This is a genomic window from Sphingomonas sp. (assembly GCA_019635535.1).
GTDB lineage: Bacteria > Pseudomonadota > Alphaproteobacteria > Sphingomonadales > Sphingomonadaceae > Allosphingosinicella.
Window position 1 is genome coordinate 2,372,637 of sequence record JAHBZH010000001.1, and the last position, 55,063, is coordinate 2,427,699.

General features: G+C 68.2%; 58 protein-coding genes and 1 tRNA gene (1 of these 59 running past the window's edge). 22 read left to right on the forward strand and 37 right to left on the reverse strand.

The window, feature by feature from the left end:
- From KF780_12255 to KF780_12265, 3 genes are all read right to left on the reverse strand, one after another.
- Positions 1-3,698: the 5' portion of a translocation/assembly module TamB domain-containing protein gene (locus tag KF780_12255; GenBank protein MBX3562569.1), read on the reverse strand. The gene continues 412 nt to the left of window position 1, outside the view; the window shows 3,698 of its 4,110 coding nt (coding positions 1-3,698); it begins with the start codon at positions 3,696-3,698; its stop codon lies off the left edge, out of view.
- A 101-nt stretch (positions 3,699-3,799) separates the two neighbouring features.
- Positions 3,800-5,770: a BamA/TamA family outer membrane protein gene (locus KF780_12260; protein ID MBX3562570.1), complete on the reverse strand. Its 1,971-nt coding sequence runs from the start codon at positions 5,768-5,770 to the stop codon at positions 3,800-3,802.
- A 118-nt stretch (positions 5,771-5,888) separates the two neighbouring features.
- Positions 5,889-6,101, reverse strand: coding sequence for a hypothetical protein (locus KF780_12265; protein MBX3562571.1), 213 nt, complete (start codon positions 6,099-6,101; stop codon positions 5,889-5,891).
- Between the two features lie 140 nt (positions 6,102-6,241).
- Here KF780_12265 and KF780_12270 point away from each other — a divergent pair, with 140 nt between their 5' ends.
- Positions 6,242-6,415, forward strand: coding sequence for a hypothetical protein (locus KF780_12270; protein ID MBX3562572.1), 174 nt, complete (start codon positions 6,242-6,244; stop codon positions 6,413-6,415).
- A gap of 144 nt (positions 6,416-6,559) precedes the next feature.
- Here KF780_12270 and KF780_12275 read toward each other — a convergent pair whose 3' ends face one another.
- Complete coding sequence (locus tag KF780_12275) at positions 6,560-7,210, reverse strand: S24 family peptidase (protein ID MBX3562573.1); 651 nt, start codon at positions 7,208-7,210, stop codon at positions 6,560-6,562.
- A gap of 105 nt (positions 7,211-7,315) precedes the next feature.
- On the opposite strand from KF780_12275, the gene KF780_12280 reads away from it, so the two are divergent.
- Both KF780_12280 and KF780_12285 read left to right on the forward strand, forming a co-directional pair.
- Positions 7,316-7,504, forward strand: coding sequence for a hypothetical protein (locus KF780_12280; GenBank protein ID MBX3562574.1), 189 nt, complete (start codon positions 7,316-7,318; stop codon positions 7,502-7,504).
- Positions 7,501-7,821, forward strand: a complete 321-nt coding sequence (locus KF780_12285) for a hypothetical protein (GenBank protein MBX3562575.1) — start codon at positions 7,501-7,503, stop codon at positions 7,819-7,821. The genes KF780_12280 and KF780_12285 overlap by 4 nt, the downstream gene beginning before the upstream one ends.
- Positions 7,822-7,881: 60 nt before the next feature.
- Here the strand turns inward: KF780_12285 and KF780_12290 are convergent, their stop codons facing one another.
- The 16 genes from KF780_12290 to KF780_12365 form a co-directional block, all read right to left on the reverse strand.
- Complete coding sequence (locus KF780_12290) at positions 7,882-8,535, reverse strand: hypothetical protein (GenBank protein MBX3562576.1); 654 nt, start codon at positions 8,533-8,535, stop codon at positions 7,882-7,884.
- Positions 8,532-9,734 (reverse strand): glycosyltransferase, exosortase A system-associated, encoded by a 1,203-nt coding sequence (locus KF780_12295; protein ID MBX3562577.1) that lies wholly within the window; start codon positions 9,732-9,734, stop codon positions 8,532-8,534. Before KF780_12295 ends, KF780_12290 begins: the two co-directional genes overlap by 4 nt.
- Before the next feature lie 98 nt (positions 9,735-9,832).
- Positions 9,833-10,903: a tyrosine-type recombinase/integrase gene (locus KF780_12300; protein ID MBX3562578.1), complete on the reverse strand. Its 1,071-nt coding sequence runs from the start codon at positions 10,901-10,903 to the stop codon at positions 9,833-9,835.
- Complete coding sequence (locus KF780_12305; protein MBX3562579.1) at positions 10,881-11,096, reverse strand: hypothetical protein; 216 nt, start codon at positions 11,094-11,096, stop codon at positions 10,881-10,883. Before KF780_12305 ends, KF780_12300 begins: the two co-directional genes overlap by 23 nt.
- A 39-nt stretch (positions 11,097-11,135) precedes the next feature.
- Entirely contained in the window at positions 11,136-11,699 is a 564-nt protein-coding gene (locus KF780_12310; GenBank protein MBX3562580.1) for a hypothetical protein, read from the reverse strand.
- A gap of 87 nt (positions 11,700-11,786) precedes the next feature.
- The gene (locus KF780_12315) at positions 11,787-11,978 is read right to left on the reverse strand and encodes a hypothetical protein (GenBank protein MBX3562581.1); all 192 of its coding nucleotides are present in this window, start codon (positions 11,976-11,978) and stop codon (positions 11,787-11,789) included.
- Entirely contained in the window at positions 11,975-12,580 is a 606-nt protein-coding gene (locus tag KF780_12320) for a hypothetical protein (GenBank protein MBX3562582.1), read from the reverse strand. Before KF780_12320 ends, KF780_12315 begins: the two co-directional genes overlap by 4 nt.
- Positions 12,581-13,010: 430 nt before the next feature.
- Complete coding sequence (locus KF780_12325) at positions 13,011-13,193, reverse strand: hypothetical protein (GenBank protein ID MBX3562583.1); 183 nt, start codon at positions 13,191-13,193, stop codon at positions 13,011-13,013.
- Between the two features lie 11 nt (positions 13,194-13,204).
- Positions 13,205-13,753: a hypothetical protein gene (locus KF780_12330; GenBank protein ID MBX3562584.1), complete on the reverse strand. Its 549-nt coding sequence runs from the start codon at positions 13,751-13,753 to the stop codon at positions 13,205-13,207.
- Positions 13,754-13,763: 10 nt separating this feature from the next.
- The gene (locus tag KF780_12335) at positions 13,764-15,758 is read right to left on the reverse strand and encodes a hypothetical protein (protein ID MBX3562585.1); all 1,995 of its coding nucleotides are present in this window, start codon (positions 15,756-15,758) and stop codon (positions 13,764-13,766) included.
- A gap of 1 nt (position 15,759) precedes the next feature.
- Positions 15,760-15,963 carry a hypothetical protein gene (locus tag KF780_12340; protein ID MBX3562586.1) on the reverse strand — a complete coding sequence of 68 codons (204 nt, stop codon included), beginning with the start codon at positions 15,961-15,963 and terminating at the stop codon, positions 15,760-15,762.
- A 58-nt stretch (positions 15,964-16,021) separates the two neighbouring features.
- Complete coding sequence (locus KF780_12345; GenBank protein MBX3562587.1) at positions 16,022-17,179, reverse strand: phage major capsid protein; 1,158 nt, start codon at positions 17,177-17,179, stop codon at positions 16,022-16,024.
- A gap of 21 nt (positions 17,180-17,200) precedes the next feature.
- Entirely contained in the window at positions 17,201-17,452 is a 252-nt protein-coding gene (locus tag KF780_12350) for a hypothetical protein (GenBank protein MBX3562588.1), read from the reverse strand.
- Positions 17,449-17,685, reverse strand: a complete 237-nt coding sequence (locus tag KF780_12355) for a hypothetical protein (protein MBX3562589.1) — start codon at positions 17,683-17,685, stop codon at positions 17,449-17,451. Before KF780_12355 ends, KF780_12350 begins: the two co-directional genes overlap by 4 nt.
- The gene (locus tag KF780_12360; protein MBX3562590.1) at positions 17,682-17,954 is read right to left on the reverse strand and encodes a hypothetical protein; all 273 of its coding nucleotides are present in this window, start codon (positions 17,952-17,954) and stop codon (positions 17,682-17,684) included. Before KF780_12360 ends, KF780_12355 begins: the two co-directional genes overlap by 4 nt.
- Before the next feature lie 345 nt (positions 17,955-18,299).
- On the reverse strand, positions 18,300-18,563 hold the full coding sequence (locus KF780_12365) for a hypothetical protein (protein MBX3562591.1): 264 nt from the start codon (positions 18,561-18,563) through the stop codon (positions 18,300-18,302).
- A 1,187-nt stretch (positions 18,564-19,750) separates the two neighbouring features.
- Between KF780_12365 and KF780_12370 the strand changes: the two genes are divergently transcribed.
- Genes KF780_12370 through KF780_12385 form a run of 4 tightly spaced genes read left to right on the forward strand, consistent with a single transcriptional unit; the run spans position 19,751 to position 23,440 of the window.
- Positions 19,751-19,906: a hypothetical protein gene (locus tag KF780_12370; GenBank protein MBX3562592.1), complete on the forward strand. Its 156-nt coding sequence runs from the start codon at positions 19,751-19,753 to the stop codon at positions 19,904-19,906.
- Positions 19,899-21,263 (forward strand): O-antigen ligase family protein, encoded by a 1,365-nt coding sequence (locus KF780_12375; GenBank protein ID MBX3562593.1) that lies wholly within the window; start codon positions 19,899-19,901, stop codon positions 21,261-21,263. The genes KF780_12370 and KF780_12375 overlap by 8 nt, the downstream gene beginning before the upstream one ends.
- Before the next feature lie 19 nt (positions 21,264-21,282).
- Positions 21,283-22,290, forward strand: coding sequence for a DNA topoisomerase IB (locus tag KF780_12380; GenBank protein MBX3562594.1), 1,008 nt, complete (start codon positions 21,283-21,285; stop codon positions 22,288-22,290).
- Between the two features lie 7 nt (positions 22,291-22,297).
- On the forward strand, positions 22,298-23,440 hold the full coding sequence (locus KF780_12385) for a mechanosensitive ion channel family protein (GenBank protein MBX3562595.1): 1,143 nt from the start codon (positions 22,298-22,300) through the stop codon (positions 23,438-23,440).
- On the opposite strand, the gene KF780_12390 is transcribed toward KF780_12385, so the two are convergent.
- Complete coding sequence (locus tag KF780_12390; GenBank protein ID MBX3562596.1) at positions 23,437-26,415, reverse strand: L-glutamate gamma-semialdehyde dehydrogenase; 2,979 nt, start codon at positions 26,413-26,415, stop codon at positions 23,437-23,439. The two genes, KF780_12385 and KF780_12390, sit on opposite strands and share 4 nt — an antisense overlap.
- A 79-nt stretch (positions 26,416-26,494) precedes the next feature.
- Here KF780_12390 and KF780_12395 point away from each other — a divergent pair, with 79 nt between their 5' ends.
- From KF780_12395 to KF780_12410, 4 genes are all read left to right on the forward strand, one after another.
- Complete coding sequence (locus tag KF780_12395; protein ID MBX3562597.1) at positions 26,495-26,950, forward strand: MaoC family dehydratase; 456 nt, start codon at positions 26,495-26,497, stop codon at positions 26,948-26,950.
- A gap of 143 nt (positions 26,951-27,093) precedes the next feature.
- Positions 27,094-28,272, forward strand: a complete 1,179-nt coding sequence (locus KF780_12400; GenBank protein MBX3562598.1) for an acetyl-CoA C-acyltransferase — start codon at positions 27,094-27,096, stop codon at positions 28,270-28,272.
- 8 nt (positions 28,273-28,280) lie between these two features.
- Positions 28,281-28,655, forward strand: a complete 375-nt coding sequence (locus KF780_12405; GenBank protein ID MBX3562599.1) for a DUF1232 domain-containing protein — start codon at positions 28,281-28,283, stop codon at positions 28,653-28,655.
- A 46-nt stretch (positions 28,656-28,701) separates the two neighbouring features.
- Positions 28,702-28,778: transfer RNA gene (locus KF780_12410), tRNA-Arg, on the forward strand.
- Between the two features lie 292 nt (positions 28,779-29,070).
- Here KF780_12410 and KF780_12415 read toward each other — a convergent pair.
- The 12 genes from KF780_12415 to KF780_12470 form a co-directional block, all read right to left on the reverse strand.
- Positions 29,071-29,292, reverse strand: a complete 222-nt coding sequence (locus KF780_12415) for a DUF2274 domain-containing protein (GenBank protein ID MBX3562600.1) — start codon at positions 29,290-29,292, stop codon at positions 29,071-29,073.
- The gene (locus KF780_12420; GenBank protein ID MBX3562601.1) at positions 29,292-30,500 is read right to left on the reverse strand and encodes a TrbI/VirB10 family protein; all 1,209 of its coding nucleotides are present in this window, start codon (positions 30,498-30,500) and stop codon (positions 29,292-29,294) included. The genes KF780_12415 and KF780_12420 overlap by 1 nt, the downstream gene beginning before the upstream one ends.
- Positions 30,497-31,501 (reverse strand): P-type conjugative transfer protein TrbG, encoded by a 1,005-nt coding sequence (trbG, locus tag KF780_12425; GenBank protein MBX3562602.1) that lies wholly within the window; start codon positions 31,499-31,501, stop codon positions 30,497-30,499. The genes KF780_12420 and trbG overlap by 4 nt, the downstream gene beginning before the upstream one ends.
- Positions 31,498-32,319: a conjugal transfer protein TrbF gene (locus KF780_12430; GenBank protein ID MBX3562603.1), complete on the reverse strand. Its 822-nt coding sequence runs from the start codon at positions 32,317-32,319 to the stop codon at positions 31,498-31,500. The genes trbG and KF780_12430 overlap by 4 nt, the downstream gene beginning before the upstream one ends.
- 2 nt (positions 32,320-32,321) lie before the next feature.
- Complete coding sequence (gene trbL / locus KF780_12435; GenBank protein ID MBX3562604.1) at positions 32,322-33,623, reverse strand: P-type conjugative transfer protein TrbL; 1,302 nt, start codon at positions 33,621-33,623, stop codon at positions 32,322-32,324.
- A gap of 106 nt (positions 33,624-33,729) precedes the next feature.
- Entirely contained in the window at positions 33,730-34,458 is a 729-nt protein-coding gene (gene trbJ / locus KF780_12440; GenBank protein MBX3562605.1) for a P-type conjugative transfer protein TrbJ, read from the reverse strand.
- Between the two features lie 5 nt (positions 34,459-34,463).
- Complete coding sequence (locus KF780_12445; protein MBX3562606.1) at positions 34,464-36,917, reverse strand: conjugal transfer protein TrbE; 2,454 nt, start codon at positions 36,915-36,917, stop codon at positions 34,464-34,466.
- Positions 36,911-37,183 (reverse strand): VirB3 family type IV secretion system protein, encoded by a 273-nt coding sequence (locus KF780_12450; GenBank protein ID MBX3562607.1) that lies wholly within the window; start codon positions 37,181-37,183, stop codon positions 36,911-36,913. Before KF780_12450 ends, KF780_12445 begins: the two co-directional genes overlap by 7 nt.
- Positions 37,180-37,518 carry a TrbC/VirB2 family protein gene (locus KF780_12455; GenBank protein ID MBX3562608.1) on the reverse strand — a complete coding sequence of 113 codons (339 nt, stop codon included), beginning with the start codon at positions 37,516-37,518 and terminating at the stop codon, positions 37,180-37,182. Before KF780_12455 ends, KF780_12450 begins: the two co-directional genes overlap by 4 nt.
- A 5-nt stretch (positions 37,519-37,523) precedes the next feature.
- The gene (trbB, locus tag KF780_12460) at positions 37,524-38,501 is read right to left on the reverse strand and encodes a P-type conjugative transfer ATPase TrbB (GenBank protein ID MBX3562609.1); all 978 of its coding nucleotides are present in this window, start codon (positions 38,499-38,501) and stop codon (positions 37,524-37,526) included.
- A complete protein-coding gene (locus KF780_12465) occupies positions 38,498-38,908 on the reverse strand; it encodes a CopG family transcriptional regulator (protein ID MBX3562610.1) in 411 nt (136 codons plus the stop codon). Before KF780_12465 ends, trbB begins: the two co-directional genes overlap by 4 nt.
- A gap of 7 nt (positions 38,909-38,915) precedes the next feature.
- Positions 38,916-40,931: a conjugal transfer protein TraG gene (locus KF780_12470; protein MBX3562611.1), complete on the reverse strand. Its 2,016-nt coding sequence runs from the start codon at positions 40,929-40,931 to the stop codon at positions 38,916-38,918.
- 237 nt (positions 40,932-41,168) lie between these two features.
- Between KF780_12470 and KF780_12475 the strand changes: the two genes are divergently transcribed.
- Positions 41,169-42,233, forward strand: coding sequence for a hypothetical protein (locus tag KF780_12475; GenBank protein ID MBX3562612.1), 1,065 nt, complete (start codon positions 41,169-41,171; stop codon positions 42,231-42,233).
- A gap of 78 nt (positions 42,234-42,311) precedes the next feature.
- On the forward strand, positions 42,312-43,070 hold the full coding sequence (locus tag KF780_12480) for a hypothetical protein (GenBank protein MBX3562613.1): 759 nt from the start codon (positions 42,312-42,314) through the stop codon (positions 43,068-43,070).
- Between the two features lie 97 nt (positions 43,071-43,167).
- Here the strand turns inward: KF780_12480 and KF780_12485 are convergent, their stop codons facing one another.
- The 3 genes from KF780_12485 to KF780_12495 all read right to left on the reverse strand — a co-directional run bounded on the left by KF780_12485 (position 43,168) and on the right by KF780_12495 (position 47,153).
- Complete coding sequence (locus KF780_12485) at positions 43,168-45,132, reverse strand: relaxase/mobilization nuclease and DUF3363 domain-containing protein (protein MBX3562614.1); 1,965 nt, start codon at positions 45,130-45,132, stop codon at positions 43,168-43,170.
- Positions 45,133-45,387: 255 nt separating this feature from the next.
- The gene (locus KF780_12490; GenBank protein MBX3562615.1) at positions 45,388-46,143 is read right to left on the reverse strand and encodes a hypothetical protein; all 756 of its coding nucleotides are present in this window, start codon (positions 46,141-46,143) and stop codon (positions 45,388-45,390) included.
- Complete coding sequence (locus tag KF780_12495) at positions 46,137-47,153, reverse strand: hypothetical protein (GenBank protein MBX3562616.1); 1,017 nt, start codon at positions 47,151-47,153, stop codon at positions 46,137-46,139. The genes KF780_12490 and KF780_12495 overlap by 7 nt, the downstream gene beginning before the upstream one ends.
- 186 nt (positions 47,154-47,339) lie before the next feature.
- On the opposite strand from KF780_12495, the gene KF780_12500 reads away from it, so the two are divergent.
- The 9 genes from KF780_12500 (at position 47,340) to KF780_12540 (ending at position 54,136) form a co-directional block, all read left to right on the forward strand.
- Positions 47,340-47,537, forward strand: a complete 198-nt coding sequence (locus tag KF780_12500) for a hypothetical protein (protein MBX3562617.1) — start codon at positions 47,340-47,342, stop codon at positions 47,535-47,537.
- Positions 47,515-47,895, forward strand: coding sequence for a hypothetical protein (locus tag KF780_12505; protein ID MBX3562618.1), 381 nt, complete (start codon positions 47,515-47,517; stop codon positions 47,893-47,895). The genes KF780_12500 and KF780_12505 overlap by 23 nt, the downstream gene beginning before the upstream one ends.
- 3 nt (positions 47,896-47,898) lie before the next feature.
- A complete protein-coding gene (locus KF780_12510; GenBank protein MBX3562619.1) occupies positions 47,899-48,429 on the forward strand; it encodes a hypothetical protein in 531 nt (176 codons plus the stop codon).
- The gene (locus KF780_12515; protein MBX3562620.1) at positions 48,341-49,258 is read left to right on the forward strand and encodes a ThiF family adenylyltransferase; all 918 of its coding nucleotides are present in this window, start codon (positions 48,341-48,343) and stop codon (positions 49,256-49,258) included. The genes KF780_12510 and KF780_12515 overlap by 89 nt, the downstream gene beginning before the upstream one ends.
- Entirely contained in the window at positions 49,255-50,205 is a 951-nt protein-coding gene (locus KF780_12520; GenBank protein ID MBX3562621.1) for a hypothetical protein, read from the forward strand. Before KF780_12515 ends, KF780_12520 begins: the two co-directional genes overlap by 4 nt.
- Positions 50,205-51,038 carry a hypothetical protein gene (locus tag KF780_12525; GenBank protein MBX3562622.1) on the forward strand — a complete coding sequence of 278 codons (834 nt, stop codon included), beginning with the start codon at positions 50,205-50,207 and terminating at the stop codon, positions 51,036-51,038. Before KF780_12520 ends, KF780_12525 begins: the two co-directional genes overlap by 1 nt.
- Positions 51,039-51,149: 111 nt before the next feature.
- A complete protein-coding gene (locus KF780_12530; GenBank protein MBX3562623.1) occupies positions 51,150-51,788 on the forward strand; it encodes a hypothetical protein in 639 nt (212 codons plus the stop codon).
- A gap of 69 nt (positions 51,789-51,857) precedes the next feature.
- On the forward strand, positions 51,858-52,967 hold the full coding sequence (locus tag KF780_12535; GenBank protein ID MBX3562624.1) for a hypothetical protein: 1,110 nt from the start codon (positions 51,858-51,860) through the stop codon (positions 52,965-52,967).
- Positions 52,964-54,136: a restriction endonuclease gene (locus KF780_12540; GenBank protein MBX3562625.1), complete on the forward strand. Its 1,173-nt coding sequence runs from the start codon at positions 52,964-52,966 to the stop codon at positions 54,134-54,136. The genes KF780_12535 and KF780_12540 overlap by 4 nt, the downstream gene beginning before the upstream one ends.
- A 288-nt stretch (positions 54,137-54,424) precedes the next feature.
- On the opposite strand, the gene KF780_12545 is transcribed toward KF780_12540, so the two are convergent.
- Positions 54,425-54,775: a hypothetical protein gene (locus tag KF780_12545; protein MBX3562626.1), complete on the reverse strand. Its 351-nt coding sequence runs from the start codon at positions 54,773-54,775 to the stop codon at positions 54,425-54,427.
- Positions 54,776-55,063: the final 288 nt, after the last annotated feature.

Consider the following 55,063-nt stretch of genomic DNA (forward strand, 5'->3'; position numbering starts at 1 on the left):
GGCCGCTCGCCGCTGCCGGTCACGCGGATCTGCGCGTTCAGCCCGCGCTCGCGCACTTCGGCGGCGATGTCGAGGCGCGGATTGATCGGGCTTTCGCCCCGGAACTGGATATTGCCGCGGATGAGATCGAAACGCCGACCGGCGAAGTCGTAGGTGCCGCGCAGCAATTCCGCCTCGCCGGTGATGCGTGGTTCGGTCACCGTGCCGGCGACCCGCACCTGGGCGCGCCATTCGCTGCTCATGCCGAGCCCGGTCACGCTCAGGTTGCGCGGCGCATCGACCTGGAGCGCGAGGCGCCAGGGCGAGACCCGGCGCACGACCGGGCCGAGATCGTCGGCGCGGTTGATCTCGCGCACGTTGAGCCGCGGCACGTCGGCGGCTGCCGCCGCGCTGCCGAGCTGGAACCGCCCTTCGGTCAGCCGCACCGCGCCCGAAATCTCGCCGCCGTCGCCGTCGGAGCGGATGGCGAGATCGCCGGTCACGGCGGCACGGATATCGTCCCGGTCGAGCAGCCGCGCCGCGTCCGCCCGCACGTCGAAGCGCATGCCCACGCCGCCCCGCGCCCCGGCGAAATCGAGCGTGCCCGATCCCGAGACCGTGCCGCCGCCCGCCGCGCGGCCGCTGAACCGTTCGATCCGGAGCTGCGCTCCGTCGAACCGCCCGGCCGATTCCAGATTGTCGATCACCATACCGGTGACGGCGCTTTCCAGCCGCGCGCCGCGCGTTTGCACCGATCCCGAGATCACGGGATTGTCCAGCGTGCCGCGCATGTCGGCGGCGATGGCGGCCGGGCCGGACAGATCGAGCAATTCGATTCCGGTCAGCCGCCAGAGCGTGTCGGCGGCGCCGGCATAGCGGATCTGCGCCTGCATCGGCGCGCGCGACAGCCGGTCGATGAGGTCGCCCGACGCACCGATCGGGGAGAAGCGCGCCTGTGCCCGTCCCACCGTGCGCCCTTCGCTCACCGCCACCGCACGCACCGCCGCATGGCTGCCGGCGAGCCGCGCGTTGACGCCGATGTCCATCGGCCGCGACGACAGCACCAGTCCGGCCCGGGTCAGTCCCCGGATGCGCAGATTCGCCTCCCCGGTCGGCGCCGCGCCGGGCGTCGGCGCGGCATAGCGCAGCACGCCCGATGCGATGCCGCCCAGCCCCAGGTCGGGATAGAAGATGTCCATCACGGCCAGCGGCATCGCCTCCAGCCGCGCGTCGATCTCCGTCCGGTCGCCGAACCGCCCGGCCAGGCTCGCCTCGCCGCCGGCATAGCGGAACTCGGTGCGCGCCAGCCGCCAGCCGCCGTCGGTCGCGGTCAGCACGGCCGGGCTGGTCAGTTCCAGCGGCCGGCGGTCGAGCGTGCCGCTGCCGGTGATCGAATAGCGCCCCGGCGCCACGTCGGCGGCGAAGTCGAGCGCGAAATCGCGCCCGCGCGAGCCGGCGATCCGCCCTTCCACGCGCCCCGACCCGCCGCGCAGGCTGGCGCGCGCGTCAAGGCTGGCGATCTGCATCCCGCCCCGGCTCAGCCCGCGCGCCGCGATCCGGCCCTCGATCGACGCACCGGCCGGATCGAGCAGGATCACACCCTCGATCGTGCCACGCCGGATCGCGATCGGCGGCGGCCCGGCGAAGCTCGCATTGTCTGCGGCGAGATCGACTGCGATGCGCTGGTTGCCGCCGACCGGATTGAACTGCAGCCGCCCGGTCATCGCCCCGGTCGCATCGATCAGGCCGGTGAACCCGCCCGGATCGACGCGCAGCCCGCCTTGCAGCCGCGCCCCGGCCAGGTCGAGCGCGGCGATCCGGATCATCGCCGGCTGGCCGCCCGGCAGCAGGATCGCGCCATTGCCGCTGAACGGCCCGAGCGTCGATCGCCCTTCGGCCCGCCAGGCGAACCCGGTCTCGGTCGGGTCGAGATTGAGCAGCACGTCGCGCAGTCCCAGCGCGTCCATCGGCCGCTCCAGCGCGATCGCCAAACGCGGCCGATCGATCGCCCCGTCCAGGGTCAGGCGCAGCGGCCCGTAATCGGCATGGCGGCCGGCGCCTTCGAACAGGAAGGTGCCGTCGCGCCGTCGCATGCCCTGGCCCGCCAGATTGAGCTTGGGCGAGGAGAGGCGCAGATTGGTGAAGCGGATCACGCCGTCCGGACCGCGCACCAGCTCGGCCTGGAGCTGCGGCAGGCCGCCCGTCACTGCGGCCAGGAAAGCGTTGTCCATCCGCCGCACCCAGGCCCGCGCCTCGCCGCGCAGGATCGCGCCGCTGCCGCCCGGCCCGGGCGCGACGCGCAGCTCGGAGAGGATGTCGATCACGCCCAGGCCGGGTATCTCGTAACGCTGCATCCCGCCGTTCACCGCCACCGCATATTCGCCGGTGCGCAGGTCGATGCTGAGGCTCGCCAGGCCGCGCAGCCGGTCCGAGCTGATCGCGATCCGATCGCCGCTCAGCCGCTCGGGCGTGAGCCGCAGCAGCCCTTCGACCCGCAGATTGGCGAGGATGCCGCCCGCGACGTCGCCCACGCCGCTCACGCGCCGCGCGGTGGCGAGCAGGGGGATCGTCACCGGCCAGCCGGTCAGCGTCCCGCGCCCGGTCGCGCGGACGTCCTCGAACCCGGTTTCGTCGAACGCCACCCGCGCCGCCGTCGCCCGATAGGCGAAGCTCGCCGCGCCGAAACGCCCGTCGAGCAGGGCGGTCAGGCGCACCTCGCGGCCGGTCATGTTGGGGAAGAGGGCCGGCGGGCGGAGCAGATCGACGGCGATCTGCACGCCTTCATAGCGGCTGTTCGACAGGTCGATCCCGCCGCGCGTGTCGAGCCGGAACGCGGCCGACCGCAGCGACAGCCGCCCGGCGAGCCGGCGATTCGCCAGATTGCCCCGGCCCTCGACGAGGATGCGCGGACTCGACATGCGCTGGAGCTTGCCGGTCAGGAAGGGCGCCGGCGCGGCCCAGCCGCTCAACCCCATCGCGCCCCGGTCCATGCTGAGCCGCAGGTCCACCGTCCGCCGCCCCGACATGTCGAGCCGCGCCGCGCCGGCCCAGCGCGCCCATGTCCCCTCGCCGCTCACGTCGAGCGCGATCGGCCGGGTCGTGCCGATGAGGGCGCCGACCACGCTGTTCTCCGGCGCGCGCACATGCGCTTCGACATCGAAACGGTCGCGGTCCGGCTCCGCGTCGATCCGCAGCCGCACCCGGTCGCCGCCGCCGCGAATCGCCGCGTCGAGCCCGATCAGCGCGCGCCCGCGCCGGATCTCGGCCTCGCCGGACAGGCTCCCGACCTGCTCGCGCCCGGTCATGGCCGCGCCGATGCGCAGCTGGCGCACGTCGAGCCGGCCGATATGCACATCGAAATCGGGCAGGATCGGCTGCGGCTCGGCCGAGGGGATGAGCCGCGGCAGCCGGTGCAGGGTGACGAGATCGGCGTCGAGCGTGTGGATACGCAGGCTGTTCCACAGGAAATCGATCGGCCGCCAATTCATCTCGATCGCCGGCGATTCCACGAACAGGCCGTCCGGATCGTAGAGCCGCACGTCGCGCAGCTGCGTGCGCCCCCAGATCGATCCGTCGATCCGGCCGATACGGATGCGCAGGCCCGATTGCGGTGTCATCGCGGCGATCCGGTCGACGATGAAGCGGTGGCCGGGCGCGGTATCGAGGAAGGCGAGGAAGGCGATGCCGGCGAGCAGCAGAGCCAGCGCGGCGCCGATCATGATCTTGGCGAGGGCGCCCAGCCAGTAGCGCGCGCCCCGGCGCGGCGCGGCGAGGTCAACCGCCGGCTCGGCCTGGGGATCGAGCGCCGCCTCCGTCACGGTCAGAAGGCCTGCCCGAGCGAGACGTAGACCGCGATGCGCGGATCGCCCGCCACCGGATTGATCGGCGTCGCGACGTCGAGCCGGATCGGCCCGAAGCGGGTGTGGTAACGCACGCCGATGCCGGCGCCGAAGCGCAGATTGTCGAACTTGGGCAGCGAGGCGGTCGAGATGTTGCCGCCATCGACGAAGGGCACGATGCCGAAATTGCCGAAGCGCACCCGTGCCTCCAGCGCGAACTCCGCCAGGCTGCGCCCGCCGATCGGATCGTCGAACACCGGGTCGCGCGGTCCGATCCGCTGGAAGCCGTAACCTCGCACCGATCCGCCGCCGCCGGCATAGAAGCGCCGCGACGGCGCGATCCGGTCGCGGCTGGCGCCCGCGATCGTGCCGAGCCGCACCCGTCCGGCAATCGTCACCCGGTCCGTCACCGGCTGGTAGTAGCTGCCGTCGATCTGGAGCCGGGCATAGAAGAAGCTGCCGTCCTGCAACGAGGCTTCGGGCGACAGCCGCGCGCCGAGGCGGAAGCCGCTGGTCGGATCGAGCAGGTCGTTCGATCCGTCATAGCCGAGGAACAAGGGGAGCGCGCCGATGAAGAAGGTGCGCCGCCGGATCGTGCCGCTGTCGATATCGATGTCGCGCTCGTCGCTGGCGGTGAGCTCCACCCCCGCCGACCAGGTCCAGTTCTTCTGCCAGATGATGTTGGTCTGCCGCTCGATCCCGCCGGCGACGACGAAGGTGCGGGCGTTGAAGGCGGGCCGATCGACATTGGCGGCGGCGATCTGCGCGGTCAGCACCTGGTCGCGGCGCCTGAAATTGTTGCGCCTGAGGCTGGCGGACAGGGATTGCTCGCGGGTGCCGGCCACGCCCCGGAAGGTCACGGCGCCTTCGGGCGGCAGCAGGTTGCGATGCTGCCAGCTCGCCTCCAGCCGGATGCCCTCGCCGGTGCCGTAGCCCGCCTCGGCCGCGATGGTGCGCATCGGCGCGGGCTCGAGCGCGATGGCGAGATCGACCAGGTCGGTGCCTTCGCGCGCCACGGGCCGAATCGTGACGGAGGAGACGAGGCCGGTGGCGACGAGCGCCTGGCGCAGATCCTCGATCCGGTCGGTTCGCCAGGGATCGCCCTCGTCGAAGCGGGCGATCGTCTCGACATGGCCGGCGCCGAACGGCGGATTCCCCTCGACGGCGATGCTGCCGAAGCGTCGCGCCCCGGCGGGCTCGACCGGCATCACCAGGGTCGCGGTGCGTGTGTCGTGATCGACCAGCACGTCCGGCTCGCCGACCTCGGCGAAGGCATAGCCGCGCCGGCCCAGCTCCGCGCGCAGCGCCGCCTGTGCCGCTTGCACGCGTCCGGCATCGACCGGGTCCTGCTCCGCGACGGCGAACGACTGGCGCAGCGCCTCGGCATCGGCGCCGGCCGCCGCCTCCAGCCCCGGCAGGCGCACCTCGCTGAACCGGTAAAGAGGGCCCGGCACGACCGCGAGCGTTACCTGGACGTCGCCGTCCGGCGCGGCCTCCACCTGGGTGCCGACCGTCACATCATAATGGCCGAAGGCGCGCAGCAATTCGGCGATCAGCTCGGCGTCGGCGCGGGCGCGGCGGTCGATCTGCGCGGCATTGGCGGGATCGTGGCGATATTCCTCCAGCGTGGAAAGATCGCGGAAGCGTGCCAGCAGCTCCGGCTGCTCGGCCTCGTCGATGCCGGTGATGCGATAGGAATAACGCCGCGTCGCCGCCGCGTCGGCGATTTCGCCTTCCGGCGCCGCCGCGATCTCGCCGGGCGCTTCCTCCGCCATATCGGGCCAGGGCACGTCGAGATCGTCCCACGGCTCGAGCGGCGCCGAGGGATCGAGCGGACGGTTCACCTCGTCCAGCGGGTCCACCGCCTGGGCGGCGGCGGATCGCGGGCAGAGAACGAGGGCGAGCGCGGCCAGAACGGCCGCCGAGTGTCGCCCCGCAACGGCTTGCAACATAAGGTGAAACTAGCGGGCGCCGAAGAGCCGCGCCAGCGCGGATTTCGTTTCGGCTGCGTGCGTTCCCGGAGTCTGCTTCAGCAAGGCTGAAACAGGAGCGGCGACGCTGGAAACGGCGCTAGTGGACGGTGCGTTCGCCCCGCCCGGATGCGAGCAGCACCACCATCCGCTCGATCTGCCGCCAGCGGCAGAACAGGACGACATTGCCGGCTTCGCGGCTCCGGTCCGCCTGGGCGGCGGCCTCGCTCGCGGCATGGATGCCGAAGCGCGCGATCAGATCGGCCGCCTCGGTCGCCGCCGACCGATCGGGCAAATGGACATGTTGGTGCACGCTGGCTTCCCGTTTTCTTTTCTTGTTCTCGGGGGTTAGCGCGCCAGCCCTTTCAAAATGACCGACACGCATCGTCAACAAGGCATAAACCACGATCCGGGGGCTGGCGGCGGCGGTCCGGGAATGCCATGAGCGCGCTTATGAGCACGTCCGACAAGACACCCCGCGCCGGCGGCGCCCTGATCGCCGCCGCCATCCTGGTCGGCGCCGTGGTCGGCATCATCTATCGTCAAGCCAGCCTCGGCGTCGTCGCCGGCCTCGCCGCCGGCATCGCGCTGGCCCTGCTGGTCTGGCTGGTCGACAAGAGGCGCTAGCTTTACGTCGTCATTCCGGCGAAGGCCGGGTTGGCTTTCCCATCTTCCTCCCTTTCCTCCGCGTCTCTGCGCGCATGAATATGGTTCGCGCAGAGACGCGGAGATCGCAGAGAAGAAAATGTGCTGATGCTGCAATCGTCAGCGCTAGCCGATCCGCCGTCCCGTCCACACCACCCGTCCCACCACGTCCACCGCCTCGAGCGGGCAATCCGGCCAGCCCGGATAGGCCGGATTGTCGCTGCGCACCGACAGCGTGCGCGCGGCGGGATTGAGCGCGAGACGCTTCACCACCAAGGCCTCGTCGATCCGCAGCACATAGATGCCGTCGCGCAGCCGCCCGGCGCCGTCGCCGCGATCGACCAGGATGTCGTCGCCATCGTTCAGCGTCGGCGCCATCGAATCGCCGGCCACCCGGATGATCGAAAGCTGGTCCGCCCCGCCGCGCGCCACCCGGCGCAGCCAGGCGGAGTCGAAGGCGATATGGCCGCGCGCCCGCTCGTCCGCGTCGAACGCGCCCGCCCCCGCCGCCGCGCCGACATCGAGCCGCGGCACCGGCACCAGCCCGCCCGGTGGGCCCGGCTCCGCCGGCGGCGCGCCGAGCAGCGCCTCGTCCACGCCGAAATAGCGTGCCAGGTGCCGCCGATCCGCCTCGGCCAGCCGGCGCGGCGTCCCGCGCTTGATATATTGCTGCACATAGGCCGGGTTGCGCCCGATCAGCCGGGAGAGGCCGGCATAATCCTCCCCCCGCGTCTCGATCAGCCGCGCCAGGGCGGTCCGGGCATCCTCATCGGCCATCTTTCTCCTATACGGATAGGATTTTTCCTAGACAAGTAGGAAATCACCTCCGAATCAGGAACAGAACAAGAACTAACGAGTCGGAATGAGTCGGAGGGCGACCGGATGAACCTGCTGAGGCGGATCGAGATTCACATGCGGCGCAGCGCGATCACGGCGACGCGGATGGGACGCGAGGCGATGGGCGATCCGCGCTTCGTGCTGGACCTGCGCAACGGCCGCGAGCTGCGCCCCGCCACCCGCGCCCGTTTCCTCGCCTGGCTGGAGCGGCGCGAGCGGGAGCTCGGCCAATGAGCCTGTCCGCCCGGATCGTGTCGCGCGCGATATGGACGATGTTCGAAGAATTTCCGGGCATGGTGGGGGTCGAGCATGTCTCCCGCCGCGCCTGGGCCAGCGCCACCTTCGTCGGAGAGCGTCACCGGCTGCGCCTCTCCTTCGCCGGCCCGGCCGCAGAAGCGGCGGCGGACCGCTTCATCGCCGATCTGGACGATCACGAATTCGATCTGGGCGATCATTTCGTCGCCGACATCGCGATCGTCGTCGATCGTCGCGACGGCGAAGCGGTCGAGCTGCTGGCGGAGATACTCGTGATGGACGAAAACCGGCGGTGAGGAGGAACCTGCCCCCGACGTGGCGTCAGGTTCGTCAACTTCCGACGACCGGACGGCGTCTCAGGCCTGGCGCGCGGCCAGGCGCTGGAGGCTCTCGATCGCGCTCTGCAGCCGGTCGTTGGCGGGCATCGCCGCGGGAGACGGCGGCGCGGCGCGGGGCGCCGGAGCGGGCGCACGCCGCGTCAGCCCCTGTTCGAGCCGCGCCATCAGGTTCGGCAGGCTGTCCGTGGCTTCGGGAAGAACGAATTCAGGGGGCGCCGGCTGCGGCTCGGGCGCGATTTCGGCCTCCGGGGTCAGCCAGTCCGGCACCGCCTTGGCCTCGAACGACCCGAAATCCCGTGCCGCCGAGATCGGTTTCACCGCCGGGGCGTCGGGATGGAGGTCGCGCCGACGCAGGCGCGGGCTTTCCGGTTCGGCCACCGGCGCGAAATGCGGCCGGCGCGGCGCGGCGAAGCGGTCGAGCCAGCCGAGCAGCGCTAGGACGAGGCCGAAGACGATCGCCGATCCGCCCAGCGCCATGACGATCCGCGCGGTCGCGCCGAGCGGCGGGGCTGCGGCGGGGAGGATGGCGGGCAGGCCGGTCAGCGCGACCGCCGCGCCCAGCAGGTCGGCCGGCGCGGCGAAGGCGACGAAGGCGACCGAGAGGGCGGCGAGCGCCGCGACCGGCAGGTCGATCGCGCTGCGGCCGGAGCTGCGGAAGAGAGAGGAGATCATGCGGCCTTGCCCGTCAGTCGTTGGTAAACCGGTGCGTAGCGCGAAATGTTTGACGCCCAGTTACGTTCGCGCTCGACGAACGCCCGGGCGGCGTCCCGCCGCGCGGGCCACGCGCCCCGCTGCTCGAACAGCCCCGCCAGCGCCCCGGCGGTCGCCGCCGGATCGCCCGGCGGAAAGAGCGTGCCCGTCACCCCATCCGCGATCAATTCGCGATGCCCGCCGACATCGGAGGCCGCGACCAGCTTCATCTGCGCCATCGCCTCCAGCGGCTTCAGCGGCGTCACCAGCTCGGTCAGCCGCATCGCCTTGCGCGGATAGGCCAGCACGTCGACCAGCGCGTAATAACGCTCGACCTCCCGATGCGGCACGCGCCCGGCGAAATGAATGCGTCCCGCCGCCGGCGAGGCGGCCGCCTGCGCCTTCAGCGCATCTTCCATCGGCCCGCCGCCGACGAGCAGCAGATGCGCATCCGGCCGCCTTTCGATCAGCGCCGGCATCGCCCCGATCAAATCGTCCAGTCCCTCATAATCGTAGAAGGACCCGATGAAGCCGATCACCTCCGCCCCGTCGAGCCCAAGCCGCCGCGCCAAGGCCGCGTCCGGCGGCGGCGGATCGCCGAACAGGCCGAGATCGACGCCGTTGGGCGACACGACGATCCTGTCCGCCGCGATGCCGCGCGCGATCAGGTCGCCGCGCAACCCCTCGCAGATCACCGCCACCGCATCGGCGCGGCGCGCGGCATGAGTCTCAAGCATCCGCGTCAGCCGATAGCGGAACGATCCCTCGCGCCCCGTCCCGTTGCCGACCGCCGCATCCTCCCAGAAGGCACGGATCTCGTACACGAGCGGGATCGCCTGCCGCCGCGCGACGGGCAGCGCCGCCAAGGCGGTCAGCACCGGCGAATGGGCATGGAGCACGTCCGGCCGCCATTCGGCCACCAGCACGTCGAGCTGGTCGCGCAGCGCCGCGATCTCCCGCCATTCGCCGAGCGGCGAGGGCGCGGGCGGCGGCGGCTGGGTACGATGGAAGACGAGCCCCTCGATCTCCTCCGGGTCCGGCCCCGCCACCTTGTGCCGGGCCGAGCTCAGCCCCCGCACCTCCCAGCCCATCGCCTGCTGCGCCTTCAGGATCGCGCGGGTCCGGAAGGTGTAGCCGCTGTGCAGCGGCAGGCTGTGATCGAGGACGTGGAGGATGCGCATGATCGCCTCCCCCTTGCCATGTCAGGCTTAACGCCGCGTTATGTACGTGGGGCAGTTTTCCGCCGCTTTGCGGCGCGCGTTTTCACAAGTTTTCACGTTCACCGGCCGTTCTCCCATTTGAGAATGGCCCCTTCACCCAGCTTTTTTTGGTCACGATCCCGCGCATAATGCTCGACCATCTGCAGCGATTGGCCGGTGATCGCTGCCGTTTCAGCGGCCGAGCATTCATTCTCTAGCATCGCGTTGACGGCGTTCTTGCGTAGCCCGTGCGGCACAACCTTTGCCCCATGCTCGGCCGCGAAGCCCTGCAGCAACATGCGAACGCTGCCCACGGCATAGGCGCGGCCGTTCGGTTGCGAAAGTACGGTGAAGCCCCGCCGCGGCAACGCGTCCAGGATAGCCGCGAGCTCGCGGTGCACCCGGATTTTCAGTTCGATGCCGGTCTTTTGCTGGCGCAGCTCGATCACACCTTCGCGGATATCCGTCCAACGCAGCCGACACACGTCGCCGATTCGCTGCGCGGTGAAATAGAGCAACGCAGCCGAGACCCGCACGCGCTCATCATCGGCCGCCAGCGCCGCCGCCAGAATGTACTGCGGCCAAGGCGCATGGGGATCCTGCGCGAACTGGTCGATATGCTCGACCGGGTTGCAGTCCTTAGGCACATGACCGCGCTTCCGCGCCCAGGCATAAAGCGCGCCGATCGCGCGCAGCATCATGTTCGCCGCGCCGGTCCCGCCCCGCTTCACCATGCGGCCGTTCACCTTTTCGGTGCGCGTGATCGCCATCTTGTCGAACAGCAATGCCACGTCGCCCGGCCTCACGTCGGCGGCTGGAGCCGTGGCGAGCTGATCCGCGAAATGGTTTAGATACAGCTGGTAAAGCGATTTCGTCGCGGGCGCCTTTTTCTCAAAGGCGGGGCTGCCCAGGTAGAGCGCGATCATCGCCGGAACGAGTAGCATCGGCTCGGGCCTGGAACGGCGCGTTCGCGCCGCCATGCAGCCCGCAAGGGCGCTGGCGAAGCCGGGATCGGAAATGTCGGGAAGCCGGCGCAGGATCGGCCGGCCGAGCGCGTTCACCGTGCCGGTGATGAAATAGAAATAGACGCGCCCCTTCGATTTCTTGCGTACGACCCATCGGGGCAGGCTACGAGGCGTCGGCTTGCGCATACAGCTTCGCTCCCGATCGCCAATCCGGCACATGATCGCCGGTGAGACGGCTAAGCATTTCGTCGATCTCGATACGAGACCAGCGCTCGGCATCGCCAATGGTGACGGGACCGGGCAAGGCCCCGTCGATGATCGCGCGCTCGAAATCGGCGATCGTCATGTCGCAATAAGCCGCCGCTGTCGCGCGACGCATGAGGCGCGGCCAGTCCGGAAGGTTGGCGGCCCGCGCCATCTAGACGGTTTCCACAATCTGGCGGTCGCCGGACCATCCGGCCCCCTCATCCTCTCGCTCCTGGAATTTGAGCGCGAGCTGGTCGACCACGCCCCCGCCGATATGGCCGATCCGGCCCGCGAAGGTCGAGCCGCACGATTCCGGATCGAAGTGTTCCAATCCCCAGGTCGCCGGTTCGAAAAAGCGCTGCACGTGATCGGCTTCGCCGGGATGACGCCAGGTGATTTCGGCCCCGAAGGGCCAAACCTGAACGCGCCTGATCATCGCCGCCATGATCGGATCGCCGATGGCGTGTGAGAGCGCGAAAAACACGTCCATCCCCTTTTCATCGACCATCTTCTTGACGGTGATCGCCGTCGATACGGCATCCTGCACCCGCTCGGCGCCGGCGACCGCCAGAGCGAACAGGGCCGCATGTGCCTCGTTCGCATCCGGCGCATGCGGGCCGCGCCCGCCCTTGGGCAACAGCCCGGCACCGCGAAGCTCGGTGGCGATGCCCTCGATCCGGCGCGCACTGGCGAAATTGTTGTTGGCGAACAACGCTTGAATGGCGGCGACTTTCATCGTCCTGCGACTCCTTCCGCGATTTCCGGGAAAGTAACACGCAACAAATCCCTGTCAATCACGAAATTTGCGGAAGGAGCCGCCGCCCTATCCCTCCCCGCCGATCGCGCGCCAATCGTCCAGTGCCGCCCGCGTGGCGACGATCGCGCCATCCTTCCAGAATAGGGGAAGCTTCCGCTGGCGGTCCAGGTGCGCCACTTGCCGCGTCGTCATGCCGAGATAGTCGGCGATCCCCCGGTGCCCGCGAACAAGCACCGGGGCGCCTCGCGGCGATGTCATGATCCTCTGCGCGGCGTGGCGAGCGCGCGCGCATGGCGCTGGCATCCGATGTCGTCGATTTCCTCCATGCCCTCACCGATCAGGCGCATGATGTGCCTGGCCGTAGTGCCCGCGCCTTTCAGCTTTTCGGTCATGTGCTTGCTGGCCTTGCAGTCAACGCGCTCGACCAGATCCTCGCACAGCGTCTCGATCATCGTCGCGAGCTGCGCCGCTTCCTCGATCTTGCATAGCGCGACATATTCGCGCTCATCATCCTCACGCTCAAGAAAGGAAATGCCGGCCTTCCACCCGCGCGACCTGATCGCGCCTAACTCCAGCGCGTCGCGCACCTGCCGGACCATCTCGAATTGCTCCTTGCCCAGGGATTCGTAACTCATCGTCGCGTCAAGCTTCGCGATCAGCCCGGCCGTGCTATTCGCCTGGGCGGCGACCATGTTGGCGATGGCGGCATCGGCCACCTTGTTCCAGGCGTTCTCCGCCGCATCGCCCAGATCATCTCCCGGACACCCTTCCCATGTCCGCTTCCACAGTTCGTACGCCTCCACTGCGGGATCGTCGGCGGGCACTTCAACGGGCATCTCGATGGCGGTCATCATGTTCATGTCTGTGTCTCCCTGATCGGTATGGTCGCCGGCGGCATTGCCGGCCGGGGCACTATGCCCGGCGCGCCGGCATCGCGGCAGGTCCGTCCCGGACGGGGCGCCTGCGCGGGCCGTTTCGGCCCGCCCTGATTTTTCCACGCTCATGGTCGTTGCCTCGCTGCTTTGGCCTGTCACAGCCGTTCCCCGGTAGCGGACCGGGTGCCGGGAGGGTGACAGCCGGCCAGCGAGACCGGTGGGACGTTTTCCCCCCGAAGGGGTATTGTATGTGCGCCCCGCTCCCGACATAATGCGTCGGTCAGCGGCGGACGCCAGTCCACGCTGTTCTTTCGGCGGCGATTCCGTTGGCGCGGTTTCACCGCCTATCGCTGGTCCGGGCTGTCACACCCACGGGCCACTTTGCCTCAAAGCCGATTCCAACGCAAGATTCCCCTCAAGGGGACCGGTCCTGTGCGCCGAACCGCCGCGCCAGCGCCAGCATCGCCGCCGAGCTGCGCGCCGCCCGCATGATCGCGGCGGCGATCGTCGCTTCCGGCACGCGTGCCATGCGCCAGCGATCGGCGACCGCCTCGATCTCGCGATAGATTTGCGTCTCCCTGTCGGGGATGCGAGACACGTCCCGCCGCGCTACAGCTTCCGCTCGGTGCGCGCCATGACCCGCGCCCAGAATGTGCCGATCCGCCCGCCGAGCTCGCGTTGGGCTTGTACGGCGCGGGCCGAACGAACGAAGGGCCGGGCCGCCATGGCCTTGATGTTCATGCGATAGACGCCCTTGATCCCGCGGGCCAGCGCCCGCGCCCGCTTGCCGATGCCGCCGCGTGGCACCGCCGCATAGGCGCGCGAGGCGGATTGCCGCACGGCGATCACATTCTGCGCCTTGCGGCCTTTTTCGACGAACCTGGAATAATAAAGCTTCCGTTCGTTGATGATGCCGACGCGCAGCGCGATCCGGCGCGTGAAGAACTGCTTCTTGAGGCCCGCCGCCAGCGCCCCGCTGCGCCGCGTCACGTCGGCGCGCTGCATCGCCAGGATCGCGTCGCCGGTGCGATCGACATCCTCGATCGCCTGGGCACGGATCGACTCGGGCAGGAACCGCAACAGGCTGGTCAGCCTCCCCGCGCCCCGGATGTTCTTGAAGCCGCCGCTGAATTGCGACCATGCGCGCGAAATCGCCATGCCTATGCCCCTACGGCAGCCGGCGCGACGCGCGCCGCCGCAGCGCCTGCTGCGCTCCCGCCGCACCGGCGCCCGCCGCCGCGACGTCGCCGGCATTGATCCGCGACCAGAATTCGGGGGTCATCAGATTGCCGCGCAGATAATAGTGATTGTTGACCACCGGCCGCGCCCCGCCGCCAATCGCATGGTTCGGAATGACGACGCTCGGCACCTTCGGCACCACGATCTCCGGCCCGCGCTCGCCCGTCACGTACCATTTGCCCGGCGACATCGGCCCGCCCTCGGCCCGGAAGCCGCCGAACAGCGCGCCGATGAACGATCCGACACCGCCTATGCCGCCCTTGCCGCCGAACGATCCCCCGGACAGCAATTGGAAAATCGCGCTCGACGCCAACTCGGCCGCGGCGCGCTGGAAACTGTTGACCAGCACGTCGCCCAGGTTCCGGCCGTACACGAGAGCATCCGCCAGCCCGCCCGAAATGTCGCGCAGGAAGCCGGTGCGGAACTGCTCCAGCCGCTCCAGGTCTTCGTGGGACAGCGGCTCAAGCGGCGGAATGCCCCCCATCGTCGCCGCGATCTCGTCGAGCTGCGCGCCGATGCTGCCCGTCAGGCTCAGCGCCTCGCGCATCCGGGCGACGCCCCGATCGCCGAGAAATCCCTCGCGATCCAGCGAAAGCATTCCGATCATGTCGTCATAGGCGGAGAAGCGCAGGCTTTCGGGGGTCCGCTCGGGGCGGCGCTGGCGAGAGCGGCGGCCTCGTCCGCCGCCGGACGGTGGACGCAGGTCCGCCGTGTCGAATGTGGTGGGCGGTTGATCGATATTCGTGTCCGCGGGAGTTCGCGCCAGCCGCCGCGCCTCGGCACGCAGGTTGCCGGCGCGCCGCGCATGTTCGTCCATATTGAGCGCGATCCAGGCACGCCCGCCGCCCTGCACCCTGGCGCGGTTCAGCTGATCTTGCGTGACATGGCTCGAGGTGAAGATGTGCGGAAAGTTCTGGCGAAGGCGGACCCGGAACTGTTGTTCCGCCATGTCCGCCGCCGCGCGGGCATCGCTGGCCGGGTCGCGCATCGCTTGAGTGCCGGCGATATAGCCGGCGCCGCCGCCGATGATGGCGCCGGGCAGGCCGCCAAACCGCGAGCCGAGCGAGATTCCGGCCAGGGTGCTCGCGAGCGGGATCGCCGTGCGGAGATTTTCGATGAACCCGGCGAGGGCGTTGGTGAGCCCGGTGATCGGCCCGATATTGTTCGTGATCGCGATGGCCAGCTTTGTCCGCAGCGTCTCCGAAAGAGCTTCCAGCTGATCGTTGGCGTCGCGCGCCTTTGCCGCCTGCTCGTCGGTGAGCAGCCCCATTTCACGCGCCCGCCGGGCCGCGCCGTCATAGCCCGTCGCGATGGCGGTGAGGATCGGGATCAGCCGCTGGCCTTCGCGCCCGAACAGCGCCTGCGCGGCCTGCGCGCGCCGGGACGGTTCCTCGATCGACACGATCCGCTGCGCCACCTCGCGCAGCGCGTCGCCGCCCTGTCGAAACCCGTTCAACTGCGCCGGCGTGATCCCGATGCCCTGGAAAGCGCGAACGGCGTTGCGCGTGCCGGCCTGCGCATCGGCCAGAGATTGCGTGAACCGCCCGACCACGGCCCGCATGTCCTCTGTCGCCACCCCGTTTTCGCGGGCCACGCGGTTCAGCACCTGCAGTTGCTCGACGGTGACGCCGAGCTCCTGCGCGGCGAGGGCCAGCCCGGCCGCATAGTCGACGGCGCCGCGCGCCGCCGGCACAAGCGCGCCGACGCTCAAGGCGACGCCGAAGGCGCCGAGCAGCCCGGTAACGGTGCGAACGCCCGCGCCGAACTTCCTGAATCCGCTGTCGAGATTGGTTATGTCGCCCTGGATCGACGTAAGCTGCGTTTCCACCTGTTGCCGCAACTCGCCGAGACTCCGGCTCGCGATCTCCGTATCGGCGTCGATCCGGATTATCAGATCCTGAATGCTGCCGCCCTTGCCGGCCACGTCACGCCCTCCCCACGCCGCTCACCATCGCGGCGAGCGCGGACACCCCCATCGCTCGCATCAGGAAATCCCCGCAGCCGGCCTTCGCGCCTTCAAGAACCGTCGCGACGGGCACGCCGCGCGCGAGGGCATCGGCCATGGCCGTTTCGATCGCCTCGGCGACGGCCCGGCCCTCGACGTCGAGATCATCGGAGCATTTCTTCATCGACGTTCCTCCATGATCGTCCCCGCCGCGTGACACGCGGCGGGGACCGGGGGAGGGCTCAGGAACGGGTGGCCAGGATCCGGATCGCCCGGCTGTCCACCACACTGCCGCCGATCCGTTTCGTCGTATAGAAATGGACGAACGGCTTGTTCGTGAAGGGATCGCGAAGCACGCGCGTCCCCGCGGCATGATCGACGATCAAATATCCCCGCTTCCAGTCGCCGAACGCGATCGGATAGCTGTCCGACGCCACGTCCGGCATGTCGGGGCTCTCAAGTACGGGATAGCCCAGCAGCAGCGAAGGCGCCCCGGCTTCCGCGCCCGGCCGCCAGATGTAATTCCCGTCGACGTCCTTGAACCTGCGAACCGCCTCCAGGGTGCCACTGTTCATCACCCAGGCCGCGTCTTGGCGATAGTCAGGCGCGAGCGATTGCACGACACTGATGAAGGTATCCACGGGGTTCGAAGAGCTGGTCGTCGCGACGAATCCGCCCTGGACGCCCGTCTTGATCATCATGAGGTCGCCGAAGGCGCGGGCGCCGTCCGAACTGGTGTTGATCGTGTAGGTGAGAAACCCCTTCGGCTTGTTCGTGCCATCGCCGTTTATGAAGGCAGCGCCTTCCGCCAGGCCGAATTCCTGCGCCAACTCACCGACCAGCCAATTGCCGGCATCGAAAAACGCATCGTCTAGCATGCGCTGTGACACGCTTGGGTTCGCATAGAGCTCGCCGGGATAGGGCACGACTTCCGCCAGTTTCGGCGTCGCCGTTTCGGGCCGCGAACTGGTCTCGCCGACCCAGCCCGCACCGGCGCCGTGGACATTCACAAGCTTCCGATACTCGCCGGGCTTTCCTCTCACCACGTTCGCCAGCGATCGGAGCGTCGCGCGATTGCGCATCAGGTCCAGAATCGTGCGATCCAGTTCCTCCGGCACCGCGAAGCCGCCGTCGGCGGACGTGGTGACGTTGAGCGCCTTCATCTCCAGCGCCCCGAGGCCGTCGTCCTCGCCCTTGCGCAGGAACTTCGCGAAGGCCTGCTTGTGGGCGATCTGGTCGGCGTTGAGGTCGCCGGCGGCGGCGCCGGGCCGGTTCGCCCTCGTCTCGATCAGCCGCAGATTATTCTCCAATCGGTCAACACGATCGGAATGCTTCTTTTTGAACTCATCGACGGCATCGGCGAGCTGATTGATCGTATTGAGAGGGTTGTGCTCAGTCATCTTGACCTACCGCGTTGAGGTTTAGGAAGACGTGACAATATTCCCGCGCGGAGCCTCGATTTGTAACGCGTAACGGATTTTTTCGTTTGACCAGTCGCAAAGCGCTCGGCCGATCGCGGCGCCGACGGCGCTGCTGCAGGCCATGTCGTCATCGGAGACGTAGCGGCCCAGCGCGAGGGCCGCATAGACCTCATCGCCGATCTCGACCGGCACAACCGCCACGCCCTTGCGCCGGCGCGCACGATAGCGCTTCTGGCGATCCGCGCTGCTCACTGGGCGGGCTGTCCGCCTGTCCCATCGATCTCGGCAATGAGATCGAGGAGTTTCTCGCGTAAACAGCCGGCACCCCAGCGCCTGGTCACGAAATTGGAATAAGCGAGCAGCATGGCCGATGCGGGGCATTCGTCGCCGACATCATCGGCCGCCTGGACCGCGCTGGTCTCGAAAACCCGTGCCAGACGAAGGATCACGGTCATGTCGAGCTCACGTGGCGGCGCCGCGTTCATTGCGCCACCCTGGCTTCATCGCGCATAACGAAGATCGCGACGCCCTTGAGCGTCGCGGTGGCGGCCTTCGCATTGCTCGCCGACAGGCGCGCCCTGAATGCGCGCTCCAATTCGCGGGGCGAAAGCGGCCGCGACAGCGCGTCCAGACAGGCCAGCACCACGGCCCGCTCTCGCGCCGTCAGCGGCATCAGCTGCAGCTCGATCGCCGCCCGATCGGATGGGCGCATACAGACAAGCGCCGACTGATCCGTAAGCCGATTCGCGGTCATTTGATCACCCCTCCCCGACTCCCGGCTGCCCGCCTCGGCGCCCAGCTCACGGTGGTTTCGAACTGTCGCGGCTCGCCGCCGTCCGCGTGCTGGTCGAGGAAAAATATTCCGCGCGACGCACTCACATCTTCGCAATAGGCCGTCCGCGGCACCGTTGGCGCCGTTCTATCCGATTGATCCCAAAAGGATTTTCCGCGCCCATTCGCGCCAGCGGATCGCTTGCCCCGGAAAAGGCCCCTGATCCTCTGAAAAAAACCGATCATCACAAAAAAAATCTCCGCATGCCTTCGGGGCGGGTGACTGAGCACATGGCCCGCCAGACTTTGGCCCACCCCTCCCATTTCATCACGCCGCCTCGATCAGCGAGCGAGCGACCCGCAACTCGACGAGGCAGCGATCGAGCAGCGCCAGCGCCTCGCCGGGCGGGATCGCCTTGCTGGCGAATGCCACGTCGGCAAAGCGCATGCCGTTCGATCGCAGACGTCGATGGCCGAATTTCGCCATCTCGCGCTGCAGCTCTAGATAGTTGATCGACTGCTCACTGTGGACCGTCGCCCAGGCGGCATAGGCGGCCATAACCTCACTCGTGCGCAGCCTCGCGCCGGTCACGAAATGGAGCCGATCGCGGTAGAAGCGCGCAAACCTGCCCGATCCGGAAGGGTTGCCCGCTGTTCGGAAAGTCCCGGAAGCTTCAAATGCCGACATTTCCAGTACTCCATATATTTGATTTAATTCTATTTTCTTTTGCAATTCCGTTCATTCGGAAAGGTGGAAAGGTGAACGGGTATTGCGCGCATGCGTATGCGCCCCCGCACATACGCGCCCGCATACGCATGCGCGCAAACCTCGCGAACCTTTCCGGGCGGCGCCGATGATGATGTAAGCCATTGATCGCGCTTGCATTCCTGCCGCGCGAACCTTTCCGGGCAACCCTTCCGTACATTTCCGATACGGAAAGGTTGCGGCGATCAGGCGGGCGCCAGCGCGCCGTGCGGGCCGCGCCAGGCCGGGCGCCGCCTTCGCTTTTCACTAGATCTTCGATCAACACCATATCTGGTATCCTCAAATCTACGGACAGTTATTCATGACTAAGCCCGAGCGATGTGCGCGCCCGCGCCCGCACCTGAGCCAATGAACCCGAAACAACCCGCCGTACCCGCCGTAACCCGCCGCTTTCCTTTAAATTCAATCGGTTGCGCTACGGCGGGTTCATCGAAAACCCTCCGTTCTTGACCGCCCAAACCCGCCGTAATGGCCATGCCAGGGCGCCGATCGCTGGCGCCTCGCGCCGATCGTCCGTGCCTTCCGAGGCGAATTACGGCGGGTTTGAGCCGATTTACGGCGGGTTGCGGCAAACCCGCCGTAACCCGCCGTCCACAACATCTTGTGTCTGCTGCCCGGCGACCGGCGCTCCGCGACTATCGACGGCGGGTTGCCCTCGATCCGCGCAAAAGCGCTGTCAGAACCAGCGCCGCCGGCGGGCAAAAGGAAGGAGCGCCGGCCGCGAGGCGAGCTGCGGCGATCGAGCCGGCAAAGTAAGACCGCACCGCCGCAAAGCCCAGCCGCGCTCCGTCCTTCCTCTTTCCGCCAGCCGACCCGCCGTAACCCGCCGCTGTCCGGCTGGGCGGCGAGCGCGAGCGCCGCGAACGGGTTTTCATCGCGGCGCGTAAGTCTTTGAAGGGAAAGGCTGCGGTTTTCCGTTTCGTGTCGCGAAAAATGGCAGTTTCCTGCCAATCGTCGTTTACGCCGCGTCAACCGCGCGCGCGTAAGGGCATGACGATGGCAGGTGTGGCCCGATGATCGACAATTTCACGCTCGGGCTCACCCACGGGCTGATGCTGCTCGCCGCCTGGCGGCTGCTGTCGCGCCCCGACCTCGACGATGACGCGGCGCCGGCCGAGGGCAAGCAGCGCGGCGGCTGGGCCCGGATCAAGGACCGCTTCGGTGCGTGATCTCGCTTTCATCGGCTTCATCGCCGCGATCCTCGCGCTCGGCCTCAAACGGCCGTTCCTCTTCGCGCTGGCCTATGCCTATGTCGACATCGTCTCGCCGCAGCGCCTGTCCTACTATCTGCTGAACTCGATCCCGCTGTCGTTGATCGTCGCGGGGCTCGCCGCCGGTGGCTGGCTGCTGGCCGATGCCAGGCGCGGCTTCTCGGTCGCCGGGCGGCAATGGCTGATGCTCCTGCTGCTCGCTTATGCGGGCGCGACGACCTATTATGCCGACCTCCACGTCGAGGCGCTGACCAAGTGGGACTGGGCGTGGAAAGCCCTTGCCTTCGCCATCTTCCTGCCGCTGGCGCTCCGCACCAAGCTGAGGATCGAAGCCTTCCTCCTCTTCATGCTGCTGTCGGCTGGCACGATCATCATCGTCGGCGGCCTCAAGACCGCACTGGCGGGCGGCGGCTATGGCGCGCTCAACCTGATGGTCTCCAACAATAGCGGCCTCTACGAAGGCAGCATCCTCTCCACCTTCGCCATAGCCTCGATCCCGATCATCCTCTGGTTCGCGCGCTTCGGCACGATCTTCCCGCCGGACTGGCGCGTGAAGCTGTTCTGCGGCGCGCTCATCTTCGCCTGCCTGCTGCTCCCGGTCGGCGCCGAGGCGCGCACCGGCCTGGTCTGCATCGGCGTCCTCGCCATCCTGATGCTGCGCGACGTGAAACGGCGCTTCCTCTACATCTGCGCGGTCGGCTTCCTCGGCCTCGCCGCCATCCCGTTCCTGCCCACCTCGTTCACCGATCGGATGCAGACCATCCAGGGCTATCAGGCGGACCAGTCCGCCGGCACGCGCCTCGCCGTCTGGGGCTGGACGCTCCAATATGTGCAGAACAAACCACTAGGCGGCGGGTTCGAAGCCTATCGCCAGAACCGCATCCAGGTGACGACCGTGAACAATCAGGCGCGCGGCGATGTCCAGGTGGTCAGTGCCAATACCGAGGCGGACGAGGGCCGCGCCTGGCACAGCGCCTATTTCGAGATGCTGGGCGAGCAGGGCTGGCCGGGCCTCTTCCTGTTCCTGCTGATCCACGGCATCGGCCTCGTCCGCATGGAGATATTGCGCCGGCGCTATGCCAGGCGGGCGGACGACATGGCCTGGGTGGCGCCGCTCGCCACCGCCCTCCAGCATTTCCAGATCATCTATTTGGTCGGCTCGCTGTTCGTCGCCACCGCCTTCCAGCCCTTCATCTGGATGGCGATCGCGGTGCAGATCGGCTTCGATCGGTGGGTCACGCGACAGGAGCATGCAACGCGGCCCCAGGCCCGAAATTTCGTCCCCAAGCGGGAGGCGCCGGAACCAGTCGCCTAGGCCGGCGCTTTACGCCTCCATGCTCCGCTATGTCGACGACAGCACAGCCGGCATCACGCGGCGGCGCAAGGGGCGCCAATGGCAGTATTTCGGCCCCGACGGATCGCGCATCGCCGATCGGGCGGAGATCGACCGGCTCAACGCGATCGGTCTTCCCCCCGCCTACCGCAAATGCTGGTTCTGCCCCGATCCGAACGGCCATATCCAGGCGATCGGCCATGACGCGCGGAGCCGCCGCCAATATCGCTACCACCCCGATTTCCGGGCCGCGCGCGACGCCCGCAAATATGACCGGCTGGCGGAATTCGGCGCGGCGTTGCCCAGGCTGCGCAAGCAGGTCGAAACCGACATCGCCGGCAAGCCGACCGCCTGCGAAACCGTCGTCGCGGCCGTCGTCCGCCTGATCGACGCCAGCCACATGCGCGTCGGCAATGAGGAATATGCGAAGACGAACAAGAGCTTCGGCGCCACCACCCTGCGCAACCGCCACGCCAGGGTCGGCAAGGGCAATGTGAAGATCACCTATCCCGGCAAGCATGGCATCCGCCGCACCGTGACGATCAGCGACCGCAACCTCGCCCGCATCGCCAGGCGGACGCAGGATCTGCCCGGCCAGCACCTGTTCGAATATCTGGACGAGGAGGGCGCACCGCGCCCGGTCGGCTCGGCCGACGTCAACGCCTATATCCGCGACGCGATGGACGAAGCCTTCACCGCCAAGGATTTCCGAACCTGGGGCGCCAGCGTGATCGCCTATGTCGAGCTGGCGCGGCGCGCCGACGCGGATCGGGCGATCGGCATCAAGACGGTGATCGAGCCGGTCGCCGAAGCGCTCGGCAACACGCCGGCGATCAGCCGCAAATCCTATGTCCACCCGGCGCTGATCGAGGCCGCGCGGGAACCGGGCGCGCTCGGCGACGGCGCCCTGCCGCGCGCCACCAAATATCTGAGCGCCGCCGAGCGCGGGCTGATCGACTTCCTGGGCACCCGGCGCCGGAAGGTCGCCAAGGCAGGAAAGGCCGGTTAAACAATCGATGATGAGCACTGCAGCGACCCCGTTCGTTCCGGCCAGCGCCGCCGTCTACTGGAACGATTTCGTGAACTGGACATCCGCCCATAGCGGCGAGATCGCGCTGGCGATCGGCGCGGCGACGGCCATTGCGGGCCTCCTCTATATCCTGCGCAGCGTCGGCCATCGGCTGATCAGGGATCGCGGCGACGCGGTCGCCTGGCGCGACATTTTCGGGCGGGCGCTGGCCAAGACCGGCACCTTCTTCATCCTCGCCACCGCCGCCAAGCTGGTGTCGACCCAGGCCGACGCGCCGGCGACGCTCCAGCGGCTGATCGACATCCTCTTCACCGTCGCGGCGGCCTTCCAGGCGGCGATCTGGGCGCGCGAGCTGGTGCTCGGCCTGATCGAGCGGCGGGTCGGTGAGGATGACGGGCACAAGACGCTGAAATCGGCGATCGGCATCATCCGCCTGCTCATCACCGTCGCCTTGTTCGCGGTGGCGATCATCGTCATCCTCGACAATCTCGGCGTCAACGTCACCGGCCTCGTCGCCGGGCTCGGCATCGGCGGCATCGCCATCGGCCTCGCCGCCAAGGGGATTTTCGACGATCTCTTCGCCGCGCTCTCGATCATCTTCGACCGCCCCTTCCGCCCCGGCGACACGATCACCTTCGGCACGATGACCGGCACGGTCGAGGATATCGGCCTCAAGACGACCCGCATCCGCGCGTTGAACGGCGAGCAGGTGATCATGTCCAACGCCAATCTGCTGAGCGGTCAGGTGCAGAACTGGGCGAAGCTTCGCCGGCGGCGCGGCACCCTGTCCTTCGGCGTGATCTACCAGACCACGCCCGAAATGCTGGCGCGCGTGCCCATGGAGGTGAAGGAAATCGTCGAGGCGCAGCCGCTCGCCACGTTCGATCGTTGCCACGCGACGCAATTCGCCGCCTCCTCGATCGATTTCGAGCTGATGTTCCACATCGAGAGCCCGGACATGGCCGATTTCATGAGCGCGCGGCAGGCGATCATGCTCGGCATGGTCCGCAAGTTCGCCGAGCTGGGCGTCGAATTCGCCTATCCCACCCAGACCAGCTTCACCGCCGCGCCGGACGGGTCATTGATCATGCCCTATCCTGAAAAACCGACACCGAAGCCGAAGGCTTAAAAGCCCACATCCTCCAGGCTGAGCAGGGTGGCGTTGCCGCCCGCGCTCGTGGTGTCGGTGCTCGTCACCCGTTCGGCGCAGAAGCGCGGCAGATAGTGGGGACCGCCGGCTTTCGGGCCGGTGCCGCTCTGCCCCTCGCCGCCGAACGGCTGGCTGCCGACGATCGCGCCGATCATCGATCGGTTGACGTAGAGATTGCCGACCGTGCCGGTCTCCTCGACCGTCTCGGCGGCGCGGGCGATGCGGCTGTGCAGGCCCATGGTGAGGCCAAAGCCCGAGGCGTTCACCCGCCGCACCGTCTCAGCGAGCTTGCCGCCCTCCCAGGTCGTGACGTGGAGCAAGGGCCCGAACCATTCCTCGGTCAGGTCCTCGATACGATCCAGCCGGATCAGGGTCGGCGGCACGAACAGGCCGTCGGCGGGGGCCGGAACGGTCTTGAGAATCCGGTCCTGCATCGCCGCGCGCCGACCCATCAGCTTGTCGTAGCTCGGTCGGTCGATCACCGGGCCGACATCGGTGGCGGGATCGGCCGGATCGCCGACGATAAGCGCATCCATCGCGCCCTCCAGCATCTCCAGCGTCCGCTCCGCCACATCCTCCTGCAGCACCAGCAGGCGCAGTGCCGAGCAGCGCTGGCCGGCGGAACGGAAGGCGGAGATGACGACATCCTGCACCACCTGTTCGGGCAAAGCGGTGGAATCGACGATCATCGCGTTGATGCCGCCGGTCTCAGCGATCAGCGGGATGATCGGGCGATGATCGTCGGCGATCAGCGTGCGGGCGATCTGCTTGGCGGTCGCGGTCGATCCGGTGAAAGCCACGCCCGCGATGCGCGGATCCTCCATCAGCTTCTGGCCCATGTCGCGTCGGCCGGCGGCGAGGATCAGAACATCCTCGGGAATGCCGCAATCGTGCGCGAGGCCGACCGCATAGGCGGCGATCTGCGGCGTCTGCGAGGCGGGCTTGGCGATCACCGCATTGCCGGCCGCAAGCGCCGCCGCGACCTGGCCGAGGAAGATGGCGAGCGGGAAGTTCCACGGCGCGATGCAGACGAAAACGCCGCGCCCTTCCATCCGGAGCATGTTGCGCTCGCCGGTCGGCCCCGGCAGCTCGACCGGCTGCAGGTGATTGCGCGCCCGGGCGGCATAATAACGGCAGAAATCTACCGCCTCGCGCACCTCGGCCAGCGCGTCGGGTATGGTTTTGCCGGCCTCTTGGGTGCAGATGCGCATCAGCATGTCGCGGTCGCGCTCCAGCGCGTCGGCCAGCCGGTCGAGGCAGGCGCTGCGATCCTCGATGCTCCGCTTCGACCAGGATTCGAAGCCGCGCCGGGCACGCGTCACCAGCGCGTCCGCCGCCGGCGTGTCGAACGGGGCGAAGTCGATCGGCTGCGCCACCGCCGCCGCGACCCGCGCCAGTTCCGGCCGGTCGTTGAGATCGAGGCCCTCGCTGTTCGTGCGCTCGGGCATGAACAGATCCTCGGGCAGCACGATCGACGGATGGCGGGTGCCGCCGACGGCGGCTATCTTCGCCACCGGATCGGCGAGCAGCTGCTCGTCCGTAAGGGTCTCGTCGGCCAGCTGGTGGACGAAGGATGAATTGGCGCCATTCTCCAGCAGGCGGCGGACGAGATAGGCGAGCAGGTCGCGATGGCCGCCGACCGGCGCGTAGATGCGGCAATGATAGCCCTGGTCGCGGACGAGGCCCTCGTAGAGCCCCTCGCCCATGCCGTGCAGCCGCTGGAACTCGAAATCGCGGCTGTCGCCCGCCCATTCGAGCAGGGTCGCGACGGTCAGCGCATTGTGGGTGGCGAAGGCGGGATAGATGTTCTTCGCCGCCAGCATGTCCTTCGCGCAGGCAAGATAGGAAACGTCCGTCGCCGCCTTGCGGGTGAAGAGCGGATAGTCGGAAAGACCCTGCTCTTGCGTGCGCTTGATCTCCGTGTCCCAATAGGCGCCCTTGACCAGCCGCGCGGCGATCCGCCGGCCGGTCTTCGCCCCGATCGCGTCCGCCCAGGCGATGGTCGGCCGGGCGCGCTTGCCATAGGCCTGGATCGCCATGCCGAGCCCGTCCCAGCCCTTCAATGAGGGCAGGCCCGCGACCGTCTCGATGATGTCGAGGCTCATCTCCAGCCGCTCGGTCTCCTCGGCGTCGATGGTGAACGGGATGTCCGCACGCGCGGCCAGCACGGCCAGCGCCTCCACCTTCTCGATCAGCGCCGGCACGCAGCGATCGTACTGCGCGACCTCGTAGCGCGGATGCAGCGCGGAGAGCTTGACCGAGATGGAGTGCCCTTCGACCGCCGTCGCGCCGACGGCGAGGATCGCGTCCTCATAGGACGCGAAATAGCGGTCCGCGTCGGGGAATGTGCGCGCCGCCTCGCCCAGCATGTCGAAGCTGGCGGTGAAGCCCTTGTTCTCCTTCTTGCGCATCCGCTCGGTCGCTTCGCCGATCGTGCGGCCCATCACGAAAATCTCGCCCATCATCCGCATCGCGGCGCCAACGCCGGTGCGGACGAACGGCTCGCCAGTGCGTGAAATGAGCTTCCGGAGCGCCGAGGCGTTCTCGCTGTCGCTGGTCAGCGCCCGGCCGATGACGAGCCCCCAGGTCGCGGTGTTGACCAAGGTCGAATTCGCCTTGCCCTTATGCTTGCGCCAGTCGCCCTCGCCCAGTTTGTCGGAAATGAGGCTGTCGGCGGTGTCGGGATCGGGCACGCGCAGGAACGCCTCGGCGAGGCTGAGCAGCGCGACACCCTCCTGCGTGTTGAGCCGATATTCCTGCAGGAACTGATTCACCCAGCCGCGCGACTGCGCCTCGCGCAGCACGCCGAGCATCGCCAAGGCGCGTTTCTCCACCCGCGCGCGCGAATCGGCATCGAGCGCGGCGTCCTTCAACAGCGGCGCCAGCACGTCCGGTTCCGGCGCGCGCAGCAGCTTGCGAATTTCAAGACGCGCGGTTGCCGTAGCGTCCGCCATACCGACTTCTCCCAAAGGCTTGAGTCCCGCCGCCGCGCGGCCCTATGGCGGCCCCTAACGATACATTCGGGGAGGCTCAATGCCGGTCGCAAGCATCGAGGAGATCAAAAGCCGGATCGGGGCGGAAATCGGCGTTACCGACTGGATCGAAATCGATCAGGCGCGGATCGACGCTTTCGCCGATGCGACCGACGATCACCAGTTCATCCATGTCGACCCGGAAGCCGCCGCCAAAACGCTCTTCGGCGGCACGATCGCCCACGGCTTCCTCACCCTCTCGCTGCTGAGCCGCATGTCCTACGAAGTCGCTTTGGTGCCCGAGGGGCTGAAGATGGCCGTCAATTATGGCTTCGACAAAATCCGCTTCCTCGCCCCCGTCCGCGCCGGCAAGCGCATCCGCGGCCGTTTCACCCTCGTCTCGTTCGAGGAGAAACGGCCCGGCCAGTGGCAGTTCCTGAACCATGTCGCCGTCGAGATCGAAGGCGAAGACAAGCCCGCTTTGACCGCCGACTGGATCGGCATGATATTCGTATGAACCAATCCTCCCCGGAACGGGGAGGGGGACCGCGGCGCGTAGCGTCGTGGTGGAGGGGCCGGCTCGGGCTCCCTCGACCCCTCCACCGCACTTCGTGCGGTCCCCCTCCCCGTTCCGGGGAGGAATAAAGAAAGGAAAGACCCATGACCCGCGAAGCCGTCATCGTCTCCACCGCCCGCACCGCCATCGGCAAGGCCTATCGCGGCGCATTCAACAACACGCCGTCGCCGACCCTCGCCGCCCACGCGATCCGCGCCGCGGTCGAGCGCTCGGGCGTCGATCCGGCCGAGGTGGACGATTGCATCATCGGCGCCGCGCTCCAGCAGGGCGTGCAGGCGACGATCGGCCGCACCGCCGCGCTGCGCGCCGGCCTGCCCGTCACCGTCTCCGGCATGTCGCTCGATCGGCAATGCGCGTCCGGCCTGATGGCGATCGCCACGGCGGCCAAGCAGGTCATCGTCGATCGCATGGAGGTGGTCGTCGCCGGCGGCGTCGAATCGATCTCGATGGTCCAGACACCGGAGATGCGCCTCGGCGCCGATCCCGAGCTCGTCGCGATGCACAAGGACGTCTACATGCCGATGATCGGCACGGCGGAGGTCGTCGCCAAGCGCTACGGCATCTCGCGCCAGGCGCAGGACGAATATGCGCTCCAGTCGCAGCAGCGCACCGCCGCCGCCCAGGCCGCCGGCAAGTTCGACGACGAGATCGTCGCCGCGACCGCGACGATGCTGGTCAAGGACAAGGCGACCGGCGAGGTTTCCAAGCAGGAAGTGACCATCGCGAAGGACGAGGGCAACCGCGCCGACACGACTCTCGAAGGCCTCGCCTCGCTCCAGCCGGTGATGGGCCCGGACGCCAACATTACCGCCGGCAATGCCTCGCAGCTGTCCGACGGCGCCTCGGCATGCGTCGTCATGGAGGCCGGCCTCGCCACCGCGCGCGGGCTGACGCCGCTCGGCAAATATATCGGCATGGCCGTCGCCGGCACCGAGCCCGACGAGATGGGCATCGGCCCGGTCTTCGCGGTGCCCAAGCTGCTCGATCGGTTCGGCCTCAAGATGGACGATATCGGCCTGTGGGAGCTGAACGAGGCCTTCGCCGTCCAGGTCCTCTATTGCCGCGACACGCTCGGCATCCCGAACGATCTGCTCAACGTCAATGGCGGCGCGATCTCGATCGGCCATCCCTATGGCATGTCGGGCGCGCGGCTGACCGGCCATGCGCTGATCGAGGGCAAGCGCCGCGGCGCCAGATATGTCGTCGTCACGATGTGCGTCGGCGGCGGCATGGGCGCGGCGGGGCTGTTCGAGGTGCTGTGAGGCGCGCCATCGCCCGCAATTCCTCCCTGCTCCATCGCCTCCGCGTCGAGGCCCATGCGGTCTGGCTGGCCGCGCGCGATCCGCGCACGCCCTGGGCGGCGCGGATCGTCGGGCTGGCGGTCGCCGCCTATGCGCTGTCGCCGATCGATCTGGTGCCGGATTTCGTGCCGGTGCTGGGCCTGATCGACGACGCGATCATCGTGCCCGCCGGCCTATGGCTGTTCCGCCGCCTGATCCCGCCCGAATTGCTCGCCGAGCACCGCGCGGCGGCGGAGGCGGCTTCACGGCGTCCGCGCAGCATCGCGGGCGCCTTCGCCATCGTCGCGATCTGGATCGCGCTGGCACTCGTCACCCTGTCGATCCTGCGCTGGACCTACGCCTGAACCGCGCGGTTCCGATCTTCACCAATCCGCGCTAGAGCGGCCCCACGCGCCCGTAGCTCAGTTGGATAGAGCACGAGCCTTCTAAGCTTGGGGTCGCAGGTTCGAATCCTGCCGGGCGCGCCAGTTTTCCGCCATTTTTTTGTTACCTAGGACCGCGCTAGGTAACGCATAGGTAACATTGCGGCGCCGCGGGCCCAATAGCGAGAACATGACCGACCGACGCAGCGACGTCACTCACGCCGAGCCTCGGAGCTACGTGACGGTGCGCGGGGCCGCACGGCGCCTGATCCGACTGCGCCGCTAGCGCAAGCAGACAGCTCGCGATTCCAACCATTGCCGAACCTCCGAAAGCTTGAATCGCGGATCATCGCCGATGCGGCGTCGATCGCGGCCGGGCGGACGGAGCCGGTCATCGTCAGCTCCGCCGTTCCCGCCGGCGACGCGCGAACAGCCTGTCGCCCTCCAGGAACCCGGCGAGCATCGCCGGGATCAGCTCCTGTACCGGCTCCGCCCTTCCGTACGTCTCCTCGTAGAGAGCGGCATAGTCGACCAGCGCCTCATGCAGCTCCGGCGCCAGGCCGATCGTCACCTTCACCGGCGTCCGGTCGGGAAGCCTCCCCAGTCGCAGTCCCGCCATCATCCCCTCCACGGCCGCAGCACGAGATCCTTGTGGATCACCGCCCGCAGCGGCCAGCCGGGGCGGACGGTGAGCGTCGGCTGGACGTCGAGGTTTCGCTGCGTGATCCGGTCGCCGGCGCGGGCGGCGTTCTGCTGGGTCGACTCGCGGATCGCGCGCACGAGGTCGCCCTCGCCGTCGCCGAACGTCAGCTCGGTACCGACGCCAAGCAGCGTCGTGAGCGCGATGCCGGTGAGCAGCCGCCAGGTGTGGAAGTCGATCCGGTCGCGGACGCCGGCATAGCCCGAGAGGTCGGTGGCGGGCGCGTTGTCGAGGCGGATCGAGGAGCCGTCCGGAAACACGATCCGCTGCCAGACCAGCAGCGCGCGGCGCTGCCCGAACGCCACCGCGCTGTCATAGCTTCCGATCAGCCGGGCGCCCTGAGGCACCAGCACGGCGCGGCCGGTGGCGCTGTCGCGGACATTCTCGGTCACCTGCGCGATGACCGTCCCCGGCAGGTCCGAGTTGAGTCCGGTGACCAGGCTTGCCGGAATGATCGTGCCGGCGCTCAGCGTCCAGGGCGACGGCGCCGGCCGCAGCGGATAGGGGTTCGTGTCTCCCGCCGCGGACGGCGCGAACTCCGACCGCCTCGCCTGCCCCGCCCGGGCGCCCGCGGAAGGTGGCGGCTCCACGGCGATTTCGCCTTCGCCGGCCTGCGGCGCCGGGCCCGCGGGCGGCGGCGCACCGCCGCCTGCGCGTCCGGCGAGCTGGACGATCACGTTCGAGGCGCGCGCGGCCTGCCGCTCCGCTTCCAGGCGCTGGCGCTCGGCCTCGGCAGCCGCCCGCGCGCGGGCCGCGGCGTCGGGCTCCGTTCCCTCGCCGGATGGCCCCTCGAGGCTGCGCTGCTGCTCGAGGATGGGACGGCCGAGATCGCCCGGCAGCGGCGGGCCAAGGCGCGGCACGTCGCCATAGCTGGCGGGCGCGTCCGCGAGCGCCTCCGGCGACGCCTTGGCGGCCGGCGCGGCACCCTCGTCTGCACCCGCAGCGATCCGGAAGCTCGGCGGCTCGAGCGCGACCCAGGCCAGGGTCGCCAGCGTGGCGGCGACCGCGCCGGTGATGCCGATGATGAGGCCGCGCCGGAACCGCACCACCGGCCGGGGCGTGCCGCGCAGGACCAGCGTTTCGGGATCCTCCTTCGGCGGCGGCGTTTCGCGGGGCGCGTCCGTCATGACGGCCTCCCGCGCCGCCGGCGCTCCCCGCGCGCGCCGTCGCGCACGATCCGCACCACCTGCTGGCGCCGCTCGCCGAGCCGCAGCTCGGCGGCCTCGAACAGGCGGTCGACGACATAATAGCGGCCGCGGAGGCGATAGTTGACGAGCTCGGTCCGCCCGTTCGCGCCGCTGACGAACAAAGGCGGCGCCTCGCCCTGCGCGAGGCTCGCCGGGAACTCGATGAATACCTGGCTCCCGTCGTCGAACGCCCGGATCGGCCGCCAAAGCGGGTCGTCGCCCTCGATCCGGTAGCCGAAATCGAGCGCGTCCACCGCCACGCCGGCGGCGACCGGCGGCTCGGCGCCGGCGGCCTCTCCCGCCCGCAGCGCCAGCAATTCGCCTTCCGGGTAGGTCCAGGAGATGCTCGCCATCGCGGTGCGCGCCGTGCTCTCGAGCTGAACATGATAGACGCGCCGGTCGGTGGTGATGACGAGATTGGTGCGCAGGTCCACGGCCGAGGGCTTGACCAGGATGTGGGTCCGGCGCGCGGCTCCAGCGCCACTGGTCGTGTCGCCGATCACCCAGCGGGCGGTGTCGCCGGCGGCGACCGAGATCAGGGTCTCGCCGGGCTGGAGCGCGATCTCGCTCACCCGCTCGGGCGCGGTGTAGAGCCGGTAGAGCGCGCCCTGCGCCCAGGCATAGACCTGCACGGCGTTCACATAGGAATCGCGGCTCGGCTCGCGCAATGCCGCGCGATTGGCGGCCTCGACCCGCGACACGGGCGGCCCGGCCGCGCGGCGGCGGCCGGGCTCGGGCGGCGGCAGGCGCTGCTCCACCGCCAAAGGCGCGCTCGCCGCGACCTGTGCGGGCTCGGGCGCCGGATCGGGAACCAGGACCGCCGGCGAGAAGACGGCGCCCGGCGCAAGGGCCCGCGCGGCCGCCGGCTCGACCGCCCGGCTTCCCGCGCAGGCGCAGAGGGAAAGGGTGGACGTCATGGCAAGAAGGAAGGTCCGGGTCATTGGCTGTTCCTCTCGGAAGGCTGAGGTTCGGAAGCGGGCGCGGCGAGGTTCGCGTCGAGCGGAGAGCCCGAAGGAAGCGAAGGCGGCGCCGGCGCCTCGCTCCGCGGCGCCGCCGGGGCCGGCGACGGCGGCGGCACGTCGAGCTCCCGGCTCCAGTCGATCGCCTCGACATAGAGGCCGAGCGGATTCTCGCGCAGCGTCTCGGCCGAGGAAGGCGGCCGCACGACGATGGTCAGGATCGCGGTCCAGCGCGAGCTGCCGGCGAGGCTGCCGCGCTCATATGCGCTCTCGGTCCACTTGACCTGGAACGAGCGGTCGGAGGCGCGAACGACGCTGGTCACCTGCACCGACACCGTCCGCTCGCCGATCCGGCCGAACGGATCGGCGCCGCGCGCATATTCGCCGAGGAACCGGGCACCGCGCTCGGTCACGAAGTCGTAGGCCGACAGCCAGTTCTGACGCATCAGCACCGGGTCGAGCGAGACCGAGCGGACGTTCGTGATGAACCTTCCCAGATGCCAGGCGATCTGCGGGTCGGTCGGGCGATAGTCCGCCTCGGCCGGCGCGACGCTGCGCGCCTCTCCCAACGCGTCGACCTCGACGACATAGGGCACCACCCGGCTCTGCATCGACTGCCAGAGCAGCCCGGCCGACAGGCCGCCCGAGAGCAGCAGCCCGCCGAACGCCATCAGCCGCCAGTTGCGGGCCTGCACCCGCGCCGAGCCGATCCTTTCGTCCCACACCTGCCCCGCCCGCTGATAGGGGGTCTCCGGCTCGGGCGTGTGCCCGTAGCGCTGCACCGCGCGCCTGAATCGCATGATCAGTCCTCTCTTTCCTTGATGTCGGGGGTAGCGGCCGCGCCGCCGCGGTCGCCCTCGCGCACCGCCTGGAGCGCGACCTGTCGACGGTGGCGCGCCGACTGCTCGGCCCGCAGCCGCCGAGCCCAGGCAGGCGCTTCCTCGCCGCCGCCCGAACCGATGCCGGCCGAACCCGACGACGCGCCCGCGCCCGCGAACAAAGCCGCCCGTTGGCCGCGCTCCGCGGCGGCGCCGAGCCCGGCGGCCGCGCCGACCCGGTCGCGCACCGCGCCGGCGCCGGTGCGCGCGACGCCGCCGAGTCCCGCGCCGACGCTCCTCGAGCCGGACGTTTCCTGGCCGAGCCGGTATGAGGCGTGGGCGGCGGCGCCCATCGAGGTGCCGGCGCGAAGCGCCCCCATCGTCCCGCCGGCGAGCCCACGCGCGCCAGCGACCGCGGCGCCGCCGCCGATCGCGAGCGTGCCGACCGCCGCGGCGGCCGTTCCTACCGCCGCGCCCGCGCCCAGCTGCGGTGCGCCGGCGACGAGGCCCGAGGCGATCGACGGCCCGAAGATGCCGAGCCCGAACAGAGCGAGGCTGGCGAGCACGAGGCTCATCGCCTGGGCAAGGTCGGTCTCCTCGCCGGCCGCGGTCCGGAACTCGTCGAAGAAGCCCGAGCCGATGCCGACGATGACGGCGAGCACCATCACCTTGATGCCGGACGAGACGACATTGCCGAGCACCCGCTCGGCGAGGAAGGAGGTTCGGTTCCACAAAGCGAACGGCACCAGCACGAACCCGGCGAGCGTGGTCAGCTTGAACTCGATGATGGTGATGAACAGCTGGATCGCCAGCACGAAGAAGGCGATGATGACGAACAGCCAGGCGATCATCAGCACCGAGATGGTGAGGAAGTTCTCGAAGAAGGCGATCGGGCCGAGCAGCTCGCTGACCTGATCGAGCAGGGGCCGCGCCGCGTCGAACCCGGTGCCCGCGACATAGCCCGGCCGCAGCAGGTCGTCGGCGCTCATCCCCCCGCCGCCGGCGGTGATGCCGAGCCCGGCGAACGAGCGGAAGATGATGTCGGCGAGGGTGGAAAAGGAGCCGAGGATCAGCGCGAACGCGCCGACATAGAGGATCTTCTTCAGGAACCGGCCGATGAGGTCGTCCTCGCCGCCCATCGCCCAGAACAGGCCGGCAAGCGTGATGTCGATCCCGACCAGCACCGTCGTCAGGAAGGCGACGTCGCCGCCCAGCAGGCCGAACCCGCTGTCGATATATTGGATGAACGCCGCCATGAAGCGGTCGATCACATTGAGGTCGTCCATCGCTCGCGTTCCGTCCGATTGCAGGAGATTGCCGCGGGGCGTCCCGAGGGGGAGCAGGAGCCCCGCGGCGGGCGCGGCTTTTTCGCCGCCGCGCCCGAGCTCGTGGTCAGTCGCGTTCCGGCGTGTAGGCGGAGCCCGATCCCAGGAACCGCCGCGTCGCCGCGCGACCGTCCTCCTCGGCCTGCGCCCGGCGCGCGCGCTCGATCGCCGCGCCCCTGAACTCGCTCGCCATCAGGCTCTGGAGCTGGAGCTGCTGCCGGACCCCGAGCGCGATGAGCTGGTTCGCCGCCTGCTGCGCGGCGAGGCCGCCGGCCGCTCCCTGGCTGCGCGCGACGAGGTCGGCGAGCAGCCCGGCGTCGGCGCGGACATTCTCGGCGACCTGAGCCTGCACGCCCATCGCCTGGCGGAACCCCGCCATCGCCGCGTCGAGCCGGGCGCGCGCCTGCGCGACGCGGGCGTCGCGGCCGAGCACGCGCTCGACCGCGCCCGGGAACAGCTCGCGCACCCGCTCGTCGAGCCGATCGATCCGGAAGTCGATGCCGCGGGCCTGGTCCATCAGGCGGTCGATCCCCTGCATCGCTTCACGCATCCGCTGAAGTTCGGGAAAGTCGATCCGCTCGAGGTTGCGCGCCATGTTCTGGAGCATCGCCGCCTCGTTCTGGAGCGAGGCGATCTGGTGGTTGATCTGCTCGAGCGCCCGGGCGGCCTGCAGGATATTCTGCGCGTAGTTGGTGGCGTCGAACACCGGGATCGCCGCCGCCGGGCTCGCCGGGACCAGGAACGTGCCGCCGACCGTCAATGCGGTGCCCGCGGCAAGGGCGATCGCCATCCTCATTCTCTTCACGTCGTTTCTCCTTCGGGGGGTGGGGGATCGGGGAAGCGGTCGAGCGCGCCGGCGGCCCAGCCGAGGCCGCAGGCCTCGAGCCAGCGGCGCGCGAACTCCTCGCCGCCGCTTGCCGCGAGGATGCTCTCGATGCGGCGCTGGCTCGCCGGATCCGAGGCACCGCAGAAAGCGAGCGCGATGGGGCCGAGGCCGAGATCGAACAGGCGGTTGCCGCGTCGCGACTGGAGATAATAATCGCGCTTGGGCGTCGCGCGCGCGATCAGCTCGACCTGGCGCGCGTTGAGGCCGAACCTCTCGTAGGCGGCGCGCGCCTGCGGCTCGACCGCGCGGTCGTTGGGCAGGAAGATGCGCTGCGGGCAGCTTTCGACGATCGCCGGGGCGATGCTCGAGTCCGCGATGTCGGCGAGGCTCTGGGTCGCGAACACGACCGCGACATTCTTCTTGCGCAGCACCTTCAGCCATTCGCGGATGCGCGCGGCGAACAAGGGATTGTCGAGGAACAGCCAGGCCTCGTCGAGGATCAGCAAAGTGGGGCGGCCGTCGAACCGCTCCTCGAGCCGGTGGAACAGATAGGTGAGCACCGGCAGCACCGCGCCGGCCTGGCCCATCAGCGTCTCGGTCTCGAAGCACTGGACGTCGGCCAGCGCGAGGGCGTCCTCGGCGGCGTCGAGCAGGGCGCCGAACGGCCCCTCGAGCGTGTAGGGCAAGAGCGCCGCCTTGAGCGCGTTCGACTGCAAGAGCAGCGACAGGCCGGTCAGGGTGCGTTCCTCAACCGGCGCGGAAGCGAGGCTGCCGAGCGCCGACCAGAGCGCGTCCCTGATTTCGGGCATCACCGCCACCTTCTGCTGCTCGAGCAGGGCGGCGAGCCATTCCGCGGCCCAGCCGCGCTCGGCCGCCTCGTCGATCCGCCGCAGCGGCTGGAAGGCGAGCTCCGGCGCCTCGGCGCCGTCGCCGGCGCCGAGCGCGTGGTGGACGCCGCCCATCGCCAGCACCGCCGCGCGCGCCGACCAGCCCTTGTCGAAGATGGCGACCCGGGCGTCCTCATAGCGCCGGAACTGCAGCGCCAGCAGAGCGAGCAGCACCGACTTGCCGGCGCCGGTCGGGCCGACGATCAGCATGTGGCCGACATCGCCGACATGGGTCGAGAGGCGAAACGGCGTCGAGCCGCTCGTCTGCGCGAACAGCAGCGGCGGCCCCGCGAGATGCGCGTTCTCCGCCGGCCCGGCCCAGACCGACGACAAGGGCATCAGATGGGCGAGATTGAGCGTGTGGACGAGCGGCTGGCGGACATTGGCATAAGCGTGGCCGGGCAGGCTGGAGAGCCAGGCCTCGACCGCGTTGAGCCGCTCGCGCTTGGCGGTGAAGCCGAGCCCGTTCACCACCCGCTCCACGGCCCTCACCTTCTCGTCGGCGGCGCGGGGATCGGCGTCGGCGACGGTGATCGTCGCGGTCAAATGGCCGAACGCGACATAATCCTGGCCGAGGGCCTGGAGCGCCGCGTCGGCGTCGGCGACCTTGTTGTCGGCGTCGCTGTCGGTGAGCTGGACGGGCTGGTTGTACATCACCTCGCGAAGCAAGGCGGTCACCGACTTGCGCTTGTTGAACCATTGCCGGCGAAGCCGGGTGAGCGCACGGGTCGCATCCGCCTTGTCGAGCGGGATGAAGCGGGTCACCCAGCGATAGCCGAAATCCTGATGGTTGAGCGCGTCGAGCAGCCCGGGCCGGCTCAGCGCCGGAAAGCCGAGCACGGTCAGGGTGCGCAGGTGAAGGTCGCCGAGCATCGGCTCGAGCCCGCCGGCGAGGGGCGTGTCGGCGAGCAGGGCGTCGAGATAGATCGGCGTCTCGGGGACGGCGACGCGATGGCGGCGGTCCGAGACGGCGCGGTGAAGGAAGGTCAGCGTCTCCCCGTCGTCGAGCGGGGCCACCTGCGGCATGAATCCCGACAGCAGGTCCATCGCGCGGTCGGTCTCGGCGACGAACGCCCCGAGCGCCTCGCGCCAGTCGCGGCCCTTGCCGTCCCCGGAGCGCGCGACCAGCGAGCGCTCGGCCGCGGCCTGGCCGTCGGGCGGCGGCAGCCAGACCAAAGTCAGATAGTAGAGGCTCTCAAAATGGTCGCGCTCGCCCTCGAAGCTCGCCTGGCGCTCCTTGTCGACGAGCCAGGAGGCGGGGTCGGGAAAAACGCTTTCGGGATAGCCGAGCGCCTCGACCCGCTCGGCCTCGAAGAACAAGGCCCAGCCCGAGCCGAACCGTTTCAGCGCATTGTTGACCCGCGCCGCGGCCGAGACCAGCTCGGCCTCGGTCGCGCTTTCGAGGTCGGGCCCGCGGAACCGGCAGGTGCGCTGGAAGCTGCCGTCCTTGTTGAGCACGACGCCGGGCGCGACCAGGGCCGCCCAGGGCAGATGGTCGGCGAGCCGGTCGGCGCGGGCGCGATATTCGCCGATCCTCAGCATGAGAGATGCCCCCGCTGGCGAAGATGGCGCACCAGGACGGCCGCGAAATCCGGGTCGCGCTTGGCGGCGACCACGGCGACCGAATGGCCGAGCGCCCAGAGGACAAGGCCGGCGATCCACTGTTGCAGGCCGAGCCCCAGAGCGGCCGCGACGGTGCCGTTGAGGATCGCGATCGCGCGCGGCGCGCCGCCGAGCAGGATCGGCTCGACCAGGGCGCGGTGGATCGGCGCCTCGAACCCTTCGATGTGCGGAGCCGCACCGTTCACGAGATCAACGCCCCGCCGCCGAAGCTGAAGAAGGAGAGGAAGAAGGAGGAGGCGGCGAAGGCGATCGAGAGCCCGAAGATGATCTGGATGAGCCGCCGAAAGCCTCCCGCGGTCTCGCCGAACGCGAGGGTGAGCCCGGTGACGATGATGATGATCACCGCGATGATCTTGGCGACCGGCCCCTGCACCGATTCGAGCACGCGCTGGAGCGGCTCCTCCCAGGGCATACCCGAGCCGGCGGCCCGGGCCTGGACGGCGAGCAAAGCGGCGGCGGCGAGCAGGCCGGCGGCGGCGCTGCGCGCGACGCGGAGGGGACGGGCTTCAACCATGTTCATACTCCTCAGTCTGGATTTTCGGGATCGAGGGGACGGAGCGCATAGTCGCCGGCGGCATCGAGCCCCTCGACGGCCTCGATCGCGCCGATGCGGCGGGCGGTGCCCCGCCCCTCGATGAAGACGATGAGATCGATCGCGTCGGCGACCAGCCGGCGCGGCACGGTGACGACGGCTTCCTGGATCAGCTGCTCGAGCCGGTAGAGCGCCGACCTCGCGCTGTTCGCGTGGACGGTGGCGATGCCGCCGGGATGGCCGGTGTTCCAGGCCTTGAGCATGTCGAGCGCCTCGCCGCCCCGGACCTCGCCGACGATGATCCGGTCGGGCCGCAGGCGCAGGGTCGAGCGGACGAGGTCGGCCATCGCCACCACGCCGGACCGGGTCCTCAGCGCCACCGTGTCCGGCGCCGCGCACTGCAGCTCGCGCGTGTCCTCGATCAGGATGACCCGCTCGTCATGAGCGGCGAGCTCGGCGAGCAGGGCGTTGGCGAGGGTCGTCTTGCCGGAGCTGGTCCCGCCGGCGACGAGGATATTGCGGCGATCGACGACGGCGCCGGCGAGCGCCCTCGCCGCTTCCGCGGTCATGATCCCGTCGCTCACATAATCGAGCAGCGCGTAGATCCGCGTCGCGGGCTTGCGGATCGAGAAGCAGGGACCGGTCGCTACCGGCGGCAAGATGCCTTCGAACCGCTCGCCGGCGAGACCCTCGCCGTGCGGGGGCAGCTCGGCGCTGACGATCGGCGCCGCGCCATGGACCTCGGTTCGGGCGTGGCTCGCGACCAGGCGGATGATCCGCTCGATCTGCGCGGACTCGAGGACGAGGCCGGTATCGCACCGCCCCTGCCCGAGCCGGTCGAGCCGGAGCGCGCCGTCGGGATTGACCATCACCTCGATCACATGCGGGTCGGCCAGCGCCTCGGCGATCGCCGGCCCCATCGCCGTGCGCAGCATCGCGCGCCGGCGCTCCAAGGATTCGGACGCGCTCATCGCTCCTCATCCTCCTCGGGCAGGAAGGTGATGCGCCCGCTGGCGAGCCGGCGGGCGACGCGCTCGACGAAGGCCGCGAACCGGTCGCGCCCGACCGCCCGCGCCGCCTCGTCGCCCTCGGGAAGCGGCGCATTGACGGTCAGCATGTAGCGGACGAACAGAGCGAGGCTCTCGAGCTGGACATGGCCGTCCCGCTCGATCCGGGCGAGCTGGTTCGACAGGCGGTCGAGCCGCCGGGCGAAGCGAAGCTCCATCTCGTCCGCGCCCTTGCGGTCGAGCCAGGCGGTGAGCGCCTCGGCGAGGATCCGCGACCTGGTGACGCCCGGCGCGCGCGCCAGCGCCTCGAGCCGCTCGCTGACCGCCTTTGGCAGAAAGAGCTGGTGGCGGACGGAATCGGAGCGCGCCATGGCCGCCTCAGAAGCTCGGCATCAGGTCGCCGCCGCGACCCGCGCCCTCGTTGACCGCATGGGCGGCGAGCACGGGCGACAGCTGCCGCAGCCGCCCCATCATCCGCGCCTCCGCGGCGCCGTCCGCCTCCTCCTCGCCGAGCCCGAGCGGGTCGGCCGGCTCGACGCGGGCCGCCGGAACCTCCTTGTGCGGCAGGCCGGGATGCCGCTCCTGCCGAAGCCCTTCCCCGCCGTCGCCGCCCTCCTCTTCCGCCTCCGCGGCCCTGATCTCGGCTTGCGCGCGAAGGCCGGCCCAGTCGTGCGGGCGGGACGGCGGGCGGTCGCCGTAGGAACCCTCGCCGAGCGCCGGCGCGGCGACGACCCGCCGGACGAAGCGCCGGTCCTCGAAATAGCGCAGCTTCTTAGCCCGGATCGGCGAGAGGCCCGAGACGAGCACCAGCTCGTCGGCCGGCGGCAGCTGCATCACCTCGCCCTGGGTCAGCAAAGGCCGCGAGGTTTCCTGGCGGCTGACCATGACATGGGCGAGCCAGGGCGCGAGCCTGTGCCCGGCATAGTTGCGCATCGCGCGCTGCTCGGTCGCGGTGCCGAGCGCGTCCGAGATGCGCTTGGCCGTCCGCTCGTCATTGGTCGCAAAGGCGACCCGGACATGGCAATTGTCGAGGATCGAATTGTTGTCGCCATAAGCCTTGGCGATCTGGTTGAGACTCTGGGCGATCAGGAAGGCGCGGATGCCGTAGCCGGCCATGAAGGCCAGAGCGGTCTCGAAGAAATCCAGCCGCCCCAGCGCCGGGAACTCGTCGAGCATCAGCAGCAGCCGGCGGCGCGGAGCGCCGCCGGTATCATGCAGCCGCTCGGTCAGGCGCCGGCCGATCTGGTTCAAGACGAGGCGCACCAGCGGCTTGGTCCGCGAGATGTCCGAAGGCGGCACGACCAGATAGAGCGAGACCGGGCGCTCGGCGAAGAGCAGGTCGTCGATCCGCCAGTCGCAGTCCGAGGTGACCGCCGCCACGGTCGGGTCACGATAGAGGCCGAGGAACGACATCGCCGTCGAGAGCACGCCCGAGCGCTCACTCTCCGACTTGTTCAGCACCTCGCGCGCCGCCGAGGCGACGACGGGATGGACGCCGTCCGGCCCCAGATGCGGCGCCGTCATCATCGCGCGAAGCGTCGCGACGAACGAACGCGTCGGATCGGAGAGAAAGGTCGCGACCCGCGCGAGCGTCTTCTCCTCCTCGGCGTAGAGAATGTGGAGGATCGCGCCGACGAGCAAAGAGTGCGACGTCTTCTCCCAATGGTTGCGCCGCTCGAGCGCCCCTTCCGGATCGACAAGGATGTCGGCGATGTTCTGGACGTCGCGCACCTCGTGCGCGCCGCGGCGCACCTCGAGCAGAGGATTGTAGCGCGCCGAGCGCGCGTCGGTCGGGTTGAACAGCAGGCAGTGCGAGAATCGCGAGCGCCAGCCGGCGGTCAGCTCCCAATTCTCGCCCTTGATGTCATGGACCACGGCCGAGCCGGTCCAGGAGAGCAGGGTCGGCACGACCAGCCCGACGCCCTTGCCGCTCCGCGTCGGCGCGAAGGCCATGACATGCTCGGGGCCGTCATGGCGAAGATAGGCGCCGCGAAGCGATCCCAGGAACAGGCCGGCGTCGCCGAACAGCCCCGCATCGCGCACCTCGCGCTCGGTCGCCCAGCGCGCCGAGCCGTAGGTGGTGACGTGAGAGGACTGGCGCGCCCGCCACAGCGAGCCGGCGACCGCGGCGGCGCACCCGAGAAACCCGCTCGCCCCGGCCAGCGCCCCGGCCCGGTCGAACACCCAAGGCGCATAGGCCTCGTAATGATACCACCAGGCGAACAGCGCCCAGGGCCGATAGAAAGGCAGGCCGCCCAAGGTGAACCAGGGCATGCCGAGCTGCGGCTGATGGCCGAGCATCGAGGCCGCCCATTGGGTCGCCGCCCACACGCCCAGCACGATGATGGCGAGGACGACGAGAATCTGACCGATCAGCAGCTTGGTGGGTGTCATTCGGGAGCTCCCCAGCCGGCGTAAGCGCGGGCCTCAGGAGAGATCGGACATGGGGCCGAGTCGGCGACAGTGCGCCTTCGACGCACGAAGCATCTGCCTGGCGAATCGGGTGCGGCATCCTCCCGTGCGGAAGCAAGTCGCCGTTAACAGGGCATGTCGGTCATGGCCGATGGGGCGGCAAGGCGCCGGCTCTTTTGGAGATGGACCTTCCAGTGGCCGTCTGCCTAGATTCTCGACATGCGTATAGAGCGCACGGGCAAGGTCGAGCCCCTAACACCTCAGGTGATAAGATTCCTGACCCAGGCGCTGGGCGGCGTATCGCTCGACGACTCGCAGTCGCCTGAGGCGATGAGGATCGACTACAGCTGTATGCGCGGCCTGCTGGCGGTGGAACTCAAGACCTTCGAAGAGCCGGGAACCGAACGTCTCGACAATCTCGCCGACCAGCTTCGCGCCCGCGACGACTGGCCCATGTTCCTTGGCTCGGCCCCGATGCAGTCCTTCATCAAGAACATGGACGACCCGGAGGGTGTCCAGAGGCGCGTCCTGGACCGCATCGGCCGGGGCATCATCAACCACTTGAAGAAGGCGAACCGGCAGCTCGAGGCGCACCGACGCGGCTTTCCTCGCCGCAACATGGTGCGCCTGCTTCTGCTCGTGAACGAGGATCACGAGATCTACGATCCGCACACGGTGAGCTACATCCTGTGGCACGCCGTTCGGCGCAGGGACGGTGATCGCGCTCTGTACGAGCATGTCGACGGAATCATGTTCCTCACCCAGCGGCACGCCACCGTAAGAAGCGGCAAGCTGACCTATCCGATCGTCACGATCGAAGGCATGGGTTGCCACGACCACCCATGGAAGGGAGATGTCCTCGACCTGGTCGCCCGGCGCTGGGCGACGAGAAACGGCTATGACGAGGTCGAGTCGGGGTCGGTCGAGGAATTCACGACGATCGACCACATTCCCGAGGTAGCGCCGCGCCATGAGCGCTGGCGCACGGAGTATAAAAGACGGCCCTATCTAAGCCGTCTCAGCAAGGAGGAACTCCGCGATCGGTTCGACGAGGTGGCGGTGCTTTCCGCTTTGTCGATGCTCAAGAACTCGCCGCTCAGGCTGACGCAAGAACAAGGCCTCTCCGTCATCCGCCAGTTCGGTGACTTCATGCAGGAGCTGGGCGATCGCGGGATTCCGATCACGGAATTCCAGCAGACCGACGAGCGGGAGGCGGCAGCCGCTCGCCGGCTCGGTTTGCCGAAGAATGTCATTGATTGGCTCGCCAGCATGAAGCGGCGCTAGCCGCCGGACGTTGACGCAAGGCAGCGCTCGGCGTCATGGGACTGGATATTAGGCGCCAACCAGCGAGCAGGAACCCTCATGGCCCCGCCGATCCGAGTCCTCATTCCCGGCGACAGCCAACAGTCCGAGGCGCTCGGGCTCGCCTTGGCCTACGCACAGGAGATCGCGAAGAAGGCCGACGCGCCGAACGTCCTGCTCGTGACGCATACCAAGGACCAGCTGCGGCATACGGGCCTGGCCGCGAACCTGGGGGAGAATGCGGCCAAGGCGCTCCTTGCTGGACGCGGTGTTTCGCTCTCGTCCGGCGCGATCCTTCGTCACGGCACGCTCGCGACACTGCGCTATTCTTCGGGCAATCCGGTCGTCATCGCTTATTATGCTGACGACAAGCTTCTCGACTTCGTCGACGGCCTGGCCGGCGTAAAGGGCGTGGTGGCCGTGCCGTGGGTACCCGGCGAAGCCGATCAGTGGCGCGAGCGCTGGACGCCGATCGTCCATGGCGAGGAGAAACAGGCGCCGGCCGCGATCCTCGACGATCCGGTCGTCGAAACCGCGCTTCGCTCGGTGTCGGGGATCATCAATCTGTCGCATTCGCTGCTCCAGTCCCGCGACAGGGAATGGGTGGACGACGTACTTCGCATTCTGCGGGCGAAGGGCCATTCGCTCGATGCCGCAAAGATCAGGAACTGGGCGATCCGCAACGGCTGGAAACCCGGCGCTGCCGACGATCTGGCCAAGCTCGTGCGCAAGATCGCGGGGATGAAGACGCGGCCGCGCCTGGCGGCCATCCCCAACGCCGCCGATCGCTACGCGCGGTGGAAGGGCGGCAAAGAGTAAAGCTCGCAAAGGGATATCGGGGTCGGCCGGGCAGTTGCCGACGCGGCCCCGGCAGGCCGATCGGAAAAGGACGCACCGTTGGCGGGCGCCAGCCGGTTCAGCGCTCGACCCCCCGCGCCCGTCCAATGGTCCAGCTGATGCCGCCGTCCCGCCGCAACGTGCCCGACACCTGCCGCCCGAACGCCCGAGCGAGCACCGGGCGCCACGGCACGAGCGAGAACTCCCGGCCGTTCTCGATCATCGCGAAGCGTCCCGACGCGAGGTCCAGCCGCCGCCGGACGACGCCTTCGACCCGCACGCCTTCGGCCGGCTCGGCGAATGCGAGCCCGGTCTCGCCGGAGATCGCGCCCGCGACGCGAAGCAGCTCGCGGCGCTGCAGCACCGCGATCGCGTCCGGGCGGCACCGGAAGCCCCCGTCCGCTTCGAACGCCAGCTCCTGCTCGACGAGCCAGGCGCGCCGGACGGCGAGCGCCGACCCGACCTCCCGTCCGAACCCGGCGTCGCTGAGCGGCTCGCCCGCTGCCGACACAAGCTGCCGGTCGAGCCAGGTGGCGCCATGGAACCTGGAAAGGCGCTCCAGCGGCACCGCGGACAGCAATTCGACCTCCACCGGGTTCCGCCGCGCGAGCCGGGCCTCGTGGCGCGAAGCGAGCGCGGCATAATCCTCCGGGATCGACCACGTCCCGTCCCCGTCCCGCTCGACGCCGCCGACGCTGCGCCTGATCGCCTCGAGGCGGCGGACGTGCGCCTCGGCGAAGGCCGCGCCGGCGCCGGGCTCATGAGCGAGGTGGAGATCGACGTCGTAGCGCCCGCCGCTCGCCGCGGCGACCTCGGCGATCCTTCGATCGACAGAACGGGCGTCCGCCGAACGCGGAGAGATGCGGACGATCGCGCCGACCGGCAGCGGTTCGGTCGCATCGCCCGCGCCGATGTCGACATAGTGGCTCCGTCCGTCGATCCCGTCGAGGATCAGATAGTGACGGTCTCTGAGCTCGTCGGCCAGCCCGCGCTCCACCACCCGCCCGCAGAGGCTCCCGCTCTCGCCGGGCCGGTGGACGATCCGGTCGGCCGGGGAGCGCTCGACTCCCGCCGCGCCAAGCGCCCGCTGCATCGTGCGGATGATGTCGCCGCGCTCGCCGAGCTCACGCAGCGTGGGCTCCAACTCCCCGGCGAGCCGCCACCGACCCCCGCCGACATCGTCGGCAAGGCCCAGAGCGCGCAGCTTCCTCAGCCGCCCGACCCTCACCGCCTGATCGAACATGTCGCGGCCCGCGGCCGTCACCGACCGGTCCGGCGCCATCTCCCGCAGCAGCCGCCGGTCGAGCGAGGTCAGCCGCTCGGCGTCCACCTCCAGCCGCAGCCGCCGCGCGATCTCGAAATCGGTCCTTGGCCCCAAGTCGAGCGAGACGAGCTCGGCCACGCGCTCGCGCATCCCGCGCGCGATATATTCGGGGGCGATGACGAGGTTCCCGCCGCGATCGTCGCGGCCGCGCAGCATCATGTGCGTGTGCGGGTGCATCGTGTCGACATGATCGGCCGCCACCCAGTCGAGCGAGGTGCCGAGATCCTGCTCCATCCGCGCCATGAAGCGCCGGACGAGCGGGCGAAGATCGTCATATTCGGCGCCGTCCTCGGCCGAGACGATGAACCGGAACTGGTGCCGGTCGCCCTCGCAGCGAGAGAGGAACGCCTTGCCGTCGGCATCGTCCGACCCGGCCGAATAGAGCCGCCCGGCCTCCCCGTCGCGGGTCACGCCGTCCCGCTGGATGTAGCGCAGATGCGCCCGCGCCGCCGCCAGCCCCTTGCCGCCCATCCGCACGAGCCGCGTCTTGACGATGGCCCGGCGCGCCCGGAGCCCGCCGAACCGGTCCCGACCGGCGAGCGCCCGCCCGACCGCGCTGCCGCGGCCGATCCGGCTCCCGTCGAAGTGGCGCCGCGCGCCGCGCTTCAGGCCCCCGGCGCGCGCGGCGGCGGCCAGCACGCCATGGAGATATTTCCTGCCGCGCGGCGAGCCGGCGGTTCGCATCCGCCCCAGTCGTGGTTCGAACTCGTCGTCGAGCATGGCGAGCGGTCCCGCATCAAACGCGCGACAAGCCTGCCACCTCGAGGCGCCGCCGCCGAGCGCCTCTCCGGCGAACCATGCCTCCTTCTTCGCATCGCTTGTGCGAGGCTCACGCCGGTTTACGAATTGGTCGAAACCTCCCGCATGACGGAAGAAAACGGCGCGTTCGTAAACCGGTTGCACCCTCAAGGATCGAAACGGGCGTCAGCGATCCGTGTCGTGCCCCCTTTCTTGGCCGGGCGGCGATCCGGCGCCTCAGAGGGCGTAGGCCGCCTTGAGGCGCTCGATCACCGTCTCGCGGGTCATGGCAACACCGAATTTTCCGGGGTCGTAGTCTTCGGCGCCGTCGAGCGCCGCGACGAATGCCGACATGTCGGCGCGGACCTTGTCGGGCACCTCGTAGCGCGCGTCGGCCGGCAGCAGCTGGAGAAGGCGCGCGACATCGTTGCGATGCTTCTTCACGTCCTTTTCGTCGACCCGGTCGCCTGCCTCGCGGCGCTGGCCGAGATCGATCCAGGCTCGCGCCTTGAAAGGTATGATCGCGGCTTCGCCGAGAACGGGGACGCCGCCGACGTCGCGGACCATCGATTTCAGGAACGCATAATAATCCTCGTCGAGGAGGATCGCTGACAGACTGGCGGCCTCTTCGCCGATCGGAAGCGGCGTGAACGCGCTCCCATCCGCCAGGACGAGGCCTTCCGGATTGCGCGAGAACAATTCGAGCATCGCCGGAAAATCGGGCTTGGCCGGCTTCTGGAAGCGGTAGAGGATGCGCTCGTCCTCGCTTCGCTCCCGGATCTCATATCCGCCCTCCTCGACGAAGGCCCAGAACCGCTCGGAGAAGGCGGGATCCAGCGCTTCCACGATGAGCACGATGTCGAGGTCCTTGGTCGCCCGGAACGCGAGCCCGACCTCGTCCATGAGCAGCTCGCAGGCGGCTCCGCCGATCAGGACATATTGGTGATCGTGTCCGGCGAAATGTTCCCGGAAGCGGTCGACTCCCGCTACCATCCGAACGGCTCCAACAGTTGCTCCGCCGCCTGTGCGACGCGCTCGTCCGGGTCGTGCCGGACGCTCAGGTATAGCGACAGCGGATCGACGACGCCGTCGCGCGCCAGCACGGCCGGGTCATAGCTCCAGGTCTCCAGTTCGATGACCCCTTCATCGAACGCCGAGGCCGCTGCATCGTCGAGCTGCGGGGCGAGCTCCTTCCAGCGCGCCGCGGCGATCGCCCGCCGTTCGATCCGCGGCTCGGCGAGCATCGTATGATAAGCGAGCGCGCTTTGCCCCGCGCGCGGCGCGACCTGATCGACGAGCGCGCCACGAACCCGGCGCACCTTGCGCACCGGCGACTGAAGCCGGTCCCTGACCCGCTCCCAGAGGTCCCGCCCCTGGAAGAGGAGATGCAGGCGGCGCTGCCGCCCGACGAAGTGCGCCTTGGCGAGCTGCAGCGCTTCGAGCTCGTCCGCCGCCCGGCTCATGCTCATGACTGCAACGTGAAGCCGCTCGGCCAATGCGGTCAGGTTCGCCTCGTCGAGCGGCTCTCCCAGCAAGGCCGCGAGAATGACGAGCTGCGCGGTCGGCGTGATCTGGTCGCCCGGCCGGGCGACAGCCCGCACCCCACGCTCGCGCAGGTCGATCAGCGCCTCCGGGATGTAGAGCTGGTTGCCCGGCGAGAGGAAGGCGATCCTGCGCTCCACCATCTGCCGGCGAATGGCCGCCGGCGCCTGTTCGAGTAGAAGGACGACAAGCTGTACGTCGAGCTCGCGGCGCAGGAGCTCGCGATGCTTCAGGAAGTCCGCCGTAAAGCCCATGCCCGGACGCCAGTTCTTCCATGCGGCCAGCAGCACGGTCTGCCCGAGCAGATTGCCCTGCCACAACCGATATCGGTCGAGCAGGAAGTGGGGCAGATTCCTTGGCGCCACCGGTTCGAGGTCAAGGCGCAGGCCGAAGGCCGACTGCACATAGGCCTCGGCTGCCTTGGCTTCTGCACCATCCAGAGTCGGATCCGTCTCTAACATTGGTTGCATCGTCTAACAATGGTACTGTTAAATGTCAAGGCAATGTTAGATAACCCCCTCCGCCAGAATGGGTGCCTCGACAGGCGGTCCTCAGGGATGCCGCGGCCGGCAAAGCCATCGGCGCTAATACAACTGTGCAGTTGCGTAGTTATGGCAATCGTGCGATAAGGTGACAAGGAGATCGCCATGGCGAAGCCAACCATTTGGGAACTGGAACAAATCCTCGAATCGGAGGAGGACACGCCGATCGAAATCCTGCCCAATGGCGAGATCCGAGCGCAGGGAAAGGGCTCTTCCGAACTCGGCGGCCGCAAGCCGCTCACCATGCGGGAGGACCTCGGCGGGGAGTATGGAGGGGGCGATGGATCTCGCGCGCGTTCGTAGGGAAATTGCCGAAGCACAAGGCCAATTCTCCTACGTCGAATCCCACCCGACGGCGAGCGGGAGCCTCTACGTTCTCGCGGCGATGCAGACCTCGCAGGGGCGCATCTACACGCTCGCGATCACCTTTCCGGACAGCTATCCCTACGCCCAGCCCCATGTCGTCGTTCGCCAGCCGGCCATCCGATCGGACTCGCCACACCGCTTCGCCGACGGCAAGATCTGCTACATCCACCACTCGATGTGGAATCCGGGGCGGCACACCCTGACCACCGTCCTCATGCGGGCCGCGAAATGGCTTTCCAAATATGAAGTCTGGCTGACGACGGGTCGGTGGCCCGGCGCGCAGATAGCGCATTAGGCGATGCCTCTCAATTTCCAGCCGCTCTCGATGATGGAGCTCCGCGGCGCCCCCGGCGAGGTGCTCGATCGGGTCGCCCAGAATGGCGAGGCCTTCATCATCGAGCGCAGCGGACATCGCATGGCCTGCCTGGTGCCGCTATCCTCCTTCATGCCCGATATTCAGCCTGCCCGGCTGGCGCGCGAGTTCGAGCAGCTTCAGCTGCAGAAGGAATGGTATTCGCCGTCGATCAACGACGAGCGCGAGCTGGAAGTGCATTTCCGGGAAGAGGGCGCCGAGCAGAGCATCAAGCTGACGATTCAATTGCCGCACGGCTACCCGAGCGCCTGCCCGAAGGTCTTTGCGACCCCCGTCCCCGACGGCTGCCCTCACCGCTGGCAGGACGGTTCGCTCTGCATCTTCGGCGCCATGGAAATGTGGAATCCGGGCCAGCACGATCTGTCCAATGTGCTGCGCCTCGCCCGACGATGGCTCGCCAACTTCGCCACCTGGCAGCGCACTGGCGAGTGGGGTGAGGAGACGAACGGTGAGTGAGAGACTCTTTGCACGCATCGCGCCGCTGTTCGACGTCGGCGCGCTGTCCGAGGCGCGCGTGCTCGTCGCCGGATGCGGCTCGGGGGGCGGCAGCGTCGCCCTCCAGCTGACCATGTCGGGCATCCACAACTTCACGCTGGCCGATAATGACGAGCTCGAGCCGGAAAATGTCATCCGGCACGTCTGCGGGCTGCGCCATGTCGGTGAGCGAAAGGTCGACGCCCTTGCCGATGTTCTGGTTGATCGGAACCCGAATGTGTCGATCAAGCGCCTCGACGTCGACTTGATGACTTATGACGAGCTCGAACAGGAAGTCGGCGATGCGACCGTTGTTATCCTCGCGACCGACAATGAGCCCACCCGCTATCGCATCAATGAGATCTGCGTCGCGAAGGGGGTGCCGTTCGTGGTCGGCAGGGTGTTCACGAGGGGAATCGGCGGGGAGGTCTTCGCCTATCGGCCGGGCCGGGGCGGTTGCCTCGCCTGCCTCGAAGGCTATCTGCAGCGCACCATTTATCGGGAGGGCGTGCGCGAGATCGACTTGGTTTCGGAGGAAGAGCGCGAGCGGATGTACGGGATGGAGATTCCGGAGATCAAGGACTCGCCGGGCCTGAACGTCGATATCTCCTTCATCACGGCCTTTCACTCCCGCTTCGCGCTCGACCTGATCGCCGAAAGCCTGGCGGCGCGGCCGGCCTTCCTCCCCGAGATTGCCGAAAATTATGTGGTCTGGGGCAATCGTCCAATTCCGCCCTTCACCAAGAACTTCCAACTGCAGCGCATCTCGCTCCAGCCGCAGGAGGGCTGCCTAATATGTGGAGGAGCATGATGGCATCGCGCAATGTCGAGGTCACCGTCCCGCGGGCTGCACTCGAGGCGATCTATGACGAGTGCGATCGCTACGACCATGACGAAACCGGTGGGCGCCTTCTCGGCACCTTCGCGGTCGGCCGGCGCGGTAAGCTGAGCGTCGAGATCACTGGAATCATCGAGCCGGGACCGGCCGCCAGACGCACGCCCACCAGCTTCTTTCAGGATGGCGAATATCAGGAGCGGGTGTTTCGCAATCTGGAGGACGGGTACCCCGAGATCGAGCATCTCGGCAATTGGCATACCCATCATGTGAACGGCTATCCGACTCTGAGCAGCGGCGACCGGCAGACCTATCACCGCATCGTCAATCACGAACTCCACAATAGCGACTTCTTTTACGCGCTGCTGGTCACGGCACGGAATGCGGGCGGCAAGGGCGGCGAACGATATCAGACGAAGCATTTCATCTTCCGGCGCGGTCAGCCCGGCGACCAAGAAGTGCCGGCCTCGGCTGTGAAGATCGTGGATCGTCCGATCGTCTGGCCGGTCTCGCCGCCGCCGTCGCGACAGGAAACGGATCGCGCCGCCTCTCCGGCGCCGTCGTCCGACCAGCGCGCCCGAGACAATGAATTCTTCCGGGATTTTCAGCCGAGCTTCCGGCCGTTCCAGGCCAAGGCCAGCGGCAATATCTACTGGCGCGGTCAACTGGCCCTGATCAACGAGACGTCGATCGAGGTCGTCATCGCTGAGATGGATGACGATGAGCGGCGCGGCCGCTACGGCGCGCTCTTCAAGGGCGAGGTGTCTGACAAGAGCCAGTTCGCCCAGGCGCTGCCGAAGATGCGCTTCCGCTCGGCCATCGATGCCTGCCTAACGATCGAGAGCGCGCTGAACCGCGAAATCTACCGCGCATGCGAGGCGGACCTCCAGGCTGTCCGCGGGCGGCGCCGAGGAGACCGCTGATGGACATCGTCACCTTCTATGTCGGGCAAGGCGACATGGCCGCCGTGAGGCACAATGGGGAAGCGATCATCGTCGACTCCCATTATCCGGATTGCCTGGAAGGGGGCCAGGCGAAGATCGAGGCTGACCTCTCGCGAGTTCTCGCCTACCATCATGTCGCCGGCCTGGTCCTGACCGGCTTCGATGCCGACCATTGCCATCCTCACGGCGTCGAGATGATCCTCTCCAATCACCAGCCTGATTGGGTCATGTATCCGAAATATTATAAGGAGACCGACTGCGCGAGCGAGGTCTTCCGGATCATTGATCGTCACGTCCGGAAACGGGCCCAGACCTACCGGCCGCTCCGCCGCGTCTCAGTCCGGCTCGATCGCTTCGACCACCGCATCCTTAATGACCTGTGCGCTCAGTTCGATTTCGAGCTCTTCTCGCCGCACATGGAGGATTGCGACAATTCCAACAATTCGAGCATCGTGCTCCGGGTGACGGGAATCGGCGGCAAGGGATTCTCGTTCCTCATCACCGGCGACACGGAAAACGGGCGCTGGGAGCGGATCAACAAGATCTTCGGCTCCTACCTCCGATCGGACGTGCTCTCCGCTCCACACCACGGTTCGAAGAGCGGCGCGCATCCCGAGACGATCCTGCTGGTCGAGCCGAACACAGTCCTGATCAGCGCCGGTGTCGATAATCAATATGATCATCCCGATCCGCAAGCGGTTGGGGCCTACCGCGCAGTGGCGAAGCACGTCTTCGCAACCAACGTGGAAGGGGGCGTCTCGCTGCTCACGAGGCGAAGCGGCGGCGACTTTGAGACGCTTCTGGCGCGGTGAGCGCCCGATGCGCGCCTCACGGCTGCGGTGGCATAGGCCGATTGGGGGATTGATATGAAAGACTGGTTCCCCTTCACCGATTACGAATTCTACGCCTATCTCGCGGCAGGCATGCTCCTGATCGCGGCGGTCGATTATTCAGTCGCGGGCGCGGTCCTGGTCAGCCGGACCGAATGGTCGCTCGTCAGCGGCGTGTTTTGGGCGATCGTCGCCTATCTGACCGGACAGATCTGCGCAGCGCCGTCCGCCGGCCTCCTCGAGCATCTCGTCGCGCGCCGCTGGCTTACGATTCCGGCCGACATCCAGCTCGGGCTGCGCGAGCGCAACGGAATTGAGCGCCTGCTGGCGGCGATTTTCGCGCAACGCGAATATTCACCGTTGCGTGAGGCCATCAGCGCTAAGGCATTGGATCGGGCCGCGCGTCAGCTCGGCGAGCTGGTCGACGATCTCGACGGCGAGACCGTGTATCAGGCCGCGTTCCATGCCGCGCGCACGGTTCCCGACACGGCGACCCGGCTCACCGCCTTCATGAATCAATATGGCCTCGGCCGGAACATCGCCTTCGTCGGCCTGATCGCGACGTTACTGCTTGCCTATCGGCAAATCACCGATCCGACCCAACAGGGTCCGTGGCTGATCGCCGGCGCGATCTTCCTCACCATCGGGATGTTCGGGCGCTTCTTCAAATTCTATGCGGCGTATTCCTGCGATGTGCTGCGCACCTATGCGACCCACCCTGAACCCAAATGAGGGACATCGGGCAGCGCCCGGCTGCTGGCTACCGTTTCAACGCGCCTTCGCGCACGGCTGCGACCCGCAATGATCGAAGAGAATTTCCGTAATCCCGACATCTCGATCGAGCAGCATATCGATGCTCGCGCACGGTCCCTCACCGAACAGCTTGCCGGCAAAATCGCGGTATATCTAGACACACGCTTCTGGATCGTCGTTCGTGAGGTGCGAGATGGCGTTCGGACGGGATCGAGCGAGCGCAAGCTCGTCCACCATCTCGAGGCGTTGGTTGGAGCCGGGCGCGCCTTCTGCCCGATCGCCGAGCCGACCTTTTTCGAATTAATGAAGCAGGGCGATCGCGACCAAAGGGTCAGGACCGCACAGGCCGTGGACGACCTTAGCGGCGGGGCCAGCCTGTTACCTGATATCGACAGGATGCCGGGCGAGGCGCGTGACCTGCTGCTCTCGACGCTTGCGGGAGGGGAAGCGCGGTCGTTCGTGCCTTGGACCGGCCTGGGCTTTGTCCTAGGTAACCTCTATCCCGCCGACACCATCTTCTCGGCCCGCGAAGAACGGGCGGTACAGAAGGCGGTCTACGACCGACTCTGGGAAACGCCGCTCGCCCAGATCGTGGCGACGCTGGATAGCGACTCATGGTCCCGACCACACGAGTTGGAAGCGGCTGCCTTCCGCCTGAACCACGGCAACGAGCGCCACCGCCATCAGATGAAGTCATTTGAGCATGTTCTCGAACAGGAATTTCATGGCGTCGCGCTAACCTGCGCAGAAATGCTTCCGGAATTCGCTCATGCTCTCGCCCGCATGGTCCCGGCAATGCCGATCTCAGCCGAGCAATTCTGGACGAATGCCTTCCGTGAGATGCTCAAGAACCCCAAGCAAGCACGCCAGCTGCCCACGGCACACATCCATGCGACAATTCACGCCCTTTTCCGGTGGGAATATCGAGATAAGGTGATCGTGCCGAATGATTTGGTGGACTTTCGCCACGCCGCCGCGGCGCTTGGTCATTGCGACGCGCTGCTCACCGAGCGCGGCTTGGAGCGAACCTTGACCCATCGTCGGCGCCCGCTTCAGGAAATCCATCAGCGGATCGTCATCAGCAATCTCGATCAGGCCGTCGACTATCTCTGCTCGCTTCGCCAGGGGCAGCCGATGCATCGCCAGAGCGACCGATGATCAGTGAAGACGAGTATCTCGAGCGGGTGGTCGCCGGTATTCATGCCGCTAGCAGCGCCGATGCGGACGTTTGCTGGAACGAGGTGATCAACGGCCGCCAGTTCGATGTGGTGATCCGTTTCCAGCTGGGGACGCTCCGCTATCTCGTTCTCATTGAGGTCAAAAATCGCACGCGCAGGGCAAGCGCGTCGGACGTCGAGGCCTTCGTGACCAAGGCCCGCGACCAGAATGCCAACAAGGCCGTCTTCGTCACTGCAGCCGGCTTCCAGGAAGGCGCGATGGACGTGGCGCGCCGGCACGGCGTCGACATGTTTACGGTGACGTTCGACGCGACCGAGGTCGACTTGTCGACAGCCGGATCGTTCGCATTCCAGATAAACCCGGACGCGACCGGGACCGCCCCACTGGAGTTCGAAGTCGGCGAACCGCTGCTCGTCACCATCATCGAAAACGTCCGCCTCTTGTTCACGGACGGCAGCAGCTTCGAGCTTCCGTCGGAGGCCTCGCAAATGACCTATTATGCCGAGAAGACTATCCTGTCGGACGGTCGTACCTTGGGTCAGCTCATGATGTCCGTGCCAGGCTGGTCGCCCGCCTTGGACGAGACAAGGCAGGAGGAGATAAGGGTCGATCCGCCGTTACGAATCGAGCCGCCGGACCAATACTATTTTCCATCAGGAATGCTGGGGCGACTCAATCTGACGATCGCCGGACGGATGAGCCGGCCGCTTTCCGGAAACGTGAGGATCGAAACGAGCTCGTTTCGCTGTCCGGTCGTCTACACCAATGTTCTGACCGGCGAGGCCAGCCGCTACACGCTCGACAAGTTGCCGCTGAATACCGGCCCGGTCACGCCGGGAAATTTCTACTTCCAGGTCCACCCGCTGAGATATTTCTACTGCGACAGCAGAATCGGTTCGCTGATCAGATGGCACCTGGTAGAGAGCTTCCAGAGCGGCCAGCTAATCCGCTCGACCTATACCCAGCAATCGATCTACGGGGCTTTCTACATTCCGGTCAGGGACAAAGAGATTCTGAAGCGCCTGGAGGGCAGGCTTCGGGATTATCTCTCACTTTCAGGTCATCCGTCGTCGCGACCGGGATTCCGCACCCCACCGCGAAGCGGTAGCGGTCGCCGGTCCAAGAAACGGCGCCGGCAGGTCCGATGACGCTGATCGAAGGCTGATGCGAGTCCTGGGTCCACGCGTCGGCCGGCACTGTGCTCGTGCCCACACCGCCGAATTCGCATGAGATCAGCTGTCTCTGGCAACGTGACGGAATCTCTCCAAAAATCAATGTGCAGACAACCACTTGTCGAGCATCGCGAGACAATGCCTTTATCTTGCCTTCCCCTGCCCCCTTCCCTGCCTGGCCACCTCACAAGCCTCGTCGAGCAAAAAAAGAGGAAGCGACGCCGGCGGCGCCGCTCCCTCGCAAGTCCGTCGATTCCCCCCGGCCTAGGCGGCGCGAAGATAGGCCGCTTCCGCCTCCTCGCGGCGCTCGAAGCTGTCCTTCCAGAGCAGATCGACCGGGCTGCCCTCGCCGTCCACGAGGCAGGTTCCGGCATGCCAGCGGCCGTCCAGGAAGCTCAGGATCGCGATCCGGGACAGCTCGACCTCGTCGTCGTCGGCCGGAAAGCACAGGTCGAAATGCTGGCCGAGATAGCGCTCCTTCACGCGTGCCTCCCACAGGAAATCGGCCGCCTCGGCTTCGACGATCCGCGCCGCCAAGGTCGCCCCCAATTCGCTGCGCAGAGCCGCGATCCGAGCCTCGCAGGCGCCGTTCGAAAGTGCGGACATCATGTTCATCTCGTGTCTCCCTTCATCGTCTTCAGGATCGAAGACGGCGCTTCGGGAGCGGGCGGCGGCGCGGCTGTCAGGGACGCGATCAGCGCCGCGAAGCGGGGCGCGGGGGAGCCGATTTGCGTGAGCAAATTGGGGGGACCGCGCATCCTTGATCAGCCGCGCCGCCGCCCGCCACACTGGGCCTAGAGTGAGACCAAATACCCCTTCTTCGGTCTGGCCGGCTGCCGAAATTCGTCTCGTCGAGGCACGCAAGGACGCCGGAAAGGGCATAGGTCGGGCGATGCCGATAAA

Excerpts from the sequence above, each read along its gene's own strand:
- KF780_12260 (MBX3562570.1), bottom strand. The coding sequence starts at position 5,770 with ATGTTGCAAGCCGTTGCGGGGCGACACTCGGCGGCCGTTCTGGCCGCG.
- KF780_12270 (MBX3562572.1), top strand. The coding sequence starts at position 6,242 with ATGAGCACGTCCGACAAGACACCCCGCGCCGGCGGCGCCCTGATCGCC.
- KF780_12275 (MBX3562573.1), bottom strand. The coding sequence starts at position 7,210 with ATGGCCGATGAGGATGCCCGGACCGCCCTGGCGCGGCTGATCGAGACG.
- KF780_12280 (MBX3562574.1), top strand. The coding sequence starts at position 7,316 with ATGAACCTGCTGAGGCGGATCGAGATTCACATGCGGCGCAGCGCGATC.
- KF780_12285 (MBX3562575.1), top strand. The coding sequence starts at position 7,501 with ATGAGCCTGTCCGCCCGGATCGTGTCGCGCGCGATATGGACGATGTTC.
- KF780_12290 (MBX3562576.1), bottom strand. The coding sequence starts at position 8,535 with ATGATCTCCTCTCTCTTCCGCAGCTCCGGCCGCAGCGCGATCGACCTG.
- KF780_12295 (MBX3562577.1), bottom strand. The coding sequence starts at position 9,734 with ATGCGCATCCTCCACGTCCTCGATCACAGCCTGCCGCTGCACAGCGGC.
- KF780_12300 (MBX3562578.1), bottom strand. The coding sequence starts at position 10,903 with ATGCGCAAGCCGACGCCTCGTAGCCTGCCCCGATGGGTCGTACGCAAG.
- KF780_12305 (MBX3562579.1), bottom strand. The coding sequence starts at position 11,096 with ATGCGTCGCGCGACAGCGGCGGCTTATTGCGACATGACGATCGCCGAT.
- KF780_12310 (MBX3562580.1), bottom strand. The coding sequence starts at position 11,699 with ATGAAAGTCGCCGCCATTCAAGCGTTGTTCGCCAACAACAATTTCGCC.
- KF780_12315 (MBX3562581.1), bottom strand. The coding sequence starts at position 11,978 with ATGACATCGCCGCGAGGCGCCCCGGTGCTTGTTCGCGGGCACCGGGGG.
- KF780_12320 (MBX3562582.1), bottom strand. The coding sequence starts at position 12,580 with ATGAACATGATGACCGCCATCGAGATGCCCGTTGAAGTGCCCGCCGAC.
- KF780_12330 (MBX3562584.1), bottom strand. The coding sequence starts at position 13,753 with ATGGCGATTTCGCGCGCATGGTCGCAATTCAGCGGCGGCTTCAAGAAC.
- KF780_12340 (MBX3562586.1), bottom strand. The coding sequence starts at position 15,963 with ATGAAGAAATGCTCCGATGATCTCGACGTCGAGGGCCGGGCCGTCGCC.
- KF780_12345 (MBX3562587.1), bottom strand. The coding sequence starts at position 17,179 with ATGACTGAGCACAACCCTCTCAATACGATCAATCAGCTCGCCGATGCC.
- KF780_12355 (MBX3562589.1), bottom strand. The coding sequence starts at position 17,685 with ATGAACGCGGCGCCGCCACGTGAGCTCGACATGACCGTGATCCTTCGT.
- KF780_12360 (MBX3562590.1), bottom strand. The coding sequence starts at position 17,954 with ATGACCGCGAATCGGCTTACGGATCAGTCGGCGCTTGTCTGTATGCGC.
- KF780_12370 (MBX3562592.1), top strand. The coding sequence starts at position 19,751 with ATGATCGACAATTTCACGCTCGGGCTCACCCACGGGCTGATGCTGCTC.
- KF780_12380 (MBX3562594.1), top strand. The coding sequence starts at position 21,283 with ATGCTCCGCTATGTCGACGACAGCACAGCCGGCATCACGCGGCGGCGC.
- KF780_12385 (MBX3562595.1), top strand. The coding sequence starts at position 22,298 with ATGATGAGCACTGCAGCGACCCCGTTCGTTCCGGCCAGCGCCGCCGTC.
- KF780_12390 (MBX3562596.1), bottom strand. The coding sequence starts at position 26,415 with ATGGCGGACGCTACGGCAACCGCGCGTCTTGAAATTCGCAAGCTGCTG.
- KF780_12395 (MBX3562597.1), top strand. The coding sequence starts at position 26,495 with ATGCCGGTCGCAAGCATCGAGGAGATCAAAAGCCGGATCGGGGCGGAA.
- KF780_12400 (MBX3562598.1), top strand. The coding sequence starts at position 27,094 with ATGACCCGCGAAGCCGTCATCGTCTCCACCGCCCGCACCGCCATCGGC.
- KF780_12415 (MBX3562600.1), bottom strand. The coding sequence starts at position 29,292 with ATGGCGGGACTGCGACTGGGGAGGCTTCCCGACCGGACGCCGGTGAAG.
- KF780_12420 (MBX3562601.1), bottom strand. The coding sequence starts at position 30,500 with ATGACGGACGCGCCCCGCGAAACGCCGCCGCCGAAGGAGGATCCCGAA.
- trbG (MBX3562602.1), bottom strand. The coding sequence starts at position 31,501 with ATGACCCGGACCTTCCTTCTTGCCATGACGTCCACCCTTTCCCTCTGC.
- KF780_12430 (MBX3562603.1), bottom strand. The coding sequence starts at position 32,319 with ATGCGATTCAGGCGCGCGGTGCAGCGCTACGGGCACACGCCCGAGCCG.
- trbL (MBX3562604.1), bottom strand. The coding sequence starts at position 33,623 with ATGGACGACCTCAATGTGATCGACCGCTTCATGGCGGCGTTCATCCAA.
- trbJ (MBX3562605.1), bottom strand. The coding sequence starts at position 34,458 with ATGAGGATGGCGATCGCCCTTGCCGCGGGCACCGCATTGACGGTCGGC.
- KF780_12445 (MBX3562606.1), bottom strand. The coding sequence starts at position 36,917 with ATGCTGAGGATCGGCGAATATCGCGCCCGCGCCGACCGGCTCGCCGAC.
- KF780_12455 (MBX3562608.1), bottom strand. The coding sequence starts at position 37,518 with ATGAACATGGTTGAAGCCCGTCCCCTCCGCGTCGCGCGCAGCGCCGCC.
- trbB (MBX3562609.1), bottom strand. The coding sequence starts at position 38,501 with ATGAGCGCGTCCGAATCCTTGGAGCGCCGGCGCGCGATGCTGCGCACG.
- KF780_12465 (MBX3562610.1), bottom strand. The coding sequence starts at position 38,908 with ATGGCGCGCTCCGATTCCGTCCGCCACCAGCTCTTTCTGCCAAAGGCG.
- KF780_12470 (MBX3562611.1), bottom strand. The coding sequence starts at position 40,931 with ATGACACCCACCAAGCTGCTGATCGGTCAGATTCTCGTCGTCCTCGCC.
- KF780_12475 (MBX3562612.1), top strand. The coding sequence starts at position 41,169 with ATGCGTATAGAGCGCACGGGCAAGGTCGAGCCCCTAACACCTCAGGTG.
- KF780_12480 (MBX3562613.1), top strand. The coding sequence starts at position 42,312 with ATGGCCCCGCCGATCCGAGTCCTCATTCCCGGCGACAGCCAACAGTCC.
- KF780_12485 (MBX3562614.1), bottom strand. The coding sequence starts at position 45,132 with ATGCTCGACGACGAGTTCGAACCACGACTGGGGCGGATGCGAACCGCC.
- KF780_12490 (MBX3562615.1), bottom strand. The coding sequence starts at position 46,143 with ATGGTAGCGGGAGTCGACCGCTTCCGGGAACATTTCGCCGGACACGAT.
- KF780_12495 (MBX3562616.1), bottom strand. The coding sequence starts at position 47,153 with ATGTTAGAGACGGATCCGACTCTGGATGGTGCAGAAGCCAAGGCAGCC.
- KF780_12500 (MBX3562617.1), top strand. The coding sequence starts at position 47,340 with ATGGCGAAGCCAACCATTTGGGAACTGGAACAAATCCTCGAATCGGAG.
- KF780_12505 (MBX3562618.1), top strand. The coding sequence starts at position 47,515 with ATGGATCTCGCGCGCGTTCGTAGGGAAATTGCCGAAGCACAAGGCCAA.
- KF780_12510 (MBX3562619.1), top strand. The coding sequence starts at position 47,899 with ATGCCTCTCAATTTCCAGCCGCTCTCGATGATGGAGCTCCGCGGCGCC.
- KF780_12515 (MBX3562620.1), top strand. The coding sequence starts at position 48,341 with ATGTGCTGCGCCTCGCCCGACGATGGCTCGCCAACTTCGCCACCTGGC.
- KF780_12520 (MBX3562621.1), top strand. The coding sequence starts at position 49,255 with ATGATGGCATCGCGCAATGTCGAGGTCACCGTCCCGCGGGCTGCACTC.
- KF780_12525 (MBX3562622.1), top strand. The coding sequence starts at position 50,205 with ATGGACATCGTCACCTTCTATGTCGGGCAAGGCGACATGGCCGCCGTG.
- KF780_12530 (MBX3562623.1), top strand. The coding sequence starts at position 51,150 with ATGCTCCTGATCGCGGCGGTCGATTATTCAGTCGCGGGCGCGGTCCTG.
- KF780_12535 (MBX3562624.1), top strand. The coding sequence starts at position 51,858 with ATGATCGAAGAGAATTTCCGTAATCCCGACATCTCGATCGAGCAGCAT.
- KF780_12540 (MBX3562625.1), top strand. The coding sequence starts at position 52,964 with ATGATCAGTGAAGACGAGTATCTCGAGCGGGTGGTCGCCGGTATTCAT.
- KF780_12545 (MBX3562626.1), bottom strand. The coding sequence starts at position 54,775 with ATGAACATGATGTCCGCACTTTCGAACGGCGCCTGCGAGGCTCGGATC.